Consider the following 54,643-nt stretch of genomic DNA (forward strand, 5'->3'; position numbering starts at 1 on the left):
TCCCCAAGTACAAAGCCGCAATTTGGCCTCTTGGGGATCTTTTGGCATTCAATTTATTTCAAAATCGCTTCAATCTCCGCTAACTCATCGCTGCTAAACTCCAAATTATTGATCGCTGCGACGTTCTCCTCCAGCTGCGGCACACGGCTCGCTCCGATCAGAACCGACGTCACGCGTCCACCGCGCAATACCCATGCCAGCGCCATTTGTGCTAAGGATTGACCACGTCTAGCCGCAATCTGCTGCAGCTTGCGTGCCTTCTCGATGACCGCTTCCGTCACGTCTTTCTTATTCAAGAAGCCGCCACGGCCTGCACGAGAATCCTGCGGAATGCCATCTAGATAACGATCCGTTAGCAGCCCTTGAGCAAGTGGCGAGAACGCAATGCTGCCTACGCCATTTTCCTCAAGTACATCTTGCAGACCATTTTCAATCCAACGATTGAACATCGAATAGGAAGGCTGGTGAATCAAGAGCGGCGTTCCTAGATCGCGTAGGATTCGAACCGCTTCCGTTGTCTGCTCGGCATTGTAATTCGAGATGCCCACATACAACGCTTTTCCTTGACGAACGATCAAATCGAGCGCAGCCATCGTCTCCTCCAGTGGTGTATCTGGGTCTGGACGATGATGGTAGAAGATATCGACATAATCCAGGTTCATCCGTTTCAAGCTCTGATCGAGGCTAGATACGAGGTATTTTTTCGAACCCCATTCCCCATACGGCCCTTCCCACATGTAATACCCAGCTTTCGTCGAAATGACCAATTCATCCCGATACGGCGCTAGATCCTTCTGCATCATCCGACCGAACATCGACTCCGCTGAACCCGGAGGCGGTCCGTAGTTATTCGCTAGATCAATGTGAGTGATGCCGAGATCAAAGGCTCTGCGCAACAGCGCTCTGCCGTTCTCCTCCGTATCCACCCCGCCGAAATTATGCCACATGCCTAGCGATACTGCAGGTAGCTTCAAACCGGATTTGCCGCATCGATTGTATTTCATCGTGCTGTAACGCTCATGATTTGCTTGATAAGTCATTGTACTTGCCTCCCATGAATCGTATTGAAGTACATGCTTCTTCAACAAAATGGTAAAGTCTCACGGAGGCAAAGTCAAATAATACCTTAGTCGCCGGAAATAATCCGGAACGTCCCCGTCCCAATCGAACCAAGATGACCTTCACGATCCGTAATTGAGCCGTAGACGGTTAACATTTTACGAGATTGATGCAATAAATCTGCGGTTACAATCAATTTCCCAGCATACATCGGCGCAACAAAATGAACATTCAGATTCGTCGTCACCGTTTTCGCACCTGGCAGAAGAGTAGCAATTAATACCCCCATCGCGTTATCCAGCAAAGAAGACAGCACACCGCCATGCACCATACCGATTAAATTCATATGATGCGATGTTGCCTCTAGACTAATGACGGCTTGTTTTGGAGACAACGACTCCAGCTGGCATCCAAGATACCCCCAGAACGTCTCCTCAGCTGCCTCCGCAATCTTCGCAATATAGGCCTCCCTTTCAGCCTCGTTCATATCCATCCTACGCACCTCCCTGCAGCCAGCCGAGCAAGCACTTGTACCGTGCTATTTCCCTTTCGGGGTCTTATTCAATTCTTCCTCCAAGAGCTTGCGGCGCAGCACTTTTCCGATAATGTTCTTCGGTAGTGATTCACGGAATTCATACAGCCGCGGCACTTTATAAGCGGCTAGACGCTCACGGCACCATGCGGTAATCTCTTGCTCTGACGTGAACTCCCCATCCCGCAGCACAATGTAGGCTTTGACCGTCTCGCCGCGGTAATCATCCGGGACACCGACCACAATCGCTTCTTTAATGCTCGGATGTTCGAAGAGCACTTCGTCGATTTCGCGCGGATATATTTTGAACCCGCCGGCGATAATGACATCCTTTTTCCGATCCACGATTGCAAAAAAACCATCCTCATCCATCGTGCCCATATCACCGGTATAGAGCCATCCGTCCTGCAGCACTTGCGCCGTCTCCTCCGGTCGCCCCCAATACCCCTTCATGACTTGCGGGCCTTTGACGAGCACTTCGCCTACCGAACCTATCGGCAATGCCTCTCCCGTTTCGGGATCGACGATTTTGGCATCCGTATCGGGCAGCGGTATGCCGATCGTTCCGATTTTACGCTTCTCCCAGACCGTATTCGCATGGGTCACAGGTGAGGCTTCCGTCAGTCCGTACCCTTCAACCAATCTGCCGCCGGACAACGCTTCGAACGTCTCCTGCACTTCAATCGGCAGCGGCGCGGATCCGCTCACGCAGGCTTTGATCGAGGACAGATCATATTTAGCAATATCCTTATGGTGGATGAGTGCAATGTACATCGTCGGTGCCCCAGGAAAAATTGTCGGTTTTAGCTTATCGATCGTCTTCAGCACTTGACTGACTTCGAATCGAGGCAGTAGGAGCAGCATGCCTCCTGAATACACACATTGGTTCAAAATTACGGTAAGACCAAATACATGGAAACACGGAAGTGCTCCGAGATAACGTTCCTGACCAAACTCGGCGCGATAGAACCATCTCGCGATTTGAAGCGTATTGGCAATGAGGTTCTTATGGGTGAGCATGGCGCCTTTGGGAACCCCCGTCGTTCCTCCGGTATATTGCAGTACGGCAAGCTCTTCATCGGCGTTCACCTGCACCATCTCAAACACGGGAGAGGCCCCCGTTAACAGCTTGCGAAATGAATGTACGGAGCTATTGTAGGTGACCGATAAATTCTGGCCGTCTTTCTTCGCTTTGATGGGATAGAGCCACTTGACTGGAACAGGCAATACATCTCTCAGTGAGGCTACAATAATATGTTGTATGGATGTCTGCGGCTTTACGGCGAGCACGCGATGATGCATGAAGTCGAGGGTAACGATCGCCTTCGCACCAGAATCCTGCATCTGATGCCGCAGCTCCCCCTCCATATAGAGGGGGTTCGTCTGAACGACTATCGCACCAATGGAGAGAATGCCGAAGTAGGCGATCACCATCTGCGGACAATTGGGCAGCATGATCGCAACGCGGTCTCCTGCCTTGATGCCTAACGTGAGTAGGGCGTTCGCGAAGCGATTCGACTCACATAACAGTTCGCCGTACGTCATTCGTTTGCCCATGAAATCGATGGCGGGACGACTCCTGAACTTCGTTGCGGAGTCGACCAGAAATTGAGCGATGTTCTGATTCGGATAATCATTCGATGGAGCGACTTCTTGCGGATAATGCCTTAACCAAACCTTGGATGAATGCAAAATTGAACACATCCCTTCCTTAATGGATTAAGACTGGTATTTCTCCCCATGAATGACCCGAGCTCCGATCGCCCGTTTAAGCTGCGTCGTGTTCACCGGGGTGTTGCGCGTCAGCTTCTTCAAGATCGACAGCTGTGTCCGAAGGATATCGCCAGACTCCAGGGTCGAGAGTGTAATCTTCGCTTCGGATTCAATCCGTTCGAATGCTTCTTGCGCGAACACCTGTGTCATTTGAATATAGTTCATCGATTCCGCCTCAGAAGACCGGGCGACCTGCTTCTCGGCGCGCAGCAGCGCACTTTCCAGTGCATAGATTTGAATCATCATATCAGCGAGACTGCTCAGAATCTCTTGCTCGGCTTCAATACGTGTTCCCACCTTCTGGATTGCAACGCCACCGGCAAACAAGAAGATTTTCTTCGCCATACTGAGCAAATGACGTTCTTGTTCAAGCACGCCGTCGAAGGTCTGCCCTGGAATGAGCTGCAGCAGCTCCGATTGTAAGGCTTCAGCCTTCTGGATAAGCGGCAGCTCACCTTTTAACGCTTTCTTCAGCAAGGTTCCTGGAATGAGGAGCCGATTGATTTCATTCGTTCCTTCGAAAATCCGATTGATCCGCGAATCCCGATAGATCCGTTCGATTTTGTACTCTTGGATGAAGCCGTAGCCGCCATGAATTTGGACGCCTTCATCAGCGACAAAGTCGAGCGCTTCCGAAGCAAATACTTTATTAATGGAGCATTCAAGTGCGTATTCCGATATCCCTTTGGCCGACTGCTTCCCTGCATCGGGACTCGTATGATCCAAATCGCTTAGAATATGATCGATGTATCCTGCCGTGCGGTAGACCATGCTCTCCATGACATACGTCGCAATGTTCATCTCTGCGAGCTTCTTCCCGATCAGCGGGAAGGAAGCAATCGGCTTGCCAAATTGGGTCCGAACATTGGCATATTTGGCCGCGATATGGATCGCTTCCTTCGCCCCGCCGAGACAGCCCGCACCAAGCTTGAACCGCCCAATGTTGAGAATGTTGAATGCAATGAGATGCCCTTTGCCTACTTCGCCAAGTAGGTTATCGACAGGGATATGCGCCTCTTCGAAAAATAACGGACGTGTCGAAGAGCCCTTGATCCCCATCTTCTTCTCTTCTGGTCCGAGGGTGAAGCCTGGTGTATCCTTCTCTACAATAAAGGCGGAGAAGTGCTGGCCATCCACCTTTGCATATACGATGAACAAATCCGCAAAACCCGCATTCGTAATAAATACCTTCGAACCGTTCAAGATGTAATGTTGACCGTCATCGGACAGCTTAGCAGTCGTCTTCGCGCCTAGCGCGTCCGAACCCGATGTCGGCTCCGTCAAGCAATAAGCCGCGATCTTCGCTCCTGTGGCTAGATCAGGCAGATAACGTTTCTTCTGCTCCGGCGTACCGAAGAATACGATTGGAAGGGTTCCAATCCCGACGTGGGCGCCAACAGATAGTGCAAAGGAGGAGGCTCCTGCGAGCACTTCATTAATAATGGTAGAGCTGACTTTATCCAGCCCAAGTCCCCCATAGATCTCCGGGATATCCGAGCTGAGCAATCCGAGCTCCCCTGCCTTGCGCATCAGCTTCACCGTCAGGTCATAGTCCAGCTTCTCCAGATGCTCATCCTGCGGTAGAACATCCGTCTGCAGGAATTGCTTGGTCGTCTCCGCGAACATGCGCTGTTCTTCGGTAAAATCTTCTGGTGTTACAATCCGATCCGGCGAAATATCTTCAATTACGAAGCTGCCGCCGATGATGCGATCGATCACTTTCCCCATCTTACTCCCTCCATGTATGCAATGTATTGAATCGATCTATTCATGTACTTCAAATACACCCGCAGCCCCCATGCCTCCGCCGATACACATCGACACGACACCAATACCGCCGCCACGTCGTTTCAGTTCATAAATTAGGCTCGCAGACAGCTTCGATCCGGTGCAGCCTAAGGGATGACCTAATGCAATGGCTCCGCCATTGACATTGACCTTCGATTCGTCCAAGCCAAGCTCTCGAATAATATGGATGCATTGTGAAGCAAATGCCTCGTTAATCTCGAACAGATCGACTTGATCGATCTCGATTCCAGCGCGTTTGAGCGCCTTCGGTATCGCCTCGACCGGGCCGATGCCCATCACTTCCGGGGCAACTCCCGCAACCGCGAAGGCACGGAATGTCGCGAGCGGTTTAAGGCCCAACTGCTCGGCTCTAGTTCTGCTCATGACGACAGCGGCCGCGGCCCCGTCGCTGGTCTGTGAAGCGTTGCCCGCTGTGACCGTTCCTCGGGCTGCGAATGCCGGCTTCAGCTTCGCAAGGACCTCTTCGGACGTATCCGGCCGTACTCCTTCATCACGATCGAACACAAACGCGTGCTCTACGAGCTGCCCGCGTTCATCTACATGACGCAGCTTCGTCTCGAGGGGGACAATCTCATCTTCGAACTTCCCTGACGCTAACGCCGCAGCCGCCTTCCGGTGACTATTCGCCGCGAAGCGATCCTGGTCCTCACGGCTAATGTTGAACTGCTTCGCCACCTGTTCAGCGGTATGCCCCATAGCCATGTATACGCCCGGCAGATCCGAGACAATCTGCGGATGCGGAGATGGTCTGAATCCCGCCATCGGCACATGACTCATACTCTCCACGCCGCCAGCAATCACGACATCCGCTTCTCCGAGCATAATGCGATCCGCCGCGAACGCGATGGATTGCAGGCCCGATGCACAGAATCGGTTAATCGTGAGTGCGGGAACCGATACGGGAAATCCCGCATATTGCGCCATAATCCGGGCGAAATTCAATCCCTGCTCCCCTTCCGGCATCGCACATCCGATGATGATATCCTCGACATCTCCTTTGGATAACCCCGGCGCTCGTTCTACGACGGCATTTAAAACCGTTTTCCCCAAATCTTCCGCCCGCGTCTGTGCCAGACTTCCTCGCTTCGCCCTTCCGACCGCGGTACGCGCGATCGATACAATGACAGCCTCCTGCATCATCGTTCACCTCACTTTCTATCGTCTCATTCCCTCTTCATCCCGTTAGTTGCGAAGCGGCTTCCCGCTCGAGAGTGTGTATTGAATCCGTTGCATCGTCTTCGGTTCGCCTGACAGACTTAAGAAGGCTTCCCGCTCCAGATCGAGCATGTATTGTTCGGATACAAGCGAGCCTGCCGGTGCATGACCGCCAGCCAGCACATGGGCAAGTTTCTTTGCGATTAAGAGATCGTGATCCGAGATGTAGCCACCTTGATGCATTTGCAGCGCACCGAGCTGCATCACGGCAGAGCCATCTTCACCAAGCACGCGAATTGGCTCTTCCGGCGGAAGGAGATATCCTCCCCGATCCATCGCCAGAACCGCTTGCTTCGCCTCATAGATTCGATAATCGGCATGCACGATGACACGATCATGCGGCTGAGCGAAATGCAAATTACGCGCATCATCACCACTTGTCGAGACTTTGGCGAGCGCGATGGTCTCGAACACTTTATTCATGAACGGCTGCAATTCTTCATCGCGGTCTTTCGCGGATCGACTGACGCGAAGCGCCATCTCTTTGCAGCCGCCGCCTGCTGGAATTAGGCCTACACCTGTCTCTACAAGTCCGAAGTACGTCTCCGCCGCGAACAAAATCTGATCCGCTGGCATACAGGCTTCGACACCTCCGCCAAGCGTCATGCGATGCGGCGCCGCGACGACAGGCTTCTCAAGACGTTTGAGCTTCAGCATCGTGTTCTGGAAGGTGCGGATGATGTTATCGACCTCATCCCATTCGCCGTCCTGTGCTTCCATGAGCAGGAGCATCAAATTAGCCCCGACGCAGAAGTTCTTGCCTTCATTCGCAAGCACAAGTCCTCGCCAATTTTTACGAACCTCATCAACACTCTGCTGAATCATCGTGAGGATATCGACGCCAATGGCATTATTCGGCGAATGGAATTCAAGACAAGCGACACCGTCGCCAAGATCAATCAAGCTGGCCCCCGGATTTCCGCGAATGACCTTCTTCTGCTGCTTCAGCTGTGCGAGGGAGATGCATTCCGGAATCACATCAATCCCTTTCCATGCCTGCTGATTGATGTAGAACAATCGGTCTTCCTGCTGCTGGTAGAACGTATCATGCCCTTGCTCCACCCATTCCTTCACCCACGCTGGAACCGTCGTCCCTTCGGCCTCCATCCGAGCAATCGAGGCTTTCACTCCAATCGCATCCCATGTCTCGAACGGCCCGAGATCCCAGTTAAACCCCCACTTCATCGCCTGATCGATTTCTAGAATGGAATCTGCAATTTCCCCGACCTTCTCTGCCGCATAGATCAACACAGGCTTCACGATATTCCAAGCAAGCTGCGAATACGTATCATTCGTTCCGAGCAGCGCGCGAATGCGTGCACGAGCGCCCTTGGCATTCTTCGCGGCTTCGAGGGATGCGGAAGTAATCTTGCGTGAAGGTTCATAGGACAACGTCTCCAATTGGAGCGCCTCAATGATGGATTTTCCGTCAGCCCCTTTTACCTTTTTATAGAACCCTTGCCCCGATTTCTCTCCGATCCATCCACGCTGAACGAGTTCCGTCAGCACATGCGGCGCCTGAAATACCGATTTCTCCACCACGGCATCATCCGGTAAATTCGAATGCACATTATTCGCAACATGCACGAACGTATCGAGGCCAACCAGGTCCAGCGTTCGGAACGTGGCACTCTTCGGTCGACCTAACGCAGGCCCTGTCACCGCATCCACTTCCTCCACGGAATATCCCCCGCGCTCCATTTCTTGAAGCGTCACGAGCAGCCCGTACGTCCCAATCCGGTTAGCAATAAAATTCGGCGTATCCTTCGCCTGCACAACACCTTTGCCAAGCCGTTTCTCTGCAAAACCCTTCATAAACGCAAGAATTTCTGGATCTGTATCCGGCCCAGGTATGATCTCCAGCAGCTTCATATACCGCGGCGGATTGAAGAAATGCGTCCCGAGAAAATGCGCACGAAGCGCTTCACCGCAATCCGCGATCATCTCGCGAATGGAAATGCCCGACGTATTCGAGCTCACGATCGTCCCCGGCTTCCAGACTTGCTCCAGCCGAGCGTAGAGCCCTTTTTTGATCGGCAATGATTCTGTTACCACTTCAATAATCCAATCCACATCCCCAAGCTGGCGCAGGTCGTCCTCGATATTCCCAATCTGAATCCTTTGCACGAATTCCGGACTATAAAGCGGTGACGGGTTCGTCTTTTTTAGCCTAGCCACCGCATCCGCTGCGAGCCTATTGCGAAATGTAGACGAGGCCGGATTCAAGTCCTTTGCCTCCTCTTCCTTCGTTCGTGATTCCGGTACTCTATCGAGCAATAAGCACGAGATGCCCACATTCGCGAGATGCGCAGCAATCGCAGCCCCCATAACGCCGGAGCCTAACACCGCTGCTCTTCGAATCATTCTTGTCATTTCGTCCATCCCTCCACTTCACTCACCACTACACTTCATCACCAAATACCGCGAGCGCCAAAATTTCCGCAATATCCATCGCCCGCACCTGCTCTTCCACGCCTTCCTGCTTCGTCCCATCCGACAACATCGTGAGACAATACGGACAGGCAGACCCAATCATTGTCGGCGATACCGCGAGCGCTTGCTCGGTTCGAGCCATATTCACCCGCTTCCCTTCCGTCTCTTCCATCCACATCCGACCCCCGCCTGCGCCGCAGCACATTCCATTCTCCCGGGACCGCTCCATTTCGAGCAGCGTGACCCCCGAAATCGCTCGTAGAATCTCTCGTGGCGGATCATACACCTCGTTGTACCGTCCGAGATAGCAAGAATCGTGATATGTGATTCGCTCTTTCAAAGCATGCTGCGGCGAAAGCGCTCCCGATTCAATTAATCTTGCGAGCAGCTCACTATGATGAATCACCTCGGCCTTCAGGCCAAAATCGGGATACTCATGCTTGAAGGTATTGTAGGTATGAGGGCACGCCGTTACGATTTTCTGCACGCCGTATTTCTCGAAGACGGCAATATTCTCCTGACATAATTGTTGGAAAAGAAGTTCATTTCCGAGCCGCCTTGGCGTATCGCCTGAGTTGCGTTCTTCATTGCCGAGGATTGCAAAATTCACATTTGCTTCCTGCATAAGTCGCACAAAGGCTTCCGTAATTCGCCGTGAGCGAATATCATATGAACCCATCGAGCCCACGAAGAACAGATATTCGAAACCCGGATTTTCCTGTACCGTTCTCACGCGCTGCTTGTTTTCGTGAGCCGAATCCGGATCGGCGCTTTTCCTTTTCGCTGCATATTCCTCGGCCCATTTCGCCCGATCCATCCGACTCATACCCCATGGATTACTCTGGCGCTCAATGTTCTGCATCGCTCGTTGGCCATCATGCGGCATACTGCCCTGCATCAGCACGAGATGGCGGCGCAGATCAATAATTTTATCCACGTGCTCGTTATCCACAGGACATTGATCTTCACAGTTCCGACAGGTAGTACATGCCCAAATCTCTTCCTCCGTCATGACATCGCCGATCAACTGGATCGAATCGGTTGATGCAGCCGGATCTGCGTGCCATGCCTGCTTCTGTGCGGACATCGTCGGTTCGATATTCACTGCGAGATGAGGTTCCGTATGAAAAGAAATCGGTGCATACTCCCCTGTCATCTTGTGCACACCGGAGCTATTGAACGCAAAAGCAGGAACCCATGCGGAGCTCGATGTCATTGCGGCGCCTTTTTCGGTTAGATGGTCGCGGAGCTTCGTAATCAGATGCATCGGTGAGAGCAATTTACCCGTACTCGCTGCTGGACACACATTGGTGCACCGACCACATTCCACACAGGCATACAGATCCAATAGCTGTTTCTGCGTGAACTGCTCAATCTGATCCACCCCGAACGTCTCAGCGTTTTCGTCCTCCAAATCGAGCCTTATGAGCCGTCCCGGCGGTCCTTTTCTCCGGAGCCAGATGTTCACAGGTCCAACGATAATATGGAAATGCTTCGACTGCGGAACATATACGAGAAAAGCAAGAATCGTAAGCAGATGCACCCACCAGCTCACTTCCATCCACACGCTGACGGCATTCGAAGAAAGGCCTGCGAATAACCAAGCTGCTGCAGAGGATAGCGGGGCGGTAAGCGATCCATCCAGATTGCTGTGAACCCGATCGAACCCTAAGAACGCTACGACCGACAACATCAAGGTACCGATAAAAAACACAACCAGACTCGGTTTAAAATCCCGTTTTAACCGCGTGAGCTTCTCTATGTACCGCCGATAGGCCGCGTAGAGGATAGCGAGCAGCACAAGTCCAACCGTTACTTCTTGCGTTAAGGTGAACCACGCTGCTTCGAACCAAGGAATTCCCCCTCCCGCCACACCTTTGACCAGAATGTCGAGCGCTCCAAATTGCACAATAATGAAACCGTAGAAAATGACAACGTGCATCACCCCACTGCGCCAATCCTTGAGCAGCTTGGATTGACCAAAGACCTGTGCTGCAAATCCATTACGCGCCGCATTTTCGCGGGTCTGCTGTTCCATCCGTTTGCCGAGCCGGATATATTGCCATCGCCTGTACACGACCACGCCGAAAAGTGAAGCCGCATAGGCAGCTACTGCTATCGCGATCAGCAGGCGCACAATGGATGGGTTCATAGGCTATCCCTCCCTCTTTTTTGCTCCCAAGTGGTCTGTCGTCACGTTTGCGATCCTCAATACTTGTATATGTCCAGTAAGATTGAAAAATGAATTTGGATAAGCGGTATTTTAGCAGTGTTCAATTAATAAACTTACGAAGAGGATGTTACTCTCGGCTGAGGCGATGAAGGCGAAAGGAGAACATAGGATGAATATTTGGGTATTGCTTAAACAGACGTTTGATACCGAGGAGAAAATTGTGCTCACGGGCGGCGGGATTTCCGAGGCTGGTGTGAAATGGATCATCAATCCTTATGATGAATATGCCGTTGAGGAGGCGATTCGCCTTGTCGAGCAACATGGCGGCAAGGTGAACCTACTATCGGTAGGACCTGAACGAGCCGGGGAAGCCCTTCGTACAGCGTTAGCGATGGGGGCCGATGAAGCTGTGCTGATTCATGATCCACGAATCCCACAGGATGAGTGGGCAATCGCCAAAGTGCTCTCTGCGTTCTTAGCCGATCAAGGGGCAGATCTGATCCTCGGGGGCAATTTCTCCGTTGACAACGGTGCAGGGCAAGTGGCGATTCGGATCGCGGAGCAGCTCGGCCTACCGCATATTGGATCGATTACAAAGCTGGATATTTCAGCGGCGGGAGAGGCAGTCGTTCATCGCGATGCGGAAGGGGATACGGAGATTATCGATGTTCAGCTGCCTGCACTCTTCACGGCGCAGCAGGGGTTGAACGAGCCGCGCTATCCGACGCTGCCGGGCATTATGAAGGCGAAGAAGAAACCGTTCAGGTTGCTGTCACTGGACGATATACCAGGCATTTCGCCGCAGGAACTTGAAGTTCGAACGACGAGGGTATCGTTATCCTTGCCTCCGTCAAGACAGGCAGGGGTTATCCTGCAAGGCGATCTAGCAGCTCAAGTCGCGGACCTCATCCGTCGATTGCGCCAAGACGCCAAAGTGATCTAGGAGGGAAGAACATGAGTCGTACAATCCTTACATTCGCAGAAATTCGAAATCACGAGCTGCGTCAGGTTGCCTTAGAAGAGGTCAGCGCGGCAGTGAAAATCGCGGGGACCGCGCCTACGGAGATTGCAAGCTGCCTGCTCGTTCCGGTTGATACATCGCTAGATATTCTAGAGCGCTATGCCGGAAGTCTCTTCGCGTATGGCGCGAATCGAGTATATGTGTTGAAGCATGCGGACTTTGCAGCATATCATGCAGAGCTTTATCTGGGCGCAGTGCAGCATGTCGTGTCCACGGCGAATCCGGAGTTCATCATTTTCGGTCATACTTCGGTCGGCCGTGATCTTGCTCCACGTCTAGCTTCAACGCTGCAAGCCGGACAAATCTCAGATGTAACGGCGATTCAGCACGAGGATGGCAAGCTGCTCTGCACGCGTCCGCTCTATGCCGGCAAAGCGGTAGAACAACGTGCCTTTACCGGAACATCGGCAGCCCCTTCGATAATCACGATTCGGCCAAATAATATTCCGCTCAGTGCGCCAGACTCTTCCCGCTCCGGTGAAGTGATCGAGGTTGCATTCGCCCCGCCATCCTTGCGTACCATCGTTCGCGATGTCGTTCGCAAGACAAGCGGTACGCTCGACCTGTCCGAAGCCAAGATCATCGTCTCCGGCGGACGCGGCGTGAAGAGCGCTGACGGTTTCAAGCCGCTCGAAGAGCTCGCTTCCGTCTTGAACGGGGCCGTTGGCGCATCGCGGGGCGCCTGCGACGCGGGCTACTGCGATTATGGCCTGCAGATCGGCCAGACCGGCAAGGTCGTGACGCCGGAGATCTACATCGCCTGCGGCATCAGCGGAGCAATCCAGCATCTTGCGGGGATGAGCGGATCGCGCGTCATTATCGCGGTGAACAAAGACCCCGAAGCGCCGATCTTCAAGGTCGCCGATTACGGCATCGTCGGGGATCTCTTCGAAGTAGTACCGCTGCTGACTACGGCGTTCCGTGAGTTTCTGGAGCATGAGGCATAAACCATCAACCGTTGAGCGTGATTTGCGGACAATCAATCCGTTATTCACCCGTTTTTGATGTGCAAATCTACTTTCACGGACCGTGAATCCGTTATTCGTCAAAAACATTGCTTATTCTGGCACAAATCACCTAAATAACGGATTTATGGTCCTCGGAAAGCCGTTTATCACGAATAATCCATGGCATAGCGGATCGTAGGTCCGTACGCCAGCCTGTACACTTAGACGATATAGCATCGCCCTCGCCCACTATGCTATTGCAGTAAAAAAAGCATGGCTGATTCCCTCAGCCACGCTTCTCTATTTTCGTCAAACCCTGCATTATATGGTTACCGCGCCAAATCCCCCGTCGACTCGGATCAACGTCCCTGTAACAAAGCTGGATGCCGCTTCGGAGGCAAGCCATACGACGGCGCCTTGCAGTTCTTTCGGATCGCCAAAACGGTTCATCGGCGTATGGCTCATGATAGAAGCGACACGCTCGGGGGACAGAATCGAACGATTCTGCTCCGCAGGGAAAAACCCCGGTACGATCGCATTGACCCGTATCTTGTTAGGAGCGAACTCTCGAGCAAGGTATTGCGTCATGCTGTTCAACGCTGACTTGGATGCGGAATAAGAAAATACGCGTGACAGCGGCGGTCCGGATGAAACGGAGCTGATGTTGATAATGCTGCCCCCCATTCCTCCATCGATCATCGCCTTACCGAATACCTGACAGGCCAACATCACGCTCTTGGCGTTGACATCCATAATCCGGTCCCATTCTTCTTCGGTAATCTCGAAGAACGGTGTTGCACTGTTCACTCCTGCCGTATTCAGCAATATATCGACGCGACCCGTCCATAGGACAATTTCTTGCAACGCCTGCTGTAATTCCGTCTTACTGACGGCATCCGCATTGAATATCCTACCCTTACCTGTATCCAGTAGCGGCTGAAGGTCTGTGACAGCTTTGTCCGGATTGCGGACGACCAGAGCCACATGAGCCCCGTGGGCGACTAACGCTTCAGCCATCACGCGGCCCAAGGTACTGCCTGCTCCAATCACGACCGCCGTCCGTCCAGACAAATCAAATAATGGTGATGGTGCTTGGAATGGCATTGGAACGAACTCCTCCTTTACATGGCTCGTCTTCTCGACCGTAAGGTTCACTCGCGATGCGACGATGACGCCTGCCATATGCCTTTACGGTATGCCTCCGGACTGCACCCGGCAACTGCCTTGAACAATCGGCTAAAGTGTGCCAGATGGCGGAAACCGACCATTCGGCTGATATCCGATACCGAGTAGCTTGGCTTCAGTCGAAACCAGATTTTCGCCTGATTGATGCGGCGATTGTACAAATATTTAAACACCGTTGTGCCTGTCACTTCCTTGAACAAATTGGACAAATACGGTTTCGACAAATGGAGCGATGAGGCGATTGCCTCGAGTGTAATCTCTTCCGCATAATGATCCTCAAGAAACGAAATCACGCGTTGGACGTATCGTTCTTTCTCTGAGCGATGCTCACGTTCGTACACATGCTTACTGCATAATCCACCGACAAAGTGCATCAATTCCATGAATCGCAGCGAAAAACGATCATAGGCCGCATGAACAACCGGATCTCTCCGATGCCTATACAAGTCGTTCATCTCGGTGAGTAGTCGGTCGAATTCCTCTTGATCCCGCTCATTCAAATGTAAGCGGATGTTGCTCAGTTCCTCAAACGGCCGCAGTAGTTCCGCTGCCTTATTCGGCTGAAGAACGGTCGTCAAATACGACGGGTCAAAATGGATGATCGTTCGCACATAAGGGACATGAGGCACAGGATTCGGACAATGGAGCGTCATGCCATGCATTAAGATAAGATCGCCAGAGGCAAGCGTCATGATCTTGTCCCCAATCAGATACGTGCATTCCCCGGTATGAAAATAATACACTTCGTAAAAAGCATGAGAGTGAAAAACTCCGTCAATCGGCAGCGAATTGCGGTACATGAGCTCGATCGGCTCCTGCAATTGCATGTTTTGCGACACAGAATCAACCTCCAGAAGCGCGCTAGGCGTCGGTTTGCAAGTGGTTCACGTTGTTGTAATGATTCTACCACACGACAGCCTTTTCGGTTAGAGGACGATCACGCTCATGGTGCCTTAATGCCGTTCATGAATTCTACTTGATCACAACCGCGATATTCTGCGCTTGGATGCACAGTTCTGCCGCCTTGAACGCATGTTCCTGCGTCATCGCGTTCTCGGTTCGGTTCAGACAATCGAGAATAAGCTCCCCGAAAAAGGGAAAGCCGACCTGACCGGCCACGGCAAAATGATATTCTCCTTCATGGTTCGCCATGAATACGTGATCCCCTCGCGGATCGCGCGCCACATCGATATATTTACGAAGCTCGATATAGCCGTCCGTGCCAAGCACGATCGCTCTGCCGTCTCCCCAAGTGCCAAGACCATTTGGCGTAAACCAATCGACGCGAAAATAGTTCGTCGCCCCATTGTCGCCGATCAACGTTGCATCGCCGTAATCCTCCAGCTCGGGATAATCCGGGTTATTGTAGTTCGCCACCTTGCTGTGTGCAACGCGGGCATCCTTGCAGCCGGCATAATACAAAAATTGCTCTACCTGATGGCTGCCAATATCACAGAGAATTCCTCCGTATTGCGCTTTTCGAAAGAACCAATCCGGACGCGAAGCGGCGTTCAACCGATGAGGACCCGTGCCGATCACCTGTAGCACTTTACCGATTGCACCGTCTTGAATGAGTTGCCCCGCATAAATGGAGCTCTCTGAGTGGAGCCGCTCACTATAATAGACCATATATTTGCAGCCCGTCTCCAGCACCTTGGCGCGTGCCGACGCGATCTGCTCCAGCGTCGTAAACGGCGTCTTGTCGGTAAAATAATCTTTGCCGTGGTCCATGACCATCAGCCCGAGTGCGCACCGTTCGGAAGGAATCGCCGCCGCCGCGACGAGCCGAACCTCTTCGTCGTGCAAAATAACGTCTAGCGAAGACGCCGCCTGAACCTGCGGATACGTGCGGCAAAACGCAGCTACCTTCAATGGGTCAGGATCGTACACCCATTTGAGTGTACCACCCGCTTCAATTAGCCCATTGCACTGGCCATAGATATGGCCATGATCGAGCGCTGCCGCGGCGAATACAAATTCACCAGGGCCGCATACCGGTTCCGGCTTTGCGGTCGTCGGGGCGTAAGTCATGCCGTCTTTGTTCTGAAACCGAGGCGTTCCTATCGTTTCTGTCATCCCATCATCCCCTCCCCTTCTTGGCACGGCTTAACACTTGCTGAAACACGCCGCCGAAATAATGCTCGATATCGCGACGAATGTCGTTCTCGCTCACCAGCCAGCGGTCTTGATGCAGTCGAGCATATTTGTTGTACAACACGCCCGTGATCACGGAACGTGAATGGTCCCATTTATTAACGAGCTGCTCCAGCACTCGACAATCGGAGTGCTGCGGGATGTAGCTTGTGCCGAGCAGCTCTGTGCGGAATGACGTCATCTCCCGGATCATCGATTCCGTATGCAGGAACCACCAGCACCCGAAAATCGTCAAGTTGCGGAACTTCCGCGCCAAGACGGCTAATTCATGTTGGTTCTCCCGCGCCAGCACAGTCACAAGCAACTGCAGCTCCGGGTAGCGTAAGCACAGCCGTTCCAGCAGGCCAAGGTCGGCCTGCATACTCATGTCACCGGCAAGGCGCAGGGCTGGATTCACTTGTCGGCGAACGCCGACCATCAGCGCCAGCGGTAGACCAAGCTCGCGGCAGACCGGCACGACGGCTCCGTCGAGCAGCGCTGTTAACGCGTCCCCCTCAACGGGATACTGGATGTCGCCCGGTAGCGACGCCATGATATATAAGGCACCGATGCGAGTACACCAATCGCGCAGAAAGCGCCGGACTTCAACAAGCGTCTCCTCTTGGAAGAATGCCGATGGATCGTCTGTTGGAACATCATAGCCAAGGTTGCGCAGTTCAACCGCTGCTGACGACGGATCGAGCAACAGCTTGTCGATGCGCAGCGCGGCCTGGAAGCGCGTATCGGTGCAACCGCTGCCTTCTAGCCATACCGCTCGTTCAACGGGATCAAACGGGTCGTTCGTCATGACGAGCGACTTCACTCTAGCTGTGGCGAGCACATCGTCCACTTGTGCAGCAGCCGTCTTTCCCGCCCAGGCAGCGCGGTAAGCGTCCAGGTCGCGACCGTAGACGGACGGCGATAAGCCAAGCCGGTTGAGTGCAGTAACGACACCGGACGCCGCTTCGCTTACAGGCATGCGGTCGACGAATAAGGCTTGCCAGACTTTATCGGCTCTGCCCGCATCATCCAAGGACCAGAATTCGTCGTATGATAATTCGCCTTGGCGGAAATACTCCGCCGTCAAATAATGATACACAAGCAACTGATCAACGCCCCACAGCAGCCGCTCCTCGAAATCAGCAGCATACAAATGGGTATGAATATCGATAACCGACGTCTCCGAAACGATATGCCGTACCGTTTTCTCTAGCTCAGTTAACGTTTCGATCGGCGCATCCGGTCGACGCGATACGTTAGCATACGTAGGATCAGCATAGGTCGCAGAATGTTGTTCCATCTTGGCCTTCCCCCTTTGTGAGCATGCTATTGGAAGATATTCTTTTCGCAAGTTTTACAACGGCAACCGCTTTTTAGAACGTGCCTTTCAAATTAGCCGGCGCCGTACCGCTCGAAACCGACGCTTCTGGCTTACGATACCTTGACGATGCGATACGTTTGCGCAGCTCTGATTCATATAAGTCTTCATTCAACGGAAGCTCGACCCAGTCATCGAGCCAAGTCGACAAATGCATCGCATTGGAGATGGTCAGGCCGTGAATGCCTTCCTCGCCCGGAGCGATAAGCGCCGTGCCGTTTCGGATGGCGTCGACGAAATTTTGCATAATGCCCGCGTGCTCTGAGCTTGTGCCATGAATCGGAACTTCGCATTTCCAATGCTCCGGCGATCCGAACGCTCCGCGGTAGCGGGCATTAAAGTCACGCTCCGACTCGCGCAGTCGCCAGAACGTCAATCGTCCGTCTTCGATGACGATTTTGCCTCGGTCGCCTGTCACTTCGAATCGGTTCGTCCCTGGCGCTTCGCCCGTCGTCGTGATGAATACACCCGTTCCGCCGTTCGCGTATTCTACATAAGCGGTGACGTCATCTTCGACTTCAATGTCACGGTGTTTGCCGAAGTGGCAGAAAGCGCGAATCCGTACCGGCATTAATCCTGTCGTCCATTGCCATAGATCAAGCTGGTGCGGACATTGATTGATAAGAACCCCGCCGCCTTCGCCGCCCCAGGTAGCCCGCCATGAACCGGAGTCGTAATAGCTTTGCGACCGATACCAGCTCGTGATGATCCAGTTCGTGCGACGGATTTCGCCAAGCTCACCATCTGCAATCAGTTCGCGTAGCTTCCGGTACAGCGGATTCGTCCGCTGATTGTACACGATGCCGAACACACGACCGCTTGCTGCCGCAGCTTCGTTCATCTCACGCACCTGTTTTGTATAGACACCTGCAGGCTTCTCGATCAAGACGTGCATCCCTTGGGCCAAAGCACGCTGCGCCTCCACCGGATGATCGTAATGCGGCGTTGCTACAATGACGGCATCCACATCGCCAGATGCCAGCATCGCCTCTGAATCCGCATATACGGCTACCCCCGAATAAGTTTCCGCCGCCCAAGCGCGTTTTTCGGCATCGCCATCGCTAATCGCCGCTAATACCGCACCTTTGATCGTGCCTGACTTTATATGATTCGCATGGCTCGCTCCCATGTTGCCGATGCCGATAATTCCAATTCGAACGTCACTCATATCGTTTTCTCCTCTCATTTATGGCTGACTCGACCTCGTATCATTACCATTGTCGTTTCGTTTATATCTGCATTTCATATCTATTTCGGCTGCAGCTCACTCAAGCTCTTCCCACCAAGTCCTCATTTGCTGGGCATATAAGCTTAACATCGTTTTCGAATCGTACGCTTCGCTGAAGTCTTCAACCCCGAGCCAGCCGTCGTAACCAACGGCTTTCAGATCGGCTAATACCCGCTTCCACGGTACCATGCCCGACGCGATCGGCCTCCAGGAACCCGACCAAGCAATCGGATTCAATGGCTCTGCCTCCTGGCCGCCATGCTCCGCTTGCGGCAAATTCGGATGCTCCACGCCGCTGGCATCCTTCGCAACAGGCCTCCAGCCCGCGTTTTTGACATGGACATGAGCTAGATATGGACCTAGCAACTCCATGCCCATCCGGTAATTCTCAAAGCCCTCGTGCACCATATTGCCTGGATCGTACAGTACACCGACCTTATCGGGGTTAAGTCCTTGTACGAGCCGGTAGGCTGCACTTGCGCTTGGCGCAATCGTAAAATGATGCGTCTCCACAAGCGCCTTAATGCCATACTCACCGGCAAGTTCCTCAACCGCCTTCAAATAACTGACCGCGTCTTGAAGCATCTCGTTGTAATTCCGTGTACCGTTATAGAAAGGAACGCCAACGCGGACCATCGACGCGCCAAGCTGCACAGCAAGCTTGAACATCGCCTCCGTTCCCTCCAAATCGCCGCATGTGAGGTACGGCGTTAGTGCGATCGATTGCAGCCCATAACGGTTAGCAGCGCTGCTAAATACCGAGAGCTGCTCGGCGGTAGCGCGGGGATCGATCGTACTCAGATTATTGCCCCAGAATGAAGGAGGGCCTTGAAGTTGGGTATCTTGCGGCTGCTCCTTACAGCGCCATTCCAAACCTTGAATGCCTGCCGCCGATGCGGCTTTGGCAAGTTCCTCCGGCGTTAAATCAGGCGTTGCGACTGTAAATACGGATAATTTCATATTAATGGCCTCCTCGCTTTATCTTCTCGACCGTCTCCCAGATGCCGTTCAAATACGCAGCCCCCAATGCGCGGTCGTACAAGCCGTAACCAGGGCGTCCTTGCTCTCCCCAGATCATCCTGCCGTGATCGGGGCGCAGCGGCCCATCGAATCCGGTATCCCATAGCGCCTCAAGCACGCGCACCATATCAATTGAGCCGTCCGTCGAACGGTGCGACGATTCCTGGAAGGAACGAGCGCCGGTGCGAAGAATATTGCGCGTATGGGTAAAATGTATCCTTCCCTGGTCCCCGAAATAACGAATAATCTCGATCAGATCATTATCGGGATCGGCACCAAGCGAACCAGAGCAGAACGTGATGCCGTTGGCGGGACTGTCAATATGGTCTACAAGCCTACGCAGCTGCCGCATATTGCCGACAATCCGAGGCAACCCGAATATTGGCCACGGCGGATCGTCGGGATGGATCGCCATTTTCACACCGGCCTCTTCGGCTACGGGAATGACCCACTCCAGAAAATAGGCCAGATTAGCCCACAATTCGTCTTCGCTCATACCGCGGTACTGCTCCAGTAAATGCTGCATTTCCTCCTTCGTATAGCTGGCATCCCAGCCAGGTAGCGACAAATCGCCTTGCGCCGGATTCATGCGTTGTATCTTTTCCTCTTCGAACGTGAGCGTCGTTGAGCCATCCGGAAGCGTAAAGGCCAGATCGGAACGCGTCCAGTCGAACACCGGCATAAAATTGTAGCAAACAACCGGTACGCCCGCCTCACCTAATCGCCGAATCGTTTGACTGTAATTTTCAATCAACTGGTCGCGATTTGGCTTCCCAAGCTTAATATCTTCATGAACAGGAACGCTCTCAACGACCGCAAGCTTCATGCCGTGCAACTCGATTTCGGATATCAATGCAGCGATCGCCTCATGCGGCCACACTTCACCGACAGGAACATCGTACACAGCCGACACGATGCCGTTGACGCCTGGAATTTGCCGAATTTGCGCCAATTTCACAGGATCGTTGCCTCCGAACCAACGAAACGTCATTTCCATGGACAACACCTCTTTCAAACCCGTCTTTGTATATCGCTTCGTGTACGTTTTCGTTTGATTCCGGTTAATTCAGCCCCATTGTAGCACAGGAAATTTAACGCTTTGACGCTTTTCCCTATGATCTTAACCACAGTCAAATAAACTGGCAAAGTTCAACGTTTCGGTCAACAAGGAAGAGCAATGCGTACATATGACGCATTCAATTTCCATGCATTCGCCACAAGCAAAAAAGAGCAACCCGCCAACAGCAGATTACTCCTTCAACCAAACATCTATTCTTTTCGGACCATCATAGGCATCATCCATCACACGGTAGCGCATTGCATTCACGCCAGTTACGGAAACCACGAATCGTTATGATGTATTTCAGACAACATAGCCCCACTCATATCACCCAATTCTTAATCTATCATGGAAATATGCACGAACTTTGAAGGAAGAGAGCCTGAAAGGCGGATAGATGCCACTCTATCCTGCAGGCATCCACTATAGTCACGATCTGATATCCATTTAGCCCTCCTATCCTGCAGCAATCCAACATAGCAAAAAAGCGCGACTAAACAATGCAGCCGCGCACCCGATCATCATAAATACTAATTTCTTCTGGATTATACAAAGATAAAAGCCATTACTCTATCACACACTCTCAACCACCATACCTTCATAGAAATCCCTCTCTCCCACTGCCCTACCCACAAAACAGGCCGTCCTTGAAGGACGGCCCATGGGTTGACGATATCTCGCTCAGCGATTAGCACCTAGAGAGGGGAATCTCCTGGAAGAGTCTACGTCCGGCATTTGGTAGCCCATTGCATCCATCCAATCTTATCTTAGCAATGGGCGGACAAGAGCCGGCTGAAAGGAGATCCCCTCACCCCTGCCCTACCCACAACACAGGCCGTCCTTTAAGGACGGCCCCTCGGGTTACGAGATCTCGCTCAGCGATTAGCACCTATAGGTGGAGAGGGGAATCTCCTGGAAGAGTCTACGTCCGGCATTTGGTAGCCCATTGCATCCACCCAATCTCATCTTAGCAATGGGCGGACAAGAGCCGGCTGAAAGGAGATCCCCTCCCACACTCTTGTGCATAATCGCCCCCAAGATATGGTCAACCCCCACCCCGCCCTTAACAGACGGCCTACTCCATATTGAACTTATACCCATATCCCCTTACCGTCTGAAGCATCTTCGGATTGCTAGGATCAAGCTCTATTTTCCTACGCAAATTGCTCATATGGACCATTACAGTCCGCTCATCACTGTCATTACCTTGCCCCCAGATCGTATCGAACAAATGAGAGACGCTATAGACACGGTTCGGATTCTGAAGGAGATACATGAGTAGCTGACGCTCCTTCACGAATAACGACACGCTGCTTCCATTCACCCGCACCTCTACGGTGCGCATATCAATCTCCAGATGTCCGTGACGCCATAGACTCGCCTTCTCTTCGACCTCACGCTTCATCGCGGACCGGCGCAAGTTCGACTTGACCCGCGCGACCATCACCGTCGGATTGAACGGCTTTGTTATATAATCATTGCCGCCCAAGTCGAGCCCGTTCACTATGTCCTCATTATCTCGCTTGCAGCTGATGAAAATGATAGGAACGTCCGATATCAGACGCACCTGATTGCATACATCCATTCCACTCATCCCTGGCAGCAAGATATCGAGCAGGATCAGATCCGGCTTCTCCGAAGTTACCAATTCCAGCCCTTGCTCCCCGCTCATCGAATGAATGACGTGATAGCCTTCCCGCTCCAGGTATAACCCCATTAGTTCTCCAATTTCTTGATCATCTTCAATGACTAAAATCGTCTGCTCTGCCATCTGCCTTCCCCTCCAACCTCATCTGCTCTTCCTGGAGCAAAGGAATTGTAAAATACACGTCGCTGCCTTCGCCTAGCATACTGCACATCTGGATCGTACCCTCGTGATAAGCGACAATCTCTTTGCAAATAGATAACCCCAGGCCTGCACCCTTCTTACCCGATCGCCGACTGGCACTCCCCCGATAGAAACGGTCAAACAAATGAGGAATCTCCTCTTCCGCCATGCCTCTGCCGGTATCGATAATATGAACCGTAAAATCCATCGTATCCACCTGGACAAGGATTTGAATTTTCCCTCCAGGGTCCGTATGATACTTCGCATTGTACAGCAAGTTCGAGACAACTTGTTCAATTCGAACAGGATCCAAATGGGCTGCGGCCTTCTCCTGCTCCGCATGATCCCCCTGAACTTCAAATGTATAGTCATACTCCACCAGATCAAATTTATATTTATCGTACAATTTCCGTAGGAAAGGAGTAATCTGCGTTTCTCTACGATCGAATGTAATCTGTCCCGCTTCAAGCTTCGATAACTCGAACAAATCTGCGATGAGCCGATCCAGATATAACGTTTTCTCAAAAATAATTTTCATATATTTCGGCTCTCCGGGTGGTACAACCCCGTCCATCATTGCTTTAACATAGCCTTGGATCGACGTCAGCGGGGTTCCGAGCTCATGCGAAATATTCGACAACAGATGTCTTCTCGACTGCTCCAATTGACTAAGAGAATTGTTAGCATGCGTCAACTCGGCATTAGATTGTTCCAGTTCAAGCGTCCTACGCCGAATATTGGTCGCCAGCGTCTGGTTCCATTCACCAAGTTCCTGCGAGAGCCGCTCGGACTGTTCGAAGGATGAAGAAAATTGATGCGCTAGCAGGATCCCCTGCAAAATAAGCCCTAGAAACATCCCCAATGACAATACGTCTGCGAACCCGAACATCGTCTTATAATAGAGCAGTTCGCTAATCACACACGGTACGATGATGAGAATCGTGGCGAGATGCAGCTTCGCTCCTTGAATACCGTGTCCAACAGCCATCCCGCTTAGATACAACCAATATACGGTAACAACGACAAAAACCATCAGATACAGAGGTAGCGTCTGCGTAAATAGGAGTGCCGGCGTGAGAATGACGATTAAGCTAAGCACAAGATGAATCCCGATGACGATGGATGCAACCCACCGATTCAGGTACTTCTTAAATTGATTCTGGATATAACAAGTAAAGAAAATCACACCACTATAAGCCGTCAAATATTCAAGCTTAACCGCCATTTCCCATGGCAGTTCTGGAAAGAAAGATATGATCATCGACTGCCCCAATAGAAGTGCACGCAAACCGATAACGATACAAGTCAACCCGAAGTATAGAGGCGACTTGTTCTTGCTGCGCTGTAAAAAAAATAAGATATGGTACAAACCGAACACCAGCAGCGTACCAGAAAAGAACACCTCATACGCGATGCTTGCCTCACGCTTACTCGTGATCACTTCGGGATCGCCAAGCTCAATACGCTCCCAGATCCCCGCCTTCCGCTGCACGAAGCTCGATACCTGGATGACAACCTCAAGTTCGGATTGATTCGGTTGAAAAGAAGCCATCTTCGCATAATTTCTCGGCACCGATGCCTCGGCATTCGGACCAACCGTCCCGTTCTCCAATACAAGCTCGCCATTCACCCACAGCTTGTACGCCGTAGCAACGCCGTGTACATAGATCGACTTCATCCGTCCGAGCTCAGCAGGCGGTAACTGTACAACGAGCCGGTAGGTGGCATAACCTTGGTTGGATAACGCCTGATTTCCCAACGAATAATTGGTCCAGGTGTCTGGCACTTGCGCTAACACCGGCTTAGGCAGTGCTGTCAGCTCCTTAAATCGCTGGGGTTCAATCAACGACTGCCAATAAAATAACCATTCTCCGTTCAAAGGCAGTACACGGTCCCTGGCGTGCATCCAATTCTGCGCGTCGAGCACACCATTTCTCGCTGTAGGCGCGGTATCATCATTGGCTGCCGATGACGAATCCGCAGCAAGCACGGTCTCCCCACCCCATAAGCCAAACACAAATATCCCTATCATGAACCAACTTCGTATCGATCGCATTCCATCAGATCCTTCATATCAAGTCGTGAACAATTCATTACATAATTCACCATTTCTTGATAAAATCCTGCATGATCTGACGGGGCCCGAGATTAGCGTGCGCTCCTCCATCTGCGTAAGAGCAGCACGACCCCATATCCACATGCGACGAGCAGCACGCCGACCGAGTCCATCCCGACGTCAATCGCATGCCCTGTCCGCCCTTCGACAAAAGATTGATGCCATTCATCGGAAGCCGCATAGAGCACAGAAAGCACCGCTCCAAGTGGAATCGCGAAGCTTCGAAAACGCTTGGTAGCTCGTAATGTCTTGATCCATAGTAAAGTAAGCAGGGCATATTCCGCGATATGACCCCCTTTACGAATAATAAATTCGATGAAGTCATATGGCTCTTTCCACGTCACAAGCCCACCGTCATATGTAAATTCGATATGCGGCATCCATCGATCCACGACCGATTGCGGAATCCATTTCGCGAGCATCGGACGAATGTCCTGCTCTTGATACGGTTCGGCCGATTTGTAGAAAATGAACCCCATCCATAACACCGTCAAAATGAGCCAAATCATAAAAGATCTACGATTGCGTAGCACCATGCTGCACCCCTTTACAATAAATAAGTCTATATAAGATTACCCCACAAAGTGGTGCTTTGTCTTCGGAGTGGTTCAAGTACTTTGCGGGGGCCCCGAAACCTAAGAACAAGAAAAAAACATGCCAAGGAAGTTCGTTGACATGTTCGTGAAGTTCATTTGTATCTTATGCAATTATGCTTGCGATAGCACCGAGGAGATCAATTCGCGCTCTTGAACTTGCGCATGAATTAGATCCACGACATTCCCCATACATTTACAAATGTAATCTTTACGGCAGATCGGGCAAGGTGTCGTGTGCAAGCGGCTGATGTTTTTAACCGTCCATTCCGGGTATCTATTGTAGAACATTCTGCATTTAATACCATCCTGCAGTTCAACAACAAATTGGTAAAGGCCTTCTTTTTCGTTATAATCGGAAAGTTTGAAATCAATTACTCTAGGAATGTACGCCATAGGACCACCTTTTTAAATAAGAAATTTTTAACGAGTTTACCGATACTCTATGATAAAGAAAAATGCGTCACGTGTCAAATACAGCTATTTGCCATTTACGATGACATAATCTTTATTCGTCATATGAAATTTGTCATTCATCCCTGATGTCATGTACACTTTCTTATCCTTCGTAATAAATATCGCTTCTGTATTCTCCATATTCTCTACGAATTTCATACCCTCTTCTTTGCCTAGTGCGAACAAGGTGGTGGACAAGGCATCCGCATCAATCGAATGATCCGTTACGATGGAGACGCTGTTCAGATCATTGACAACCGGATAGCCTGTCTTCGTATCGAGGATATGATGGTATTGTACGCCGTTCTCGATAAAATAACGCTCATAGATCCCTGAGGTAACGACCGTCTGATTCTGGACACGCATGCTTCCAATCTGGTTGCCTCGGCTATCGTTCGGATCTTGAATACCGATCGTCCAGAAATTATTGCCCGGCTTCACGCCTAGAGCATAGATATTACCGCTCAAATCGATGATCGCATTCGGCATCTTGCGTTCTACGAGATAGTCAGCAATCCGATCTGCAGCATATCCCTTCGCAATGCCTCCTAGATCGAGTGCCATCCCCTCCTGTGCAAGTTTGATCGTCTTATTCTTCTCATCTAGTATCAAATTCTTGTAATCCACGTGCTTGAGCGCATCGTCAATTTCGCTCTGCGGCGGAACATGTGCGCCCTCATGATTAATGTTCCATAGGCTGACGAGGGTTCCGATGGCGACATCGAATCGACCTTTGGAAAGTTCTGAGTATTTCTGAGCCGTTTTCACAACATAAAATGTCTCATCCGATACTGTAATGGCTTTTTTGCCTGCATTGGCATTGACCTGATAGATATCGCTTGTCTTGATGGTACGACTCATTTTGTTCTCAATATCGTCGAGCATCGCCTTAATCTCTTTGAAATGCTGATCCGTGACTTGTTTGTCATATACCCGTATGGTAACAACCGTATCAAATACGAAGTAAGTCTGTGATTTGGGGTTTATACTCTCTGTTGCATCCTTGGATGTTGAGGTTTCGCCACAACCGGCAAGAGTCAACATACAGAGGACGAGCAGCATGATGATAGCTTTGGAGCGAAGCATAATGTTACCTCCTTAAATTGTAGCCAAATATTATATCACATATGATGCCAACTTACCATTTCATCACGCATAGTTTAATTCAATTTTTAAGTATATAATCACAACTAACTTACATGAGGAGGACTACACGATGATGAAGCTTAGACGTGGAGATATTTTGCTCATCGGTATTGTCCTACTGTGTGCGATCATTTTCATCATCATAAGAGCATTTCCGAATGAAGTAAGTGACGAATCGCACAGCAAAATTGCTACGATTACAGTAGACGGAAAAATATACCGTACCGTCGAGCTTACGGCTGAACCACAAGAAATTAAAGTTCAGACCGAAGACGGCCACTACAACTTGCTCAAGGTTCACGATCACGGCATTGAAATGATCGATGCAGATTGTCCAGACAAAGTCTGCCTCACCTTCGGATTTATTACGAATCCGTCGCAGACCATTGTCTGTCTCCCACATCGGGTATTAGTCGAGATCGAGAACACAAATCCAAAGGATCAAGGAGATGATCTCGATGCCGTCGTCAATTGATACTTCCGCAGCCATGCTCAAAAAAACGGTGATGATTGCAATCTTCGCCGCCGTTGCTGTCGTCTTAAGCATCATTGAATCCATGATTCCCTTGCCCTTCTCTGTTCCAGGTGCCAAGCTAGGCCTCGCGAATATTATGGTGCTGACTTGCCTCTATTTCTTATACGGCAAAGACACGCTAATGCTCATTGTACTGAAGACGATTCTGACCGCATTTATATTCGGAACCTTCTCCAGCTTTCTGTTCAGCTTCTTCGGTGCCATCGTCAGCTTCGTGCTCATGTATGGCATGATGCGTCTGGGGCGAAATTTCTTCAGCTTGATCAGCATTAGTATTGTCGGTGGAATAGGTCATAATATTGGTCAACTTACGGCGGCGATGATCATCTTCAAGACATCGAAGATGTTCTACTATTTGCCGGCGCTGCTGCTCACAGGGGTTGTGACGGGGATCTTCATCGGTCTCGCCGTCAAATATTTGATCTCGGCACTGTCGAAGCTCACACTATTCCAAGGGTGGGCTGCACATGAGTAACCCAATGATTCTAATGGAAGGAGTCCATTTCTCTTATAGAGGAGCTGACAACAACACGCCCATTCTGCATGATATCTCACTCTCGATTCATCCAGGGGAATGGGTATCGATTATTGGTGCGAACGGTTCAGGCAAATCCACCCTCGTCAAATTGTTCAATGGACTATTACGTGCAACGCAAGGTCAAATCTCCATTGAAGGCACGCCGTTAACCAATGAGAACTTATATGACATTCGGCAGCAGATCGGATATGTGTTCCAGAATCCCGAGAATCAGTTCATAGGCACCACGGTCATGGAAGACATGGTCTTCGGACTAGAGAATCTATCGCTCGATCATGCCGAGATGGAGCGCCGTGTGAATCACTATGCAGCGAAGCTCAATATTGTCTCTCTATTATCGAAGCATCCCGGGGAACTCTCTGGCGGGCAGAAGCAGCGCGCTGCGCTAGCCGCAATCCTTGCCATGGAACCTCGCATTGTTATTTTCGACGAAGCGACTTCCATGCTCGATGAACAATCCAGGCAAGATGTCATTCGGATCATCCGTGACATGCATCAGAGCGGTTCATACACGATCATTTCAATTACCCATGATGCTGACGAAATCGAGGCATCGGATCGGGTACTGGCACTCGCTGATGGGCATATCATTGCAGATGCGCCTCCTTCCAGCATCACACGGCAACCTGATGTTATGAGGCGATGCAACTTGATTCCATCATTCTATATTCGATTAACACAGCAATTGAATATGTCATACGATGTACCCGTCCACCATCATGCAGATGAACATGGACTACTGGAGGAATTATGCCAATTGTATTCAATGAAGTAAGCCACGCTTACGGCGGCAATCCAGAACAGCTGGCACTCGATCATGTACACTTTCATATTCAAGATGGGCAATTCGTTGGGATCATCGGTCCGACCGGCTCAGGGAAATCAACACTGTTACAACATTTCAACGCCATCCTGCGTCCGACAGACGGCAAGGCACAGGTGCTGGATTTTCTAATCCTTCCAGGTGAAAAAATTCACGAAGTTAAACGTCTGCGGCAACGCGTCGGACTTGTCTTCCAGTTCCCGGAGCAGCAGCTTTTCGCCGACACCGTAGAGCATGATCTCTGCTATGGTCCGATGAATTTCGGTGCAACAGAAGCCGAAGCCAAGCTACTGGCCATCGCTGCACTTGAGCAAATCGGATTAAGTCCAGACCTGCTCTCCCGCAGTCCATTTCAGCTGAGCGGAGGGCAGATGCGCAAGGTAGCTATTGCTTCCGTGCTCGCGATGAACCCTGATGTACTTGTGCTTGATGAACCAACAGCGACGCTGGATCCAAGAAGCCGTGAAGAATTTATGACCCTGCTGCACACCTTATGTAGGACCCAGAACAAGACGGTCATCGTCGTTACGCATCGGCTGGACGAGGTTCTGCCTTTTACGGACCACTTGCTCGTCATGCATGAAGGCAAGCTCGTCTTCGAAGGATCGAACATGGCGCTCTACGAACATGCCGAGAAGCTGCCAACTTGGCGAATGGCCATTCCCAAGCCGTTCCGAATCCTACAGGCTTGTGAGCAGATGACGAATAACCCGTTAGCGAATCATGTGCGGCAAGACGGCACAAGGGCGACATTCACACCCTCATGGGTGGCAGAGCAAATCCATCTTCTATTCCAGACATCACAACGTGACGATAGCGGAGGTGTTCCATGCAGCAACGATTCATCCTAGGCCGCGTCATCGCAACAGGCTCATGGGTTCATAAGCTTGACCCGCGTGCCAAAATGACCTGCATGCTAATCTTTGCGGTCATTACTGTCCTGCTCCATTCTCTTGTTGACTTCGTCGCCGTCACGATCGTCTCCCAGCTGATTCTTCTCAGTACAAGAATCAAACTGACGATGTTCTGGAAGGCTGTGCGGCCGCTTAGATATCTCATGCTATTTATCTTTCTATTCCAACTCTTCCTCGAGAAGGGTGGAGATTTGTTACTCTATTGGGGACCGATTCAGATCTATTCCGAAGGGATCGTCACCGCCGTGTTCACTGTCTGGCGGATGTTCTTACTCGTCACGTTCACTGCACTGCTTACATTTACGACAACACCGGCGATGCTGACCCAAGCGTTAGAGGACATGCTGAAGCCGCTCAAAATATTTCGCATTTCACCGCAAGCCATCGCACTGATGCTCAGCATTGCGCTTCGATTCATTCCGACCATCCTGGAGGAGACCGAGCGGATTGTCAAAGCACAAGCTTCTCGGGGAGCAGACCTGAAAGATCTCCCCTGGAAAGATAAAGCCAAAGCGATGATTGCACTGCTCGTTCCCGTTACTGTCTGTGCCTTTCGGCGTGCGGAAGAGCTCGTCAATTCAATGGAAGCTCGGGGATACAAATTAGGAGAGCCCCGCTCCAAATTTTTCAGATTAACTTGGCATCGTCAAGACACCTATTTTTTACTCATTTTTATTCTCATCGGTTTATTTGTCATTTGGCAATGATCGAAGGAAGTTATGGAGGTTTTATCCTATGGCAAGATATTTTCATGGTAAAGAAGTGGAGCTGCTCGCTCCTGCAGGTACGTTCGAAATATTCCAGACGGTCATTGAGACCAATTGTGATGCCGTTTATTTCGGTGGTCCAAGTCTAAATATGCGTATGATGCGCAAAGGCTACAATCTGAATTATGAAGAAATCGAGCAAGCGATCTCTATCGCTCACTCCCTTGGCAAGAAAGTTTATATTACGCTTAACAATCTTATTAATGAGCAGGATATGGATGATGCAAGACAGTATCTGCAATTTATTCATCAAGTGAAGCCTGATGCGATTATCGTACAGGATTTCGCGATCCTCTCACTCATCAAGGAAATGGGATTAGATATTAATATCCACTCTTCCGTTATGATGAACGTTCACAATCTGCCGATGATTGAGTTCCTTGCGGATATGGGTGTTACAAGGGTTGTCGCTTCTCGCGAGATGGATCTGCAGACGGCAAGGTATCTGCAAGCCAAATCCGGTATGGAATTCGAATACTTCGTACACGGCGATATGTGTACGGTTCATGGCGCCAACTGTCATATCAGCTCCATGATCTTCGGCATGAGCAGCAACCGCGGTCAATGTATGAAGCCATGCCGTTGGGAATATCGCGTGAAGAAGGACGGCAACGTCTACCCGACAGAATACCCTCTTGCTGCGAAAGATATGAATTTATATGAGTATATTCCCGAGCTGATTGAATCCGGTATCACGTCATTCAAGATTGAAGGGCGTATGCGGGATAAAGAATTCGTAACGATGCTCATTAACAGCTACGGCGACGCCATTGATCGTTATATTGCAGATCCGACCGGGTACAACCGATCCCAAAACTCAAGTGAATTATTCGAGCATCGGAAACGCGATTTCTCCACAGCGTATGCATTCGGTAATCCAGGGTTATCTTACATTAATCGACGTTATGAAGGAACCGGCAAGTTCTACAGCACAGGCAAAGTCTTCAGTACACCAACACCCGAACGTGATATTCACGAAGATCGCCTGAATGAGATTCGAACATCCTTGTCCACGGTACATCGGTCAGAAGCTGCTGTAAGAGAGCTCTCCGTACGCGTCAATAATATCGCGCAAGCGAAGGTCGCAATTGAAGAAGGCGTTCATCATATTTACTTGGCAGGCGACGTCTTCGCACCTGATCGTCCATTCACACGTCAGGAGATTAAAGAATTGACGACAATGAAAGGATTATCTCAAATCTATCTCGCCTTGCCGCGCATGATGTCGGAGCTGCATTTCGAGCAATATGAACATCTATTGAAGTCAGCAGACCTTGGTATCGACGGCATGATCGTGACGAATATCGGTGCGCTGCATCGCTTCCAGCAATTCGGTCTGAAGATGATTGGAGATTACAATTTGAACATCTCGAACAATCAGGCCGCCATGTTCTATAACGAGCATGGACTGAATCGATCCACCGCTTCCATCGAGCTTCCGCTCGAGCATTTCACAGAATTGATCTCGCATACGACAGTCCCGATGGAGATCGTCGTTCACGGCTCACCTGTTGTGATGTTCTTGGAACTCGATTTATACGAGAATACAGAAGTCTTCCAATCCATAGCGGAAGAAGACAATAAATTCGTCGATAATCACCATCTTGTCCTCATGACGGATAAAGGCGAGAACCCGGTATATCGGGACCAATTCGGACGGAATCATCTAACGACAGCCAAAGAACTCTGCTATCTTCCTATTTTACAAGATCTTATCCAAGCTGGCGTAGGGCATTTCCGCATCGAAGGCAGCACGTACACACCGGACCAATTGCGCACAATTTTAAAGACGTATCGCAAGGCGCTAGAGGCACCTCAGCATTGCGCATCACTCTATGAGCAGAGTTCACCGGTCTATGCCGGATATACGCTAGGCACGTTATCCTTCGGTAAGGCCGTGCAAGAAGAAGCCGTGACAACCAAGTAAGATCATGATCATGACCAATAGAAAGGAGCACGATCCTAATGGACAATATGATCGGCGCAGACCAAATTCTACAGAAACGCAAAACGTTCATGTTCCCTTGCACAAGCCACTTCTATAAGCAGCCTCCTCAAATGGTACGAGGACATATGCAATATTTGTACGACGAGAAAGATACCCCCTATGTGGATTTCTTCGCAGGGGTATCCGTGGTCGCTTGCGGCCATTGCAATGAGCATATTACACGAGAGACGGTTAAGCAGGTTGAGACGCTCCAGCATACGTCGACCATCTATCTCACACAACCAATGGTGGATCTGGCAGAGCGGCTTGCGCGTATTCTGCCTGGGGATTTGAAGCGGACGTTCTTCTGCAACAGTGGTTCCGAAGCGAATGAAGGCGCCTTGCTCGCCGCTCGACTGCATACGAATAAGCGTGATTTCATTGCGCTAGATTTCGGACTTCATGGACGGACGTCATTAACGATGAGCGTTACCGGCATCCCGATGTGGCGTACGGATCCGTATCTTGAGAAGAACACGCACTTCATTCCTCGTCCGTTCGATGGGGGCATGACATTGGATGAAGCCGCAGAGAAATCTCTTCAGGCCCTGCGCCAAGTTCTCGCTGAGAAGGGCGATACCATCGCAGCGATGATCGTCGAGCCGATCCAAGGTAATGGCGGCATTATCGTACCGGCGAGGCACTATTTCCAAGAGGTGCATGCCCTGCTTAAGCAGCATAATGTCTTACTAATCGCAGATGAAATTCAGACCGGCTTTGGACGGACGGGTGCTATGTTCGCGATGGAGCATTTCGGTGTCGTCCCTGACATCTTATCCATGGCGAAGGCGCTCGGCAATGGCACCCCGATCGGCTGCTTCTCGACGACGGATGCGATCGCGAATTCCTTTAATCGACCTTCGGCTTCAACCTTCGGCGGTAATCCGGTCTCTTCCGTTACGGCAATGGCGGTACTGGACTATATTGAACAAGAGAAGCTAGTGCGGCGTTCACACAAGCTTGGTCAGCTGCTGAAGGATGGTCTGCTAGAATTGAAGCACAAGTATAATTTCATTACAGATGTACGCGGTATGGGGCTGATGGTTGGGATGGAGATCTTGGGGGATGCACCTCAGCGTGGCGCAGAGGCCGTTGATATGATCATCGAATGCATGAAGAACAGGGGCTTCATTATCGGAAAAAATGGTGTGAACCGCAACGTGCTGGCTTTCCAGCCGCCACTCGTCATCCATGAATCCAACATTCGCAGAATGCTCTCAGCGCTTGAAGATGTTTGTACAGGAGGGCATGCATGGTTATACGAAGCGTCACCAGCAAAATAAGACTCTTCGGCGAACTCGTCATGTTCTCGCACACCTTGTTCTCCCTGCCATTCGCCATCATTTCCTTGCTGTGGGCGTCGAATGGCTGGCCATCCTGGTATGTGATAACCTGGTCGCTTATCGCCCTTGTCGCAGCCCGGAATGGGGCGAATGCATTTAATCGACTTGCGGATCTGAAGTTCGATACATTGAACCCCCGTACCGCATCGCGCCATATGCCGAAGAAACAGCTCATGCCAAGGGAAGTCATCCTGTTCGTTATTCTGAATTACGCGCTGTTCGTATTCGCAGCCGCCATGCTGAATCCGCTCTGCTTCGCGTTATCGCCAGTCGCGATATTGCTCATTACAGCTTATTCGTATACAAAGCGGTTCACCTGGCTCTGCCACCTGTTTCTAGGTTTCACGATTGCGTCCGCGCCCATTGGCGCCTGGTTCGCCGTGACAGGACAGTTCGCCTTTACACCCTTTATTCTGGGAACGATCGTCATGCTCTGGATTGCAGGCTTCGATATTATCTATGCGACGCAAGACATCGATTTTGATCGCAAAAATGGCCTCTGGTCCGTACCGAGCATATTCGGGTTCGAAGATGCGCTCTACATCTCGCGTGCCCTGCACTTTATCATGGTACTCTTGCTCTTCAGCCTCGCTTTCATTCGCGACCTTGGCTGGATCTACCTGCTCGGCATTTTCATTGCAACTCTGCTGCTGCTCACCGAGCATCGTATTATCAAACCGAGCAATCGTCACCTGATGAGGATTGCTTCCTATAAGCTGAATCAGATTATTAGTATGGTGATCCTATTCTGTACGCTGCTAGACTTTATTCTGCTGTAGCATCAAAGGCTTCGATAGACCTTATTAGGGTCCATCGAAGCCTTTGAACATTTACTTTTTATTCGCTTTCTCCTTCAATATCGCCGCATACTCATCCGTCATTTTACGCAAGAACGTATTCACATCTTCTTTGCCTTTGTTCTTGATCATTTCTGCGGTCTTATCACTGATAATATTGGATTCATAGTAGAAAATATCCGGGCCGTACGGGGAGAATACCGGCGCTGCTGCCGTCCCCTTGTATGCGACGTCGATATTATAGACGCCTACTTTATCATCACCTGCCAGATATTTGCGAATCTCCGGATCCTTCACCACCGGCGGCGCCCCACCGATCGCGATATTCTTCTGATTCTCTTCAGAAGCAGCGAATTCTAACACTTTGAATGCCTCTTCAATATGTTTGCTTGCTGGGTTAATGGCAAGCGTAAGCGGAATATTGTTCGGCAATACACCTGGGAGATCACTCCAGCTTGGGTAAGCGGACATGCCGAAGTTCAAGCCTTCCGTATGCGCATAGAGCTTCGCACTATTCACGAAGGATAGAATCATGCCGACATTTCCTTTTTCGAAGCCGAAATTATCTTTCTGCGCTTCATCAGGCACATTGCCCGGAATACTCACAACGCGCTGTACAAGGCTGAAATATTTGGCGAACTTCGGATCCTTCTCGAATAGAATTTCGCCTGTTTCAGGATTCGTGCCAGAGGCCGATAATTGAAGCATTGCTTGGGATAATCCGCGCGTAGCGAGACCGACGTACTCGGCATCACCATGTTTCCCGGCGATTTTCTTGGCCAAGTCGAGCAATTCATCCCAGGTTGGCGTCTCGCTTGGATATTCGAGGCCGAGTTTATCGAAGATATCTTTATTATAGAATAAGTTCACGACAACATCTTCAATCGGCATCCCGAGCAATCGATTCTTCTGCTCCGGATCGCGCTGCCGAATCGCTTCAATAGCGCCATCGCGGAATTTCGTCATATCTACATTATTCTTGGCAATTAAATCATCTAGTGGATAAGTCATTTCAAGATCGTTCAAGGTGACAAAGGGGTCTGTAATCAACATAATGTCTGGGGAATTATTCGCAGCATTGGCCTCTTGGATTTTCTCCGCGGAAGCGAATGCTCCAATCGCTTCAATCTTAATATTCGGATATTTCTTTTCCAGCGCATCTGCCAGGCGGATCCTCACTTCTCCGCCTTCTCCGCCGCCCCATGGCGTCATGAATTTGATCGTCACGGGCTCAGTCGAGGCCGTGTTATCAGGCTCAGCAGTGGTCTCGGCCGCCGGCTCCGTCTTATTGTCATTTGCTGCTTCCGTTGTTTCCTTCGGCGCATCCGCCGTCTTTGTACTGCCGCAAGCGGATAACAGCATCGTCATCATGCATGTTGCTACTAGCAATAAAGTCATAAATTTTCTCGTCTTTTTCAATCGATTCCCTCCTTTTTTTGTAAACCCTTTCATAAGTTATTACTCAAAAAAGCAAGAAACTGGGCCGCTAATCCCGTATATCTCCCCCTCCAACTATTACCTTTATTCGAAATTACTATATCAAAAACGGTGTGTACGTCGTGTGATTTTTATGTGTTTTTCCTGTGAATCTCATCATGTCCGTAGCCAAAAAAGACTGTCATACAAGGGATCTCCCCTGCAGGACAGCCTTTTCCCGAAACATAACTCGCTTATTTAGACGCGAGCGCCTTCTGGTAGATTTCGAGGTACTGTGCTAATTGCAGACCATCCAAGCCTTTCACATAAGCGTCCCATTCCTTGTTAATGTCCTTTGAGCCTGTAATGAATTGCGCCATATTCGACTTCACGTAGTCGACCAAGGTGGTCTTAATCTGTGCGCTAAGCTCCGCATCCTCGAGGGCGATGAACAGACCGTTCGGGTATTGCTCTTTGGAATGATACGGCTCATATTCCTTGGATACGTTATTGAGTCGTGTACCATAGCCATTATCTGCGAGCGGATCCTGTGGTGCTGTCCAGGAATCGCGGTAAGCATACGTTCTTAGGGATGGTCCAATTTGTTCCCAGCCATCGTTGTGAGTCGGTTTCTTATCGGTTTTTACGATGTTCGTATATTTGGCAGGCTTGCCGTCCATACCAAGTTCACCATCCGTAGCTTTGCGCCAGCCACCGCCTTCAGGCCCATTCTCTTGCAATACGATCGATTCCTCTGTATAGAGATAATCTGCGAACCGGATCGCAGCGATTTGCTGCTCTGGCGTCGCTTTGTTCGTAATCGCAAATTGCGAGCTATTGATCCCTGCGAAGAACAACGTCTGCTGAACGCCATTCGGTCCTTTGAGCGGCGGAACGACGACATAATCTTTATGACGCGGCGCCTTGCTGTCCATGCTATAAGCATAGCTGATTAACGCCGTCGATAGCGCGCCCATGACGTTATCCTTCTCACGATTCGCAAGCTGTTGGATCGCGTCTGCATTTTGCGTGAAGGAAGCTGGATCAATCAAGCCTTCTTTATATAACTGATTTAAGTATAAGAGCCCTTGCTTCCATTCCTCTTTATTCGCGACGAAGTCGACTTTGCCATCTAGGACACGCAGGAACGTACCCGTATTCTTCTCGGTATAATCATCGACGATGAAGGAGTTCATTAAGAAGGCCGAGACATTTCCCGTCCACATCTCATCGGAGCCCGTTAGTGGAATTTCATCCGCTTTGCCGTTGCCATTGGGATCCTTTTCTTTGAAAGCTTTCAATACGTTATGGAATTCTTCCGTCGTGGTTGGAACCTGAAGCCCTAATTTATCAAGCCAAGCTTTGTTGATCCACATTTTAAGCGCATTATCACAGTGGTAGCACTCATTCACTTGCGGCAGCGCATAGATGTTGCCGTCCGGTGCTGTAATCGATGCTTTCATATATGGAATGTCTGCCATCGCTTTCTTAATGTTCGGCGCATATTTATCGATCAATTCATTGAGCGGAATGAACACGCCTTGCTTGCCGTATTTCATTTGCTCCTCTTTCGTAAGCGCTCCATGCAAGATGACTTCCGGGTAATCGCCACTCGCGAGCATCAGCTGTTTGCGATCATTCAACGCATTATCCGGTACCAAATCCCAGTCAATCTTAATATTCGTCTTCTCTTCGAGGAACTTCGTGTACGTGTTCGTCTCCATGTTCTCAATTGTCGATAGCTGAGGCGCGAACATCTTAATCGTCATCGGCTTCTTCACAATGGGATACGTGCCCACTTCCGTGAACAAATCCTCCTGAGCCGCAGGCTTCTCGCCTGACGAGTCAGCTGGCGTCTCTGACTGCTGCGTGCTATTGCCGCTGCAAGCGCTGAGCATGAGTGCCAAGGTGAATACCAAACTTAATGTCCCTGCAAACGTCTTCGTCCATTTTTTTCTCATAAAGACTACGCCTCCATTATCATCTTAATGGTAAATCATGACCCTGTCATCCTTGTGCTAATGCCAACGTGCGAATTAATTTGCGGCTGCCGCATCCCCCCTCTCAAGTCTGTAACTGAATTTATCCTTTGAGTGAACCGATCATAACCCCTTTGACGAAATGCTTCTGTACGAATGGATAGATGATCAGTACCGGAGCACTTGCGACAACGATCAAGGAATACTTCAGCAAATCTCTCAGCCCTTGCTGTGCCTGCATCTGATCGACATTCGCCATCATCGAAGGATCGACGGAATTCAGGATGAGAATATTCCGCAGAATAATCTGTAGTGGAAATAGATCTGGCGATCTAAGGAAAATCAGTGCATCGAAATAGGCGTTCCAATGGCCTACCGCATACATGAGCGTCATAACCGCAATAATCGGCTTCGACAACGGTAATACAATGCTCCAAATGAACCGAATATCGCTGCACCCATCCAGCTCTGCCGCTTCGGATAGTTCATCCGGAATCGATGTCTGAAAGAAGGTTCGTGCAACAATGACCTGGAATACCGCCAGTGCGCCTGGCAAGATCAACGCCCAACGTGTATCTAATAGATGCAGATTTTTGACGACCATATAAAAAGGAATCAGTCCTCCATCGAACATCATCGTAATCACGAGGAGCACCATGACAAAATTGCGTCCATAGAAGGTCTTCTTCGCCAGTGGATATGCGATCATGATTGTAAGTAAGACATTGATAACGGTTCCAACTACGGTATAGAAAAGTGAATTCATATAACCGACGCCGATTTGTGCATTATTGAAGACCGCCTTGTAGCCGGCTAACGTAAAATCGACGGGGAACAACCAGACTTTACCCGATACGACGGCCTGAGGCGAACTAACGGAAGAGCTAAGAATATAGAGCAGCGGGAGCGCCACGATCAATAAGATAACCGTCAAGAACAGATAGACGATACCTAAGAACAGACGGTCACCCTTGGATTCTTGAATACGAGATGCTGTTATCATAAGGACTCCTCTCTCCTTCTTCGGGATTACCACAGGCTATTATTAGATAATTTCTTAGCAATGTAATTGACGGATACGAGCAGAATCAAGTTAATGACCGAGTTGAACAACCCAATCGCAGCCGAGAAGCTGAAGCTAGAGCCCAGCAAGCCCACTTTGTACACGTAAGTAGAGATGACTTCAGACGTGCTCAGATTGAGCGGATTTTGCATGAGATAAATTTTCTCGAAACCGAGCTTCATAATATTCCCTAAGTTCAAGATCAACAAGATGACCGATACCGGGATTAGACTCGGAATATCGATATTAATAATCTTCTGAATGCGCGAAGCCCCGTCTACCTTGGCCGATTCATATAGCTCTGGATTTACACCCGCAAGCGCAGCAATATAGATGATCGCGCCATAACCTGTGAACTGCCATACATCGGACCAGACGTAGATCGATTTGAACAATCCGGGAATGCCCATAAAGTTCGTATTCTCGACGCCCAGCATCGCGAAAAATTTACTGATCATCCCGACATTCGGCGTTAGATTAACGATAATAATCGAGACCATGATAACCGTGGAGATGAAGTACGGCGCGTAGGTGACGAGCTGTACACTTTTCTTAAATAGTCCGTTCCGTATTTCATTCAGTGCCAGCGCCAGAATAATGGGAGCCGGGAACCCAATCAGCAGCCCGTAGAGGCTAATGCCGAGCGTATTCTTAATATAGAGCCAGAAATTCGGTGAATTGAAGAATTGCTCGAAATACTTCAGTCCCACCCAGGTGCTGCCCCAGATGCCTTTGATCACGTTATAATCTTTGAATGCAATGACGATCCCTGCCATGGGCACATATTTGAAGATTACTAAATAGAGCAGTGGCAGCAAAATCACCAAGTACAATTGCCAGTGACGCTTCATTCGTCTCCACGCTGGCTTTCTTACGACTCCTGTTTCATTCACTAGATTTGGCATCACGCAGCTCCTTCCGTCTAGACCTTGGTTTGCGGCTTTCGAATATGACCCCATTGTAGAGGGCATTTCATGCATCAACAAGAAACAAGAATAAACCGATCTAACTTTTTTCACTTTGGCGTCAGCATGCGAAAAAAGCAGCGATTCGCATCGCTGCCCGCACTATTTTCTACGAATAAACCGTTTTCAACCATTCGCTCTTCGCAAGTGATCCGTACGATATTCACCGGGTGAGTAACCAACAACTTTCTTGAATACGCGACTGAACGAGATCGCACTCGTATAACCAACCCGCTCCGCAACCTCTTGCACCGAATAGGTTGTCTCCGTCAGCAGACGCTGCGCCTCTTGCATGCGCATTTCGATTAGGAAATCGACGAACTTCTGCCCGGTGTTCTCTTTGAACAGCTTACTCACATATTTCGGATTCATCTTGAAATGCTCGCCCAGAAATTCCAGCGACATATTCGGATTCGCATAATCCAGTTCAATGAATTTCCGCATCTCACGAATCATCACCGTATGCTGACGCGTATCTCGCATCTGCTGGATCGTAGCATACAATTCAATCAGTACCGGCTTGATACCTTCGCGCAGTTGATCAAGAGAATACCCGTTATCGACCTGCTCACTCAACTTCGGCAGACTCTCCTGAACCCACATCTGCTGGATTTCTTTACTCCATCCGGACACTGCTCGGCCGAAGAAATAGATCAAATAATTCATGACATTCATAATTTCATCATTTGTGAGCAGCCCTTGCTTCAATTGCATGAACCAAGCATCGTATTCCTCGATCCAATGGTCTTCGCCCGTACGGAAAGACTGCACTAGCCATCGAATCGCTCCAAGATGAGAATAGACCTCCGCTTGGCCTTGGCTTGCAATATCCTCGCTCGAGATCAACCGATTCTCGCCCAGGACGGTCTTATACTTCAGTGCTTCCATGCAAGCTTTATAGGACATTGGAATCTCGCTTACAATCTCTGCGAGCGGGCCTAGACCAATCGTAATTGTAAATTTCAAATTCTGCTCGGTCCAGCCTCTAACCTGATCCGCAAGTTGAGACAGCGAAGTCGGTTCATCGAGATTCGCTTCAGGCGTCTCGAACAACATCACCGACAAATGGGAAGCCGAGGTCCATTCAGACCACAACCTACAATCTAATTTGGACGCGATTTCTTCAATGACCGTACGCAGTGTGAACTTCAACAGATGCTGGTCACCCTTGGAATAGTTGTTGCAGAAATCCCCGTACTTATCAATTTCGACGACGAACATCTGACATCGTCCTGTCGGTGTCGGAAGCTTCAATGGCTTCGCTTCGAGCTCCCATTCCACCAAGGTTAGATTTGCCCCGCCATCAATTAATTGATGGAATAAATCTCGCGTCCGAAGGTGCAGATCCTCTTGATATTTCTGCTGATATTGCCTAGCCTGCTCCAGAATATTGTCCAGCGCAGACTCAATAAAGGCAAATTCATCCGTCTTGCCACGTCTTGCTCCCCCGCCTGCATTGGGTAAGGAATAGCTGCTAAACTTCGCAGCAATCTGCTCGATCGGCTTGGAATGGCGACGCGTCACATAAACCATCCAGAGCAGACCCATAGCGATCATCAGAAGACCGATGACGAACCATACGTTATAGAGCGATGAAATAAACCGAACCAATCCGCCTTGTACCAGCCCGCTTCCATACTTCCAATTGGTGTAGCTGGAGACATATTGAGAATTAGTCGCTCCCCCCTCGTTCATCGAGCTGCCAAACAACAGTTTACCCGATGTATCCTGCGTCTGAATAAAACTGTTCTTTGTGTCGTACAGATCTTTCGTTAGCTTATGAAGGGATTCTGTCGCTACATTGATCACGATCATACCGAGATCATTCTTCATGTACGGCGCGCCTCGAACGAGACTGACAACTTGTTTGCCACCGATCATTTTAAATTGTTCGAAATTGCGACCATCCGTCCACTTCGGAGTTTTGGATATTTGATATTGCTCGATAAAATCCTGGTCAGCATAATCTTTAACGAATGAATTCGTCGCATCGCTGAGGACGAACCCGTCTGCATATCGCACCATATAGATCGAATCGATTAAGGGGTAATATGTAATCATTTCTTTCAGCTTCTGCACGGCAGCAATAGTAATATACGGATCGCTGTTCGTATTCGATTTGAAGAAGTCTTTGAGCGGCTTGCTGTTAATGGTCTCCAGCACCACCATATTATCAATCACCTTCAGCGACGTATCGACAAGACGCATCGCCTGCAGTGACAACATCTTATTCGCATTGGATGCTTCCTTACGACTCTGCTCACTGAACAGTTGGAAGAACACGAAGAATGTAAACGTAATGACAATAATAAAAATCGGCAAATAAGACAGCAAAAGCCGTTTAAACCAAGAGCTCCTCACGTTCAAACCCCGCTTCGCAGTTTTTTATGTTATTATATCGGATTGAATCTCACTTGTAACCCCTTTCATATAGAAGCATACAAAAAAGAGAGAGTTACCCATGAAAATGGATAACTCTCTCTAAGTTTAAAAATCCCGATCATTAAAATAATGCCAAATTGTCTCTAAATCCTGTGAAGCCTTAAATTCTCGCAGGTCTTCAATCAGCTTCCACGCTTCATGCATATATCGATGGCTCAGTTCCTTCGCTTGATCCATGGCAGGACTGCTTCGAATCTGGTCGATCACGAATTGGAACTCTTCCACGGAGGAGCCTTCATGCAACGCTCGAATTTGATCCCTGAGCTGCTCTTCACGAAGTGCATAGATGACAGGAAGCGTCACTTGTCCGTTCATTAAATCCGCTCCTGCTGGCTTACCCAGCTTACCTTCTGATTGCTCGAAATCGAGCAAATCGTCCTTAATTTGAAAGGACATGCCTACCGCTCTGCCAAATGCGTATAACTTATTGGATACCCACTCGTCTGCTTCTGCCGTACGTGCACCAACCTGCAGGCAAGTTGCCATGAGAAGCGCTGTCTTATTCATCGTTTTCTCCAAATACGTATCTAGCCTAATATCATAATCAAACCGCGTGTTCAGCTGTTGATATTCCCCTAGACAAAGCCTTGATGGTGCTGCCGAAATCAGATCCTGGAGAGCACTTCCTTGTTCTTCCTTGTCCGAATATTCGAAGAGTGCTTCCACAATTCTAGCCATCATATAGTTCGCGACATGGGTTGCTGTATAGTTATTCGTCTTCGTATGGAGCGTCGGCTGCTGTCTTCTCCGTTCTGCACCGTCAATAATATCATCATGAATCAAGGATGCCGCATGCACGAATTCAGCTGCCGCAGCAAGACGAACCAGTCGCTTCCCTTCCGGTTCTCGTGTCCCGAATCGGCTTCCGACGATAACGAGCATTGGACGAAGACGCTTTCCCCCCGCTTGAATCAAATCGAGCACGCTGCGCTTCACAACCGAGAATACCGGCAAATCTCGATCATAGCGAACCAGGTCAATCATCTCTTTATCAATGCGGTCCACATCGATGTGAAGGGCATCAGATAACTTCATAAGCTGCCTTCGAGTACCGATACGTCACAAACTGATGTATTGCGGTAGGGAGTATAAATTCAGCCGGTTTTCCTTCGATTCTACGAATGTGTATCGTTTTAATAACAGGTGCTAGTGCATTGAGCAAATCCATAGCATGGTTCGCTAAGGCATATTCATAATAAATGCTCTGTAAATAATCGCCGTCAAGAATTTTGCGTGTTAGTTCTTGTTTTTCTTCCTGTACATCACCATGGGACTGCAGGGACAATCGAAGTAATACATAGCATCCCAAAATACATTGCCGCCGTGCATCATCCACATCATATTCATTCAGAAAATGAGCCATCTCTTTCACCCAGCGGGTGTCCAGTGCAATCGCAATGCCTGCTTCGGGGGCTAATTGCTGCTTTAATTGTTCGAACGTCTGTGTCATTAATTGGCTTGTATTCATGATTCATCACCTGCTTTTCCTTTGAAAATAAGGAGGGCGTAATGCAGCATGCGCAATACGCTCCTTTTTTATGGCTGACAGGTACTCAAACCTATAACCTTAACCTCTAGATTAATCTGCGTATAAATACCATTTCTTGACGAACGGAATTTTACGCCAGATGCGTTTCAAATGCGGGTACAGGTAGTAGTCCATACCAAGCGTACTGCCGGAACCTCCGATTAACGCGACACCTGCGAACAGGTACCAGAGCATTTCGTAAGGAGCCATACCGGATGTCCAGATCATCAACCCCATTGCAACCGTACCAATGGATGCTACCGATGTGAACAGGCCAACGATGAGCATAAGACCGAAGATGATCTCTCCGCATACCATAGCAGCTTGGAATATCGATGCTAGTGCGGTATACCCGCCATCGCCCGTGTAGAAGAACATATCCATCGTTCCCTTGACCATGCTGCTAATAAAGTCAGGAACCGGCAGTGCCTCTACAGCCGTTTTTACGGCTTCCCCTGCTGCTGCTACAGCTTCAGTCGCACCCGAAGTACCGTCAACCACTTTGGCTGGGATCAAGAAAATATGGCCCGGATCTTCCAGAATTTTCGGTAACTTCGCAAGACCCTCTTTTAACCACATCGCACCAACGAATATCCGAAGGGGTACGAGCCAGAAGTTCGGGGAACGCTTGGACAAGTGTCCGCCAACGAAGCTCCGACGATTTGGTACATGGAAGAACTCATGAAGCATATAGGAATAACATTTATTAAATCCACACACTTGGAATAAATAGAACAAGTTAATGAAATGCTTGAAGAACATAGCCATGAAGCCTGTGAACATGAACATTTTCTTCGGTGTACCGATATTCGCAACCCCGTAGCGTCCACCAATACATACCATCGTCCCGTGGAATACCGGCTTGTATGGCTTCTGCTGAGCTTGTCCCGTAATCACAGCGTGAATGTTATTCGCAATGAGTGGCGCTGCGTTCTCCGCATTCTCAACCATTTGCGGAACAGGACGTTCTTCGCCTTCTGGGATATAGAAGATGTTATCGCCGACGACGTATACGTTTTTGTGATCAATACTTTGCAAATGCTCGTTCGTTACGATCCGTTTTCTACCCTTTTGTTCTAGATCCAATTCGCCTACCAAATCCGAACCTTCGACACCCGCCGTCCAGATCACGGTGTTCGCTTCGATATCCCCGGATTCTCCGAGACTTACGGACGTTGGCGATACGCCTGTAATTTGCGTACCTGTGATGACTTCGATGCCCAGTTTATCAAGACGCTGCTTTGCTTTCTGGATCAGCTTGTCTGGTAGAATCGGCAAGATTTTTGGTGCCATATCGGCAACAACAAGACGAACTTCTGATTTGTCCAGGTAGAACTCTTTGCACAATTGCTCCTTGTATTCACCAAGCTCACCGATCATCTCAATCCCCGTGAAACCTGCACCTACAACAACGAACGTCAACATACGTTTGCGGACTGCCGGATCGGTTTCTTTCACAGCTCTGATGAACATATTGCGGATTTGTTCTCTTAGTGCAACAGCATCTTCATAAGACCATAACGAGAATGCATGCTCCTCTGCACCTGGAATCCCGAAGTACGACGGCTTACAGCCTGTACCGATAACTAAATAATCGTAGTTATAGCTTTTGTTATGTTTCGAATGAAGTGTATTGGCATTAAAATCAATGTTGGCAATATCGTCGAGCACCACATTGACATTACGTCCGGCAAAAATCTTCTTCAGATCGACTTTGATCGAATCTTCCTCAACGCGTGCTGCTGCAACTTCGTGTAATTCGGTTAGGAGTGTATGGTATGGCTTGCGATCGATGAGTGTGATTTCAACGCCGGATCCCTTTTTGAACTTCTTCGCTAATTTCTTAGCCGTTAGTACGCCTCCGTAACCTCCACCAAGAACGATAATTTTCTTATTCATGGGAGTCACCTCTTTGTCCGTATTTTACGAAGAAACCCCCGCTGTATACGCAGCAGGGATATCCTTCTGTGAACTTCGTTTATTACTTTTTCGCACCATCAAGTGCTTTAGTAACCAAATCAACAAATGGGCTCACAGTAATAGTTACACCTGATACTGCATCCGATTTACCTTCTGCATTTAGAGAAAATGCTGCTGGATCTTGCTTCTCGATCAAGAATTGCTCTGCTTTTTGAGCTTCTTCATGCCATTCGCCAGCTGCGTTGCCTTTTTCTTTCATACCGTACTTACCATCTTTGGACAATTTCTTCTTCGTGTCGCCGCCGTCTTTCGCTTGTGCATCCCAGTTCGCTGCAACGATGTTACCGTTCAATACAGTAAGATCAACAGTATATTTAAAGCCGCCATCGTCAAAATTAGCTTCTTCTGCGTGGTAAGCTCCGTCTTTATAAGGGCCTGGCTCAACAACGCCTGCTGCTAGTGCTTTTTCAGCAAGCTCTGCGAATGGGCTAACGGTGATCGTAACGCCAGTGATCGCATCTGTTTTACCTTCTGCATTGGTTGTAATTGCTTTAGGATCTTGCTTCTCGATCAAGAATTGCTCTGCCTTTTCAGCTTCTTCGTGCCATTCACCTAAAGCTTTACCTTTATCTTTCATGCCGTACTTGCCTTCTTTGGATAGGGCTTTCTTATCTGGGCCGCCAGCTTCGTTAATGCCTGTCCAGTTCGCGGACGTAATTTTGCCGCCTTCCACTTGCAATGTTACAGCGTATTTCCAGCCATCTGTGAACTCAGGCTGTTCAGCATAATATGTTCCATCTGCGTAAGTGCCTTGCTCTGCAGTTGTTTTGTCAGTTGTAGTGGACTCTGTTGTTGTTTCTGGCTTCGTAGTTTCTGTTTTGCCACCGCATCCTGCAAGAAGACCAGCGACAAGCATAGTTGTCAGAAATAATAGAGATATTTTTTTCATGGTATAGACCCTCCTAGTATGGTTTCACATAATCAATTGTTTGTGAATTTTATCTCAAAGTAATTCTATCAGAATTTTAATCAGATTCATGTGACTTAAATCACATTCATGTGACCCAAATCACATTCCTTTTTTCTGGTTACATGACGCCTGCCAGTTATTAGAATGAAAAAAGAGGCCAGCAACTGCTGCCTCTTTAATTTGAAACTATTTTAACGAGCCAATATGATCGTATTGAGCCAAGTCAGTTCAGATACTGTGAGTTCACCTTTCTTCGTCTTCTCTAGCCAGCTTGGATCGGTAATGTATCCTTTTTTCATAAGATCGTTAATGGCTGTCACGAGCATGCTCTGTTGATTCGCCGTTAAGTTCAATAGGTTCTCCTCCTCTGTCAATGTGGCATCATACACGTATAAATGATACTGCTCGATCAATTGCATCAGCAGCTTTGGATAATTCGGATCTGTCGCATACCCGCCTTGATATACCGCCTGTGCTGCCGCTTTATAGTCCGCTCCAATGACCTTGCGATACCGCATTGGATTATCTTTGGTCCCGTTTAGCAGCAGATTAGCATGGTCATCAATAGAATTTTGCCAGTTGGGGTAGGCTCGGAAGGAAGCTTTAATGGTATATGGCTTACCATCATCCCCATATTCTGTCGTGGTCCAGGAGCTGTTCCCGCCTTTAATCCCGAATAGATTATTCTGCTTCACGGTTAAGGATGAACTACCCCAAGAGCTTTCCAGCGCTGCTTGTGCAATGATTAATGATGCAGGGATGCCGGTCTGATGCATACTGCGAACCGCCATGGGTGCTATTCTTGCGATAAACTGTTGTGGATCCATGTTGCGCTCCCCCCCTTTCTACGATTCGATTGCTTTCTTATACGATATGATATAGTATGCACGCGATTGCTAGAGGGACAGGCGTATTGCGGAAGAACGACAAAAAACCTGCACAGCACAAGGCCGTACAGGTTCCTTATATATGAGTCTATGAAAATAATAACAGGATTACACTTCCGCGATGAATCGGTTCGTTAAAGAACCTAGCTTCTCAATCTCTATCGTTACGACATCACCCGGCTGTAGGTAGACACGTTGTTCTGGCGGTAATCCAAGAACGACGCCTTCTGGTGTACCTGTCAAGATAATATCTCCAGGCACCAATGTCATATGCTTCGAGATGTAACTGACAATCTCGTCACATGGGAAAATCATGTCGGATGTATTCGAGTTCTGACGCACCTCACCATTGACAATCGCTCGAATGAATAGTTGGTTCGGATCGCCAACTTCATCAGCCGACACCAGGTAAGGTCCAAGCGGACTGAAATCATCGCATGTTTTGCCTAACAACCATTGATGGGTACGCATTTGCAGATCACGAGCCGATAGGTCATTGACTGCACAATAGCCAAAGACATGATCTAACGCTTCCTCACGGGATACGTTCTTCGTATTCTTCCCGATCACGATGACGAGTTCCGCTTCATAATCGAGTTCCTTCGTCACGTTCGGCACGACGATCTCAGCTTGATGGGAAGTCAATGTATTATTGAATTTGTTGAACAGAATCGGATACGCCGGAATAGGGGCATTCGTCTCTTCCGCATGCTTCTTGTAGTTAAGACCAACACAAATGATTTTGTTCGGTGCCGTGACGCAAGGCCCGTAAGTGATTGTCGACTCATTCAGCAATGCATCCCCCGATGTACCGTATTGATCGACAATCGATTGGAGTTTATCTACTGCTGCCTGTCCGCCTTGGATGACATCCATCACGTTCTGCGGCACGTGGTTGTCTCCTGCAGCTGCACGAGCCACATCCAATACCCCATATGCTGTCTGAACACCAAGACGCTGCTGACCCTCTTCAATAAATGTTAACAGTTTCACGCTCGTGAACCTCCTTGTGTTTTAAGCATTCTTGCCGAATACAACGCCGCCGTCAATATAGAGCGGTGACCCCATCATAAATTTCGATTCGTCCGAAGCGAGGAATAACGCAGCTTGCGCCACATCTTCAGGACGTCCTAGATCTCCGCTTAATTGGCGGGTCTTGAGGGAAGCATACGCCGCCTCTTGATTGTCGCCATAGGATTTCTTCAAATAATCTTCCACGAACGGCGTAAGAATTGTCCCTGGTAACAAGGCATTCACACGAATGTTATATGGCGCATAATCCACTTGCATCGACTTGGTTAGCGATAATACTGCACCTTTGGTTGTCGAATATGAACCGCGCTGTGCAAGCCCGATTTCAGCAATACAAGAAGACATATTAATGATCGATCCTGACTTCGCCTCCATCATATGAGGGAGAACATACTTACATGGCAGAAATACACCTTTGATATTGATATTTATGACACGATCCCATGCCTCTTCATCGATTTCATGCAGGCGGCCCACACCACTAACGCCGGCATTGTTGAAGAGAACATCGATACGACCATAACGCTCGATGATTTCTGCTACCATTGCCTGCACTTGGTCCGCTTTGGTTACATCGGCACGAATGAAGTGGGCGCGTCCGCCGGCACTTTCGATTTCTGCCGCTGCTGCCTTGCCATGCTCCTCGTTCAGATCGTTAATAATGACAATAGCGCCTTCTTTTGCAAAACGTATCGCGGAACTTTTCCCGATTCCCGACCCTGATCCAGTAATTAACGTTACTTTATCCTTTAATCGCATACGAGCTCCTCCTTTAGATTCCTCGATGAATTAGCGTTCCATATGATCGTCTGGCTGTGCAGCCTTCACCGTCAGACCGCCATCAACCATAAGCAAATGACCGTTTACTTGCATCGCTTCTTCGGATGCTAAGAATACAACTGCATCGCCGATTTGACGTGCTGTACCGAGGCGTTTCATCGGATTCGCTTCAATCTCTTGTTGGCGGATCACTGGGCTTGCCAAGTAATCTGTACACATATCCGTATCCACGGTGCTTGGTCCCACGGCGTTTACGTTAATATTGAACTTCCCGAGCTCAATGGCCATTCCTTTTGTCAGCATGTTCGCTGCGGCCTTGGAGGATTGGTAATGCGGGATCACCGGACTTGTCACGACAAGGCTTGCTGTTGAGAGAACGTTGACGATTTTGCCGTAACGACGCTCGATCATGCCTTTCGCTGCAATCTGCGAAGCTAAGAAAATTGCCTTTACGTTCGTGTTATACGTACGATCCCAAGTCTCTTCGGAGACATTCAAGAAGGATTCGAACGGAGCGATCCCCGCATTGTTCACGAGAATATCAACGGGTCCAAGCTTAGCTTCAACCTGTGCGAACATCGCCTCAACCTCGGATTTCTTCCCTACATCTGCACGTACGACGATAGCTCGTTGACCAAGCGCCTCGACTTGTGCTTTGACCTTCTCGGCTAAATCCAAACTTTTTTCCGATGCGTAGTTAATCGCTACATCCGCACCTTCTTCAGCCAGACGAATGACAATCGCCTCACCAATCCCGCGGCTTCCTCCAGTTACTAACGCGACTCTCGATTTCAAACGGTTCATGTATGTTAATCTCCCTTCCATTACAATGTTGGTCCAATCCGGTTAATACTAAATTCTTGGTGACCTAGAATTTCAGCCTTGGTCTCTTTGCCATCAGCTACTTCGACAATTTCTTGCCAGATCGATTCACCAGCTTCGTTCAGTCCGAGCGTACCTGCGAGCATCGCGCTTACGTCGACATCAAGGTTATCATTCATAGACTTGAAGACACGTTCGTTCCCTGTGATTTTAATGACCGGAATAACCGCTGCACCCGTTGGTGTTCCACGTCCCGTTGTGAAGCAGACAAGGTGTACACCACTCGCTGCCATACCCGATACGCACTCAATGTCATTTCCCGGGGAATCCATGAAATAGAGACCTTTACCAGGAATCGCTTCTGCATATTCAAAAGCACCGACAAGCGGCGAAGTTCCGCATTTGCTAATGCAGCCTAGAGACTTCTCTTCAATCGTAGATAATCCCCCCGCAATATTCCCAGGGCTTGGGTTGCCGCCGCGCATATCTGCGCCCATTCGATTGATCTCGACTTCGAACCGCTCAATAAAATGATAGAGCTTGTCGGCGACTTCCTTCGAGCTGCAGCGTGCAGCCATGACATGTTCTGCGCCGATAATCTCGGTTGTTTCACTAATGACGACTGTGCCGCCCTTCTCGATCAAGATGTCTGACGCTACCCCCAGTGCTGGGTTGGATGCCATGCCTGACGTTGCATCGGATCCGCCGCATTTAACCCCAATACGAAGCTCACTGATTGGCATATTTACGATAGGTAGTTGATCCAGCTCAGCACGTAGACGTTTCGCGATTTCGATCCCTTTCTGAATTGCCTTCACCGATCCGCCCACTTCTTGGATATCAATTACTTCAACCGGTTTGCCTGTCGCTCCAATGTCCTTCGCAAGCTCGTGCGGGTCAATAACCTCGCACCCAAGGCTTACAATAATTACTGCTCCGACATTTGGATTTTTCCCTGTACCTGCGAGTGTCTCGAATGTACGTACTTTATCCGCGCCAATCTGACTGCAGCCATGTTGATGCGGGATGGAAACGGTTCCAGGAACAGTCTGACTAATTCGATTGCATACTTGATTCGCACAAATGACCGTAGGAATAACTAATAAATGATTTCGAATACCGTACTCGCCATTGGCGCGTTGATAACCTTTAATAAAGTCCATGATCCATTTTCCCCCTCAGGCGCTACGCCCCTTGACTTTGATCTCCTCTGCCGCGAATCCCTTCCACATTATGCACATGAACATGACGCCCGCGTTCGATCATGACCGTTGCGCGTCCAATGACTTCACCATATTTCATAACATGCGTTCCTTCTTCCATGTCAACAAGCGCGACTTTATGTCCGAATGGTATCGGATCCAATGCTACAACCGTCACAAGCTGATCTTTACTTCTGTAATGAATCGTATCACCTGCTTGGATGTCCTTCAGTGCAGTCGCAACATGATCTTTCTCATCCACGACGAGTGCATCAGCGCCAGCTACTACTTCTCCTGCCATTTTCTCATCACCTCAATAGAGTTATCGGTAACTCAAAAGTATCAACTTTACCCGGTAGTGTCAAGGATAATTTTCCTCGTTTCTGTATCTTGACTTTCGTACCTGATTCCTTCAATATTGACGATATCACTTGATATAGAAAGGATACTACCATGGTTTCAATCTATGACATCGCCAAAAGAGCACAATGCTCTACCATGACGGTCTCCAGAGTTATCAATAACACTGGCCGTATCAGCGAGAAGACAAGACAGCGTGTCAAAGCCATCATGGAGGAAATGAACTACGTTCCCAACCATGCGGCTCGAAGCCTAGTTCTTCAGCAGACCAAGATTATCTCCCTCCTCATTACGGATATTACCAATCCCTTCTATACAACGCTCGCGCGAGGCGCAGAAGATGCTGCTCAGCGATTAGGATATCGGCTCATGTTCTCGAATAGCGATGAGGATGTCAAGAAAGAACATGAATATATTGAGACCGTACTCTCCATGCGTGTAGACGGCGTACTTATTGCGCCTGCCGGAGACCAGTCCTTAGAACACTTGCAGAAATTGCAGTTATACAATATTCCTTTTGTGCTGGTTGACCGTGAAGTGCCTGGTATTGATTCTGACCGCGTATTAGGAGATAGCAAGGAAGGCTCCAAAGCGTTAGTAGACCATTTAATCAAGCTGGGGCATCGCCGAATTGCTTTTATTAACGGTTCACCTGGCATCTCAACGGCAAGAATGCGCGAGGCAGGATATTTGGAGACATTGAAACTGAACGATATTCCAGTGAATCCCGATTATATGTTCGAAACAGGGTATTCGCAATTCGATGCGGATCCGATTATTGATCGACTTCTATCCTTAGAAGAACCGCCAACGGCGATATTCGCAGCCAATAACTTTATTACATTAGCCGTCATTCGATCACTTCGGAGCAGAGAGCTTCGTATTCCTGACGACATGTCCATCGTATGTTTCGATGATCTCGATCCTGGTTATATCGTGGACCCTTTCTTAACAATTGCGGCACAACCTGCTTATGATTTTGGTCGGATTGGTATGCAAATGCTCATCGATCGTATTCAAGGAACAGCCAATGAGCCTCGGAGTGTCATCCTTCCGTCTAAGCTGATCGTTCGCCGTTCCAGTACGGAAATATAATTGTGAACCTGTTGGAGTAATTCTGACAGGTTTTTTGATTTTTCAGTGAAGATAGGATATTGCAGGAAAGGCGTAAGCACGTGGAGAATCATAAGGGAGAAAGGTATTGCCTTCGCGATTCGCACATAGGCATTTCTCAACTTGGGAGGGTTAACTACAGTTATGGCACTAATACAATGTAACTTTTATGCCGAGTCTTTAGGTCTCAGCACAACCATGTCGGTCATCTTGCCAGAGCAGACAAAGACGCAGATTGGGCTTACGAATGTTGTGCACTCGCTCCGTCACCCAACGCTCTACTTGCTGCACGGGCTTTCTGACGACCATACGACCTGGATACGCCGCACTTCAATCGAGCGGTATGCCGCAGCACTAGGTATCGCTATTGTCATGCCTCAGGTTGATCGCAGCTTCTATGCAGATATGGTCCACGGTAATCGTTATTGGACCTTCATTAGTGAAGAACTGCCTCGCGTCGCTCAATCATTCTTCCCACTCTCTGAGGCACGCGAAGATAACTTCGTCGCAGGATTATCTATGGGGGGATATGGTGCATTCAAGCTTGCGCTGAATCACCCGGATCGCTTCGCTGCTGCAGCGAGCTTATCGGGTGCAATGGACCTCACGGATCCAAGATGCTTGGAGTGGTGGCCAGAGGTCTATCAACTCGTATTCGGCAATCAAAAAGTTGAAGGTTCGAACAGTGATTTGCTGCACCTGGTATCGACGCTTGGATCGACGACGGATGCCGTTCAAAAGCCTAAGTTATTCCAATGCTGCGGAACCGAAGATTATTTATATGATCAAAATGTACTCTTCCGCGATACATGCAAGAAAGTTGGACTCGATCTGACGTACGAGGAAGGTCCTGGGGATCACAACTGGGAGTATTGGGATCAACAGATTCAACAAGTGCTTCGCTGGCTGCCGCTTCGAAAATCTTAATAGAAAACCCTCGACATGTTGGGCTTACAATGTGTCGAGGGAAATAGCCTACTCAAATAATACAATGCGTCATTTTCAGCGACTCAATTGAAAGCATAAAAAAGACCACCTTCGAGAATTGAATCTCAAAAGTGGTCTTTAGCTGCTTGGCATCGTCCTACTCTCCCAGGACCCTGCGGTCCAAGTACCATCGGCGCTAGAGGGCTTAACGGTCGTGTTCGGGATGGGTACGCGTGGAACCCCTCCGCCATCGACACCAAACGAATTACTAATTCAGGTTTACAGCATTACCACATGCTGCAAGCATTCTGATCCACATCACTGCACTTGGCAATCATGCTTTTCTTTTTTGCTCCCTGAAAACCGGATGCGAAATAAATTTGCGTTTTATGTTTTAGGATAAGCCCTCGACCGATTAGTATTGGTCA

Annotated in this window: 46 protein-coding genes and 1 rRNA gene; 12 read left to right on the forward strand and 35 right to left on the reverse strand. The window is 49.4% G+C overall.

Annotated features, from left to right (window positions below; translation table 11 throughout):
* Positions 1–53: 53 nt before the first annotated feature.
* The 7 genes from mgrA to ACFQZR_RS24700 all read right to left on the reverse strand — a co-directional run bounded on the left by mgrA (position 54) and on the right by ACFQZR_RS24700 (position 10,973).
* Positions 54–1,040: an L-glyceraldehyde 3-phosphate reductase gene (gene mgrA, locus ACFQZR_RS24670; RefSeq protein WP_379350831.1), complete on the reverse strand. Its 987-nt coding sequence runs from the start codon at positions 1,038–1,040 to the stop codon at positions 54–56.
* Positions 1,041–1,126: 86 nt separating this feature from the next.
* Positions 1,127–1,552 (reverse strand): PaaI family thioesterase, encoded by a 426-nt coding sequence (locus tag ACFQZR_RS24675; RefSeq protein ID WP_379350833.1) that lies wholly within the window; start codon positions 1,550–1,552, stop codon positions 1,127–1,129.
* A 45-nt stretch (positions 1,553–1,597) separates the two neighbouring features.
* Positions 1,598–3,295: a long-chain-fatty-acid--CoA ligase gene (locus ACFQZR_RS24680; RefSeq protein ID WP_379350835.1), complete on the reverse strand. Its 1,698-nt coding sequence runs from the start codon at positions 3,293–3,295 to the stop codon at positions 1,598–1,600.
* Between the two features lie 15 nt (positions 3,296–3,310).
* Positions 3,311–5,092, reverse strand: a complete 1,782-nt coding sequence (locus tag ACFQZR_RS24685) for an acyl-CoA dehydrogenase family protein (protein WP_379350837.1) — start codon at positions 5,090–5,092, stop codon at positions 3,311–3,313.
* A 36-nt stretch (positions 5,093–5,128) separates the two neighbouring features.
* A complete protein-coding gene (locus tag ACFQZR_RS24690) occupies positions 5,129–6,310 on the reverse strand; it encodes an acetyl-CoA C-acyltransferase (protein ID WP_379350999.1) in 1,182 nt (393 codons plus the stop codon).
* Between the two features lie 45 nt (positions 6,311–6,355).
* Positions 6,356–8,761, reverse strand: coding sequence for a 3-hydroxyacyl-CoA dehydrogenase/enoyl-CoA hydratase family protein (locus ACFQZR_RS24695; protein ID WP_379350839.1), 2,406 nt, complete (start codon positions 8,759–8,761; stop codon positions 6,356–6,358).
* 28 nt (positions 8,762–8,789) lie between these two features.
* The gene (locus tag ACFQZR_RS24700) at positions 8,790–10,973 is read right to left on the reverse strand and encodes a (Fe-S)-binding protein (protein ID WP_379350841.1); all 2,184 of its coding nucleotides are present in this window, start codon (positions 10,971–10,973) and stop codon (positions 8,790–8,792) included.
* Between the two features lie 190 nt (positions 10,974–11,163).
* Here ACFQZR_RS24700 and ACFQZR_RS24705 point away from each other — a divergent pair, with 190 nt between their 5' ends.
* Complete coding sequence (locus tag ACFQZR_RS24705; protein WP_379350843.1) at positions 11,164–11,937, forward strand: electron transfer flavoprotein subunit beta/FixA family protein; 774 nt, start codon at positions 11,164–11,166, stop codon at positions 11,935–11,937.
* An 11-nt stretch (positions 11,938–11,948) separates the two neighbouring features.
* The gene (locus ACFQZR_RS24710; protein WP_379350845.1) at positions 11,949–12,962 is read left to right on the forward strand and encodes an electron transfer flavoprotein subunit alpha/FixB family protein; all 1,014 of its coding nucleotides are present in this window, start codon (positions 11,949–11,951) and stop codon (positions 12,960–12,962) included.
* Positions 12,963–13,283: 321 nt separating this feature from the next.
* Here the strand turns inward: ACFQZR_RS24710 and ACFQZR_RS24715 are convergent, their stop codons facing one another.
* From ACFQZR_RS24715 to ACFQZR_RS24770, 12 genes are all read right to left on the reverse strand, one after another.
* Positions 13,284–14,066 (reverse strand): SDR family oxidoreductase, encoded by a 783-nt coding sequence (locus ACFQZR_RS24715; RefSeq protein ID WP_379350847.1) that lies wholly within the window; start codon positions 14,064–14,066, stop codon positions 13,284–13,286.
* Between the two features lie 47 nt (positions 14,067–14,113).
* Positions 14,114–14,986 carry a helix-turn-helix transcriptional regulator gene (locus tag ACFQZR_RS24720; RefSeq protein ID WP_379350849.1) on the reverse strand — a complete coding sequence of 291 codons (873 nt, stop codon included), beginning with the start codon at positions 14,984–14,986 and terminating at the stop codon, positions 14,114–14,116.
* 133 nt (positions 14,987–15,119) lie between these two features.
* The gene (locus ACFQZR_RS24725) at positions 15,120–16,223 is read right to left on the reverse strand and encodes a Gfo/Idh/MocA family protein (RefSeq protein WP_379350851.1); all 1,104 of its coding nucleotides are present in this window, start codon (positions 16,221–16,223) and stop codon (positions 15,120–15,122) included.
* Positions 16,224–16,227: 4 nt separating this feature from the next.
* Positions 16,228–17,580, reverse strand: coding sequence for a glucuronate isomerase (locus ACFQZR_RS24730; protein ID WP_379350853.1), 1,353 nt, complete (start codon positions 17,578–17,580; stop codon positions 16,228–16,230).
* A 73-nt stretch (positions 17,581–17,653) separates the two neighbouring features.
* A complete protein-coding gene (locus tag ACFQZR_RS24735; protein ID WP_379350855.1) occupies positions 17,654–18,826 on the reverse strand; it encodes a Gfo/Idh/MocA family protein in 1,173 nt (390 codons plus the stop codon).
* 96 nt (positions 18,827–18,922) lie between these two features.
* Positions 18,923–19,846, reverse strand: a complete 924-nt coding sequence (locus ACFQZR_RS24740) for a sugar phosphate isomerase/epimerase family protein (RefSeq protein WP_379350857.1) — start codon at positions 19,844–19,846, stop codon at positions 18,923–18,925.
* A gap of 1 nt (position 19,847) precedes the next feature.
* Positions 19,848–20,903, reverse strand: a complete 1,056-nt coding sequence (uxuA, locus tag ACFQZR_RS24745) for a mannonate dehydratase (protein WP_379350859.1) — start codon at positions 20,901–20,903, stop codon at positions 19,848–19,850.
* Between the two features lie 1,138 nt (positions 20,904–22,041).
* Entirely contained in the window at positions 22,042–22,737 is a 696-nt protein-coding gene (locus tag ACFQZR_RS24750) for a response regulator transcription factor (protein ID WP_379350861.1), read from the reverse strand.
* Positions 22,709–24,826 carry an ATP-binding protein gene (locus tag ACFQZR_RS24755; RefSeq protein ID WP_379350863.1) on the reverse strand — a complete coding sequence of 706 codons (2,118 nt, stop codon included), beginning with the start codon at positions 24,824–24,826 and terminating at the stop codon, positions 22,709–22,711. Before ACFQZR_RS24755 ends, ACFQZR_RS24750 begins: the two co-directional genes overlap by 29 nt.
* Before the next feature lie 116 nt (positions 24,827–24,942).
* A complete protein-coding gene (locus ACFQZR_RS24760; RefSeq protein ID WP_379350865.1) occupies positions 24,943–25,419 on the reverse strand; it encodes a VanZ family protein in 477 nt (158 codons plus the stop codon).
* Between the two features lie 198 nt (positions 25,420–25,617).
* The gene (locus tag ACFQZR_RS24765; protein ID WP_379350867.1) at positions 25,618–25,794 is read right to left on the reverse strand and encodes a hypothetical protein; all 177 of its coding nucleotides are present in this window, start codon (positions 25,792–25,794) and stop codon (positions 25,618–25,620) included.
* Positions 25,795–25,983: 189 nt separating this feature from the next.
* Entirely contained in the window at positions 25,984–27,045 is a 1,062-nt protein-coding gene (locus ACFQZR_RS24770; RefSeq protein ID WP_379350869.1) for an FAD:protein FMN transferase, read from the reverse strand.
* Between the two features lie 130 nt (positions 27,046–27,175).
* Between ACFQZR_RS24770 and ACFQZR_RS24775 the strand changes: the two genes are divergently transcribed.
* From ACFQZR_RS24775 to ACFQZR_RS24810, 8 genes are read left to right on the forward strand one after another with little or no spacing between them, the layout of a single operon-like run.
* Positions 27,176–27,580, forward strand: a complete 405-nt coding sequence (locus ACFQZR_RS24775) for a NusG domain II-containing protein (RefSeq protein ID WP_018759547.1) — start codon at positions 27,176–27,178, stop codon at positions 27,578–27,580.
* Positions 27,564–28,115, forward strand: a complete 552-nt coding sequence (locus tag ACFQZR_RS24780; protein WP_379350872.1) for a Gx transporter family protein — start codon at positions 27,564–27,566, stop codon at positions 28,113–28,115. Before ACFQZR_RS24775 ends, ACFQZR_RS24780 begins: the two co-directional genes overlap by 17 nt.
* Positions 28,108–28,953 carry an ATP-binding cassette domain-containing protein gene (locus ACFQZR_RS24785; RefSeq protein WP_379350874.1) on the forward strand — a complete coding sequence of 282 codons (846 nt, stop codon included), beginning with the start codon at positions 28,108–28,110 and terminating at the stop codon, positions 28,951–28,953. The genes ACFQZR_RS24780 and ACFQZR_RS24785 overlap by 8 nt, the downstream gene beginning before the upstream one ends.
* Positions 28,929–29,852, forward strand: a complete 924-nt coding sequence (locus ACFQZR_RS24790) for an energy-coupling factor transporter ATPase (RefSeq protein WP_379350876.1) — start codon at positions 28,929–28,931, stop codon at positions 29,850–29,852. The genes ACFQZR_RS24785 and ACFQZR_RS24790 overlap by 25 nt, the downstream gene beginning before the upstream one ends.
* Positions 29,831–30,622 carry an energy-coupling factor transporter transmembrane component T family protein gene (locus ACFQZR_RS24795; RefSeq protein WP_379350878.1) on the forward strand — a complete coding sequence of 264 codons (792 nt, stop codon included), beginning with the start codon at positions 29,831–29,833 and terminating at the stop codon, positions 30,620–30,622. The genes ACFQZR_RS24790 and ACFQZR_RS24795 overlap by 22 nt, the downstream gene beginning before the upstream one ends.
* A 28-nt stretch (positions 30,623–30,650) precedes the next feature.
* Entirely contained in the window at positions 30,651–32,609 is a 1,959-nt protein-coding gene (locus ACFQZR_RS24800; RefSeq protein WP_379350880.1) for a peptidase U32 family protein, read from the forward strand.
* A 38-nt stretch (positions 32,610–32,647) separates the two neighbouring features.
* Entirely contained in the window at positions 32,648–33,952 is a 1,305-nt protein-coding gene (locus ACFQZR_RS24805; RefSeq protein WP_379350882.1) for an aspartate aminotransferase family protein, read from the forward strand.
* Positions 33,922–34,791 (forward strand): UbiA-like polyprenyltransferase, encoded by an 870-nt coding sequence (locus ACFQZR_RS24810; protein ID WP_379350884.1) that lies wholly within the window; start codon positions 33,922–33,924, stop codon positions 34,789–34,791. Before ACFQZR_RS24805 ends, ACFQZR_RS24810 begins: the two co-directional genes overlap by 31 nt.
* A gap of 51 nt (positions 34,792–34,842) precedes the next feature.
* Here ACFQZR_RS24810 and ACFQZR_RS24815 read toward each other — a convergent pair whose 3' ends face one another.
* The 15 genes from ACFQZR_RS24815 to ACFQZR_RS24885 form a co-directional block, all read right to left on the reverse strand.
* A complete protein-coding gene (locus tag ACFQZR_RS24815; RefSeq protein WP_379350886.1) occupies positions 34,843–36,228 on the reverse strand; it encodes an ABC transporter substrate-binding protein in 1,386 nt (461 codons plus the stop codon).
* Positions 36,229–36,479: 251 nt separating this feature from the next.
* Complete coding sequence (locus tag ACFQZR_RS24820) at positions 36,480–38,186, reverse strand: ABC transporter substrate-binding protein (RefSeq protein ID WP_379350888.1); 1,707 nt, start codon at positions 38,184–38,186, stop codon at positions 36,480–36,482.
* A gap of 121 nt (positions 38,187–38,307) precedes the next feature.
* Positions 38,308–39,207 (reverse strand): carbohydrate ABC transporter permease, encoded by a 900-nt coding sequence (locus ACFQZR_RS24825; RefSeq protein ID WP_314585936.1) that lies wholly within the window; start codon positions 39,205–39,207, stop codon positions 38,308–38,310.
* Between the two features lie 26 nt (positions 39,208–39,233).
* Positions 39,234–40,172: an ABC transporter permease gene (locus tag ACFQZR_RS24830; protein WP_379350890.1), complete on the reverse strand. Its 939-nt coding sequence runs from the start codon at positions 40,170–40,172 to the stop codon at positions 39,234–39,236.
* Between the two features lie 186 nt (positions 40,173–40,358).
* Positions 40,359–42,593: a helix-turn-helix domain-containing protein gene (locus ACFQZR_RS24835; RefSeq protein WP_379350893.1), complete on the reverse strand. Its 2,235-nt coding sequence runs from the start codon at positions 42,591–42,593 to the stop codon at positions 40,359–40,361.
* A gap of 126 nt (positions 42,594–42,719) precedes the next feature.
* Entirely contained in the window at positions 42,720–43,709 is a 990-nt protein-coding gene (locus ACFQZR_RS24840; protein ID WP_379350895.1) for a polyprenyl synthetase family protein, read from the reverse strand.
* Positions 43,696–44,142, reverse strand: a complete 447-nt coding sequence (locus ACFQZR_RS24845; protein WP_379350897.1) for a hypothetical protein — start codon at positions 44,140–44,142, stop codon at positions 43,696–43,698. The genes ACFQZR_RS24840 and ACFQZR_RS24845 overlap by 14 nt, the downstream gene beginning before the upstream one ends.
* Before the next feature lie 111 nt (positions 44,143–44,253).
* Positions 44,254–46,101, reverse strand: coding sequence for an FAD-dependent oxidoreductase (locus ACFQZR_RS24850; protein ID WP_379350899.1), 1,848 nt, complete (start codon positions 46,099–46,101; stop codon positions 44,254–44,256).
* Between the two features lie 82 nt (positions 46,102–46,183).
* The gene (locus ACFQZR_RS24855) at positions 46,184–47,071 is read right to left on the reverse strand and encodes an FMN-binding protein (protein ID WP_379350901.1); all 888 of its coding nucleotides are present in this window, start codon (positions 47,069–47,071) and stop codon (positions 46,184–46,186) included.
* A gap of 212 nt (positions 47,072–47,283) precedes the next feature.
* On the reverse strand, positions 47,284–47,919 hold the full coding sequence (locus tag ACFQZR_RS24860; RefSeq protein WP_379350903.1) for a glycoside hydrolase family 73 protein: 636 nt from the start codon (positions 47,917–47,919) through the stop codon (positions 47,284–47,286).
* A gap of 168 nt (positions 47,920–48,087) precedes the next feature.
* A complete protein-coding gene (locus ACFQZR_RS24865; protein WP_379350905.1) occupies positions 48,088–48,972 on the reverse strand; it encodes a fumarylacetoacetate hydrolase family protein in 885 nt (294 codons plus the stop codon).
* A gap of 21 nt (positions 48,973–48,993) precedes the next feature.
* Positions 48,994–49,770 carry an SDR family NAD(P)-dependent oxidoreductase gene (locus tag ACFQZR_RS24870; RefSeq protein ID WP_379350907.1) on the reverse strand — a complete coding sequence of 259 codons (777 nt, stop codon included), beginning with the start codon at positions 49,768–49,770 and terminating at the stop codon, positions 48,994–48,996.
* A 30-nt stretch (positions 49,771–49,800) separates the two neighbouring features.
* Positions 49,801–50,595: an SDR family NAD(P)-dependent oxidoreductase gene (locus ACFQZR_RS24875; RefSeq protein ID WP_379350910.1), complete on the reverse strand. Its 795-nt coding sequence runs from the start codon at positions 50,593–50,595 to the stop codon at positions 49,801–49,803.
* 20 nt (positions 50,596–50,615) lie between these two features.
* Positions 50,616–51,776 (reverse strand): UxaA family hydrolase, encoded by a 1,161-nt coding sequence (locus tag ACFQZR_RS24880; RefSeq protein WP_379350912.1) that lies wholly within the window; start codon positions 51,774–51,776, stop codon positions 50,616–50,618.
* Positions 51,777–51,798: 22 nt separating this feature from the next.
* Positions 51,799–52,116 (reverse strand): UxaA family hydrolase, encoded by a 318-nt coding sequence (locus ACFQZR_RS24885; RefSeq protein ID WP_379350914.1) that lies wholly within the window; start codon positions 52,114–52,116, stop codon positions 51,799–51,801.
* 197 nt (positions 52,117–52,313) lie between these two features.
* On the opposite strand from ACFQZR_RS24885, the gene ACFQZR_RS24890 reads away from it, so the two are divergent.
* Together ACFQZR_RS24890 and ACFQZR_RS24895 are read left to right on the forward strand one after the other, a co-directional pair.
* Positions 52,314–53,270, forward strand: coding sequence for a LacI family DNA-binding transcriptional regulator (locus ACFQZR_RS24890; protein WP_379350916.1), 957 nt, complete (start codon positions 52,314–52,316; stop codon positions 53,268–53,270).
* A gap of 162 nt (positions 53,271–53,432) precedes the next feature.
* Complete coding sequence (locus ACFQZR_RS24895) at positions 53,433–54,215, forward strand: alpha/beta hydrolase (RefSeq protein WP_379350918.1); 783 nt, start codon at positions 53,433–53,435, stop codon at positions 54,213–54,215.
* A 144-nt stretch (positions 54,216–54,359) separates the two neighbouring features.
* Here ACFQZR_RS24895 and rrf read toward each other — a convergent pair.
* Positions 54,360–54,476: ribosomal RNA gene (gene rrf / locus ACFQZR_RS24900) — 5S ribosomal RNA — on the reverse strand.
* Positions 54,477–54,643 lie beyond the last annotated feature (167 nt).

This window comes from Paenibacillus sp. GCM10027629 (assembly GCF_042676425.1).
Lineage (GTDB): Bacteria > Bacillota > Bacilli > Paenibacillales > Paenibacillaceae > Paenibacillus_K > Paenibacillus_K terrigena.

Coding starts and splice junctions, on each gene's coding strand:
- mgrA (WP_379350831.1), bottom strand. CDS start 1,040: ATGACTTATCAAGCAAATCATGAGCGTTACAGCACGATGAAATACAAT.
- ACFQZR_RS24675 (WP_379350833.1), bottom strand. CDS start 1,552: ATGGATATGAACGAGGCTGAAAGGGAGGCCTATATTGCGAAGATTGCG.
- ACFQZR_RS24680 (WP_379350835.1), bottom strand. CDS start 3,295: ATGTGTTCAATTTTGCATTCATCCAAGGTTTGGTTAAGGCATTATCCG.
- ACFQZR_RS24685 (WP_379350837.1), bottom strand. CDS start 5,092: ATGGGGAAAGTGATCGATCGCATCATCGGCGGCAGCTTCGTAATTGAA.
- ACFQZR_RS24690 (WP_379350999.1), bottom strand. CDS start 6,310: ATGCAGGAGGCTGTCATTGTATCGATCGCGCGTACCGCGGTCGGAAGG.
- ACFQZR_RS24695 (WP_379350839.1), bottom strand. CDS start 8,761: ATGACAAGAATGATTCGAAGAGCAGCGGTGTTAGGCTCCGGCGTTATG.
- ACFQZR_RS24700 (WP_379350841.1), bottom strand. CDS start 10,973: ATGAACCCATCCATTGTGCGCCTGCTGATCGCGATAGCAGTAGCTGCC.
- ACFQZR_RS24705 (WP_379350843.1), top strand. CDS start 11,164: ATGAATATTTGGGTATTGCTTAAACAGACGTTTGATACCGAGGAGAAA.
- ACFQZR_RS24710 (WP_379350845.1), top strand. CDS start 11,949: ATGAGTCGTACAATCCTTACATTCGCAGAAATTCGAAATCACGAGCTG.
- ACFQZR_RS24715 (WP_379350847.1), bottom strand. CDS start 14,066: ATGCCATTCCAAGCACCATCACCATTATTTGATTTGTCTGGACGGACG.
- ACFQZR_RS24725 (WP_379350851.1), bottom strand. CDS start 16,223: ATGACAGAAACGATAGGAACGCCTCGGTTTCAGAACAAAGACGGCATG.
- ACFQZR_RS24730 (WP_379350853.1), bottom strand. CDS start 17,580: ATGGAACAACATTCTGCGACCTATGCTGATCCTACGTATGCTAACGTA.
- ACFQZR_RS24735 (WP_379350855.1), bottom strand. CDS start 18,826: ATGAGTGACGTTCGAATTGGAATTATCGGCATCGGCAACATGGGAGCG.
- ACFQZR_RS24740 (WP_379350857.1), bottom strand. CDS start 19,846: ATGAAATTATCCGTATTTACAGTCGCAACGCCTGATTTAACGCCGGAG.
- uxuA (WP_379350859.1), bottom strand. CDS start 20,903: ATGGAAATGACGTTTCGTTGGTTCGGAGGCAACGATCCTGTGAAATTG.
- ACFQZR_RS24750 (WP_379350861.1), bottom strand. CDS start 22,737: ATGGCAGAGCAGACGATTTTAGTCATTGAAGATGATCAAGAAATTGGA.
- ACFQZR_RS24755 (WP_379350863.1), bottom strand. CDS start 24,826: ATGATAGGGATATTTGTGTTTGGCTTATGGGGTGGGGAGACCGTGCTT.
- ACFQZR_RS24760 (WP_379350865.1), bottom strand. CDS start 25,419: ATGATTTGGCTCATTTTGACGGTGTTATGGATGGGGTTCATTTTCTAC.
- ACFQZR_RS24765 (WP_379350867.1), bottom strand. CDS start 25,794: ATGTTCTACAATAGATACCCGGAATGGACGGTTAAAAACATCAGCCGC.
- ACFQZR_RS24770 (WP_379350869.1), bottom strand. CDS start 27,045: ATGCTTCGCTCCAAAGCTATCATCATGCTGCTCGTCCTCTGTATGTTG.
- ACFQZR_RS24775 (WP_018759547.1), top strand. CDS start 27,176: ATGATGAAGCTTAGACGTGGAGATATTTTGCTCATCGGTATTGTCCTA.
- ACFQZR_RS24780 (WP_379350872.1), top strand. CDS start 27,564: ATGCCGTCGTCAATTGATACTTCCGCAGCCATGCTCAAAAAAACGGTG.
- ACFQZR_RS24785 (WP_379350874.1), top strand. CDS start 28,108: ATGAGTAACCCAATGATTCTAATGGAAGGAGTCCATTTCTCTTATAGA.
- ACFQZR_RS24790 (WP_379350876.1), top strand. CDS start 28,929: ATGCCAATTGTATTCAATGAAGTAAGCCACGCTTACGGCGGCAATCCA.
- ACFQZR_RS24795 (WP_379350878.1), top strand. CDS start 29,831: ATGCAGCAACGATTCATCCTAGGCCGCGTCATCGCAACAGGCTCATGG.
- ACFQZR_RS24800 (WP_379350880.1), top strand. CDS start 30,651: ATGGCAAGATATTTTCATGGTAAAGAAGTGGAGCTGCTCGCTCCTGCA.
- ACFQZR_RS24805 (WP_379350882.1), top strand. CDS start 32,648: ATGGACAATATGATCGGCGCAGACCAAATTCTACAGAAACGCAAAACG.
- ACFQZR_RS24810 (WP_379350884.1), top strand. CDS start 33,922: ATGGTTATACGAAGCGTCACCAGCAAAATAAGACTCTTCGGCGAACTC.
- ACFQZR_RS24820 (WP_379350888.1), bottom strand. CDS start 38,186: ATGAGAAAAAAATGGACGAAGACGTTTGCAGGGACATTAAGTTTGGTA.
- ACFQZR_RS24825 (WP_314585936.1), bottom strand. CDS start 39,207: ATGATAACAGCATCTCGTATTCAAGAATCCAAGGGTGACCGTCTGTTC.
- ACFQZR_RS24830 (WP_379350890.1), bottom strand. CDS start 40,172: ATGCCAAATCTAGTGAATGAAACAGGAGTCGTAAGAAAGCCAGCGTGG.
- ACFQZR_RS24840 (WP_379350895.1), bottom strand. CDS start 43,709: ATGAAGTTATCTGATGCCCTTCACATCGATGTGGACCGCATTGATAAA.
- ACFQZR_RS24845 (WP_379350897.1), bottom strand. CDS start 44,142: ATGAATACAAGCCAATTAATGACACAGACGTTCGAACAATTAAAGCAG.
- ACFQZR_RS24850 (WP_379350899.1), bottom strand. CDS start 46,101: ATGAATAAGAAAATTATCGTTCTTGGTGGAGGTTACGGAGGCGTACTA.
- ACFQZR_RS24855 (WP_379350901.1), bottom strand. CDS start 47,071: ATGAAAAAAATATCTCTATTATTTCTGACAACTATGCTTGTCGCTGGT.
- ACFQZR_RS24860 (WP_379350903.1), bottom strand. CDS start 47,919: ATGGATCCACAACAGTTTATCGCAAGAATAGCACCCATGGCGGTTCGC.
- ACFQZR_RS24870 (WP_379350907.1), bottom strand. CDS start 49,770: ATGCGATTAAAGGATAAAGTAACGTTAATTACTGGATCAGGGTCGGGA.
- ACFQZR_RS24875 (WP_379350910.1), bottom strand. CDS start 50,595: ATGAACCGTTTGAAATCGAGAGTCGCGTTAGTAACTGGAGGAAGCCGC.
- ACFQZR_RS24880 (WP_379350912.1), bottom strand. CDS start 51,776: ATGGACTTTATTAAAGGTTATCAACGCGCCAATGGCGAGTACGGTATT.
- ACFQZR_RS24885 (WP_379350914.1), bottom strand. CDS start 52,116: ATGGCAGGAGAAGTAGTAGCTGGCGCTGATGCACTCGTCGTGGATGAG.
- ACFQZR_RS24890 (WP_379350916.1), top strand. CDS start 52,314: ATGACGGTCTCCAGAGTTATCAATAACACTGGCCGTATCAGCGAGAAG.
- ACFQZR_RS24895 (WP_379350918.1), top strand. CDS start 53,433: ATGGCACTAATACAATGTAACTTTTATGCCGAGTCTTTAGGTCTCAGC.